The following is a 57,671-nucleotide window of genomic DNA, read 5'->3' on the forward strand; positions in this document are numbered from 1 at the left end:
GGTTCCATTCTTGCAAAGTTATATTATATTTAGGAGATATATACTCAAATATTTCTTTAGCTCGTGAAGAAATGTTGTCATCAAAAACTTTTCTTCTATATTTTATGACTAATACTAAATGATAATTTAGCAAAAATACTGAATGAGCATTGTTGTCTAAATTCATTATAATCACCACATTTTTTTATATTCGACCAATAAGATTATCTCATAAAACATATATCCATTCAATCTCCTAAGGAGCAATTCATCTCACTACCTTAGAGGTAGGAGACTTCTTGCTCAGTATGGTTAAAATAATTTATAAGTATTTTGTGGTATTAAGTTTTTAAACTTATAATGATTGTGAGGGATTATATTATGTTTAAAGGAAGCAAACTATCTGCAATGGATTTGATGGCTAAAAATTTAATGATTATGATAAAATCTATGCAAAATAAAATGAAAGAAATCTTTAAACATAATTTTTATAAGCGTTCTTTAAATAAAAAAGTGCCTCCGGAAAGAAAAATCTCTATGCTTAAATTTGGTTGATAATTTTCCATTTTTAAACATAGAGATTTTTTTATTTTTGTTGATTTTTAAAGAATTGATAATAATAAGGTTTCATTTCTTTGCGATTTTTGATAGGTGGCCATAAATCACCAATAGCTGTTGTACGCATAGCAGCACTTAAATGTTCATATAAAAGAGGATTTTCTTTAGATAATTCTTCAATTAAATTTTTAGCTTTTTGACGCATTGTATTGCCATTGAATGGACATGGTGGAGCACAAGGTTCTTGACCATGAAGTGAGAGGGCATTTCTTATTTCTTCTTCACGGAAATAAAGCAGTGGTCTGATTACAGTTACATCAGAACGACTTAAATAAGTAGATGGCATGAAAGTCTTTAATTGACCAGAATAAAATAAATTCATGAAGAAAGTTTCTACTGCGTCATCATGATTGTGGGCATAAGCTATTTTATTGTAGCCATGTTCTTTGGCATAGCCATTGATTGCACCACGGCGGAAGAAAGCACAGGAATAACAAGCATTTTTATTATCTTGATTAGCGATAGTTTCAGCGATATTTACTTCATGAATATGGTAAGGCATGTTTAATTTATCACAGAATTTTTGCATAGCTTCGCAAGAAAAATCTTTAGTAAACATAGGATTTATGGTGATTGCTCCTAGTGTGAAATTTTTCTTTAAAGTATTTTTTAATTCTGTTAAAGCGTATGCCATAAATAGGCTATCTTTGCCACCAGATAGACCGATTAGGATTTTATCATTATCTTCAATTAATTGGAATTCAACAACTGCACGGATTATGCGACTTAAATATTCTTTAGGTAAGGGTTGCATAAAAAAATCCTTTCTTATAATAAATATTTGATAAATAGTTAGTTTGTTTTATTTAAATAAATAATAGATAAAAGGTAGGATAAATGAATTATACAAAAGATAATATCTTTTATCAATCATAGCTTTTAAATTTTATGTAATATTGTTATAATAGAAAACAAAGCTATTAATTTGTAATGGAGGTTTTTCAACCTATGAGTGAACAAAAAGTAATTTATGCTATTGGTCATAGAAATCCAGATACAGACTCTATCTGTTCTGCAATAGCATATGCAAATTTAAAACGCAATATGGGCTGTGAAAATGTTGTACCAGCTCGTGCAGGTAGCGTAAACAAAGAAACTAAATATGCTTTAGAATATTTCGGTGTAGAAGCTCCTCAGCTTGTAAGTGATATTTATCCAAGAGTTAAAGATATTGCTGTTAAAGTACAAAAATCTGTAAAAGCAACAGATAATCTTCGTACTTTAGGTATGGCTATGAAAGAATGCAATCTTCGTTCTATACCTGTAGTTGATGATGAAAATAAATTAATTGGTATGGCTAGCGTTAGTGATTTAGCAAAAGCTTATTTCCAAGAAATCACATTAGATAGCGTATCTGCTTCTGGTGCTTGCATCAATGATATTGCTAATGTTATTGAAGCTGATGTTTTAGTTGCTAGCAATAACGAAGGTAAAATCAATGGCGAAATCAAAGTAGCTGCTGCTTGCATGGAAAAAGTTGCAGAAAGCATCAAAGCTGGCGATGTAGTAATCATCGGCAATAGACCAGAATCTGCATTTATTAAATGCATTGATTTAAAAGTTGCTTGTGTGATCATCACAGGAAATACAACTATTTCTGATGAAGTAGTTACTAAAGCAAAAGCTGAAAATGTAATGATTTTATCTACAGCATTTGACACTTATAGCACAGCTCGTCTTATCAGCCAATGTGCCCCAATTTCTAGCATTATGACTACAGATGTAATTTCTTTCAAATCATCTGATATGTTAAGTGATATCAAAGGTGTATTAGAAGCAAATGAATACCGCAATTATCCAGTAGTAGAAAATGGTAAATTAGTTGGTATCGTAAATAAAGATAAATTCATGATGCCTGAAAAACAACAGATTATTTTAACAGACCACAATGAATTAGCTCAAGCTGTTGAAGGTATTGAATCTGGTAAAATCATCGAAGTTGTTGACCATCATCGCTTCGGTGGATTACAAACAAGCGATCCTATCTTTATCAACGTTCGTCCAGTTGGTTGTACTTGTACAATCGTAACTAATATGTATCAACAATATGGTGTGGAAATTCCAAAAGAAATTGCAGGTCTTTTAATGTCCGCTATTATTTCTGATACAGTATTATTCAAATCCCCAACTTGCACACAAACAGATAAAGATGCTGTAGAATATTTAGCAAAAATCGCTGGTGTAGATTATAAAGAATATGGTATGGCAATGCTCAAAGCTGGTGCAGATATCGGCGATATGACTCCTGCTCAAATTGTTAAAAATGATTCCAAAGAATTCCAGATTGGCAACTATCCAATGCTCATCAGCCAGTTATCCGTTATGGATACAGACCAAGTAATGGCTATGCAAGATGAAATCTTAGCTGAAATGGCTCGTGTATGCACTGCAGAAGGTTATGCAATGTCTATCGTTATCGTTACTGATATCATCAACGAAGGTAGCTATTTACTCTTTAGTGGTGAACCTAAAAATTTAATCGGTGAAGCATTTAAACAAGATGCAAGCAAATCTGTTATGTATTTACCAGGTGTAATGTCTCGTAAAAAACAGATTATCCCACCACTTTCTGAAGCTGCAAAAAATCTTTAATAGTTTAATAGATAGTTAATAAATAAAAAAGGCAATATGATTAAAAATCATATTGCCTTTTTTTATTTATTTTCCATAATGCGATGTAATAAAGATTTATTAGCTAAATAGAGATTTTCAATTTTCTCAGCAGTGTATTTGTGTACAAAATTTGTTTGTTTAAATTTGGAAAATAACATATCAAATTTTTGGATTAATAAAGAATTTTTTAAGAAATAAATAGGCAAATGATATTTGTTTAATAAGTATTTATTTTTCTTAAAGTAAGCGATTTTTTGGTTACTATAATAAGAAAGTTTATAGTAGTTAATATCATTTACATTTTCTTGTTGAGACATCAGATAAATATCAATTAAAGGATTTTTATACATACTTTGAATAAGATAAGATAATTGTTCTTCTCTTTCTTGAGGTGTAGTTTGGTATTTTAAATCGCCAAAGATTACTTTACCTTTTTGAATATAATCCATTAAATTGAGCTCTGGAAGAATAAATGATATAGGATTTTTTTCAAATTGTTCTTCCCACATGATTTGTAGGTTTTTTAAGGAGGCGATAGTTTCATCAGTTAAATTTTGTTGTTTACATAAATCTATCATTTTTAAATAGGATTTTTTAGGTAGAAAAAATTCAAAGCCATTAGTAATAAATATGGTGAAGTTTTTATTTAAATAAAAGAAGGGATGAAAGGAATTAAGAATAATTTCTTTTTTTGGCTGTAAAATAATTGGAGAATTAAAGAAAGTGTCAGAAATACGTTTTTGAATTTCATTGATGATTTTTTCATTGTTTATAAAGGTACATATATCTATTGATTTATCTAGATGTAGGGAATATTGAATAGCAAAAGCATTTTTTACAAGGAATATATTGCTATTATTAAAAAATTTATCTTCATAAATATAGAAATTGACATAAAAATATTTATTTAAGAATTTATAGAGGCTATATATTAATTTTTCGTTACTATTTGCTAGTGTAGATAGATTACAGCCTATGTGAATATCTATTTGACGGTCAGTGAGATTACAACAATCAAGGAAACTAAAAAATTTTTTTTGTTGTAACAAAGTTAAGATATCCATAGTAATGAAGATTTCTAATTTAGGAGTTATTTTATTTATTATAGGAGCTAATTTATGGCAAAAAAATTCATAAATATTAGTTCTACCAACGATGGTAGTAGAATTTAAAATAATATCATTATTGCTTTGGGAATGAGAAAAATTTTCGTGTGAACAATAATATGCGTTATTTAATAAATTATTTATTTGTGTATGTAAAAAACGTTGGATATCTTTTGTGGGTAATGGTTCATGAATATTAAATTCTTTTAAAAATAAGTAAGCATAATCTTTATGAATGATTTCTTCGGCGAAAATAGAACTCAATGTATCATTTATTCTTTCAATATGCTTTTTAGTTGGTTGACTTGTATTATTTGCCCATTTACTGATATAAGAAATATCATAACCTATATGATAAGCGATGACATTTAATTTTATATTAGTAAATTGGATAAGTTTTTTTAACATATCTCCAAATTTATTTTGCATATAAATCCCAGTCTTTCGTAATTTTAATTAATTATAATAATATCAATAATAAAGTTAAATTATTAATAAAAGTATATTATTTATTGAACAATAAAAATGAAAAAAAGTCAATAAATAATCTAAGAAGCTAGATATATATAGCTTTATGAGGTTGAATTATTGAAAAAATCAAAAGTCAAAATTTCTATTGTATTAAAAATAAAGATAATTGAATAGTATTTACAATATTTATAAAAGTTTGTTATTAATTCAAGACAATTTGTAAAAAAATGGGAAAGATTGACGTAAAAAAATTTTTTTATATAATAAAAAACAATAAATAAAAAAAATACAAAATATGATTAATCATAAAAAAAATAAATAAAACTTAAATAATAAATTATCTAAAAAATCAAATAAGTTTTATAGGGAGTTTTTATTATGGAAAAAATTTGTCATGATTGGAAACATTTGTTGGATAAGGATTTTACAAATGGTAAGTATTGGAATGATTTTGCAGAAAATGCTCAAAATGCTTCTGTGGAAATAAAAATAGTCAAGAGTTGTAAAGATGCTATTGCTGATATTTTGAAAATAGCTAAAGCAACAGATGCAAAAATGATAGCAGGAGTAGGTGCTGATGAGTGTGAGGAATTGGCAGACGTTTATGTAGAAGTAAACAAGTCTTTTAAAGTATATACAGATAAATTTGACATAGTAAAAAATAAAAATGAATTAGATATTGGTATAACTTTAGGTGAATTTGGTGTAGGAGAAACAGGTAGTATATGTGTCGATAACTATGCTTATGAAGCGAGAATAGCAAGTATGTTGCCATTAATAAATATAATATTTATGCCTAAAAATTGTATTGTAAATAATATGCAAGATGCTTTTGATGTTTTGGCTAAAGTTTTTTGGAAAGGATATAGTGGTTTTGTGACAGGACCAAGCAGAACATCGGATATTGAACGTGTTTTGACTTTAGGAGTGCATGGGCCAAGTCGTGTGATTTTATTTGCAATTGAAGACGATAAAAGATGAAAAAGATAAAAAGAAATGAGCGTGAAGTAAGATGAAAGAACGTAATATAAAAGCTGAAATAAAAGAAAAATTACATGATCCTATTTTAAGTGATAATTTGGCACGATTTGCAAAACAATATCCTCAAGCTAGATTGAAAGCATATGCAAATGTTGATGACATTGATGAATTAAGAAATGAACTTCGTGATATGAAAAAACAAACAGTTGCTCATATTGAAGAAGTCGCTGATAAATTTCAGGCTTCACTAGAAGAAAGAGGTGCGAAGGTTTTTCGTGCTAAAGATGGCGATGAATTAAAGGCACAATTATTGCAGATTTGTAAAGAAAATAATATACATAGAATTGTAAAATCAAAATCTATGGCAACAGAAGAAATACATTTAAATCATTTTTTAGAACAACAAGGTTTAAGAGTAAAAGAAACTGATTTAGGTGAATGGATGTTATCTGTTGCAGGTCAAAAACCATCACATATGGTAATGCCAGCAATACATCTCAATAGAAAACAATGTGCGAAATTTTTCTCAGATGAATTAAAAGAGGATATATCTAGTGATATTCCATATATGATACAGATTGCAAGAAAAGTATTGCGTGAAGAATTTTTAAAAGCAGATATGGGAATAACAGGTGCTAACTTTGGTATAGCTGAAAATGGGGCAATTGGATTAGTTACTAATGAAGGAAATGCAAGAATTGTTACAACTATTCCACCTGTACATGTAATTATCATTGGTTATGAAAAATTAATTCCTAAAATCAGTGATGCAGCTAAGATAATGAGATTATTGCCACGAAATGGTACAGGTCAAAGAATGGTAAGTTATTTGACGTTAATAGATGGGCCAACTCCTATAATTCATGAAAAAGAGGGGAAATTAGTAGAAGAAAATAAAAAAGTATATGTTATTTTATTGGATAATGGTCGTTTAAAAGCGGCTCATGATGATAAATTAAAAGAAGTCTATCAATGTGTACGTTGTTCTTCTTGTTTAAATGTATGTCCTATCTGGTCTACTGTTGGTGGTCATGTATATGGATATATATACTCAGGTGGTATCGGAGCTATTTTAACTGGATTGTTAAATGGCATGGATAATTTCTCACAATTTAGTGATTTATGTATTGGTTGTCGTCGTTGTACTACTATATGTCCGGGTAAAATAGATATTCCTGGTTTAATTGAAGAATTAAGACGTAGAAATTTTGCTCAAAAAGGTCAATCTTTACCTGAAAAAATTATATTTAAAAAAGTTATGGCTAATAGAAAATTATTCCATACTTTGTTAAGAGCTGCTTCTTTAGGACAAAAACCTGTACAATCGGGAAATTTTATTCGTAATTTACCATTATTTTTTGCTAAGATGACGCAAGGTCGTAGTTTGCCAGCTATTGCTTCTACACCTCTTCGCGATTGTACAGATGAATTAATGAAGCAAAATCCTAAAAATCCAAAAATGAGAGTAGCATTTTTTAGCGGTTGTAATATAGACTTTGTGTTTCCGAATACAGGAAAATCCGTATTTAAAGTATTGCAAAATTTGGGTGTAGAAGTAATTTATCCGCAAAAACAAAATTGTTGTGGAAAACCTATAATTGGCTCAGGAGATTTAGAAACAGCAAGAAAAATAGCTAAAGAAAATATACAGGCTTTAGAAGAAACAAATGCTGATTATATCGTAGCGGCATGTCCTACATGTACAGAAACATTAGAAAAGACTTATGTGGAATTATTTAAAGATGATAGTCAATGGCTAGCTCGTAGCAAAGTTTTAAGTAAAAAGATTAGAGAATTTAGTCAATTTGTATTTTCTATGTATAAAGAAATGAACAAATTAGATGATACTGTGAATAATGAAGGAAAAATAAAGATAACATATCATGATTCTTGTCATATGAAACGTGGATTAAATATTTATAAAGAACCAAGAGTATTGTTAAAGAATACTAAAAAATATAATTTTGTAGAAATGCAAGGTTGTGATCAATGTTGTGGTATGGCAGGGGCTTTTGGTATGAAATATAAAGATATTTCATTGCGTTTATTATCAAGAAAATTGGAAAATATAAAAGATAGTCAAGCTGATATTGTGGCAGTAGCTTGTCCTGCTTGTATGATGCAAATAGGTGGCGGTTTGGATAAACAGATGCCTAATGTAAAAGTAAAACATATAGCTGATATTTTAGCTGAAGAACTTTGATAATTGAATATTTCGAGGAGGCTAGTATATGAAGATTTTAGTTTGTATAAAACAAGTTCCTGAAAGTAATAAAGTGCAAGTCGATGAAGTTACAGGTGTATTAAAACGCAATAGTAGTGAAAGTAAGATGAATCCATATGATTTATATGCTTTAGAGACAGCATTGCGATTAAAAGAAAAATATGGTGGAAGTGTAGATGTAATAACCATGGGTCCGCCGCAAGCAAAATCTATTTTATATGAAGCGTTTGCCATGTCTGCTGATGAGGGAGCGATAATAACGGATAGAAAATTTGGCGGAGCTGATGTTTTAGCAACAAGTTATACTTTATCTCAAGGAATAAAATCTTTTGGTGATTTTGATTTGATCATTTGTGGACTGCAAACAACAGATGGGGATACAGCACAGGTTGGGCCAGAGGTTTCGGAAATGTTGAAAATACCATGTGTATGTAATGTAAATAAAATCATCGATGTGAAAGATAAGTCAATAATTGTAGATATGGATATGTCAGATGATATTGAACGAATAGAGATAAATTATCCATGCTTGATTACAGTGCAAAAAGATATTGTTGAACCTAGATTGCCATCGTATTTGAGAAAAAAAGCAACGGAGCATAAACAAGTAAAAGTATTTACTTTAAATGATATGGTTGATAAAGATGAACATCATTATGGATTGAACGCATCACCAACAAAAGTACAAAAGATATTCCCACCATCTAGTGATAAGGTACAAGAAAAAATATCGGGAAATATTGAAGAAATAACAGATACAATCTATCAAAAATTAAAAGCTAAAAAATTTGTATTTTAATAGAGGTATGGATTATGGCAAAATTAGTTGTTCATCAAGATAAGATAAATGATATAAATGAATTGATATCTATATGCCCATTTGGAGCAATGGAAGAAAATAACGGAAAATTAAATATTACAGCAGGTTGTAGATTATGTAGATTATGTGTGCGAAAAGGTCCCAAAGGTGCTGTGGAATATGTAGAAGATGAGAAAAAACCTCTTATTGATAAATCAATTTGGAACGGAATAGCTGTTTATGTTGAACATGTAGGAGAAAATATTCATCCAGTTACTTATGAATTGATAGGAAAGGCAAGAGAACTTGCAGATAAAATCAATCAACCAGTTTATGCTGTTTTTGTAGGTAATAATTTATCAAATATAGCGGAAAAATTATTGCATTACAATGTAGATAAAGTTTTTGTTTATGATGATGAAGAATTAGCGTGTTTTAATATTGAAAAATACACTAATGTATTTGAAGATTTTATAAAAAATAATAAGCCAACAAGCATTTTAGTAGGAGCAACACCTGTAGGTAGGCAATTAGCACCAAAAGTTGCAGCTCGTTTTAAGACTGGATTGACAGCTGATTGTACGATATTGGATATGAAATCTACAACTGACCTCGTGCAGATCAGACCAGCATTTGGTGGAAATATCATGGCAGAAATACTCACACCAAATAATCGTCCGCAAATGGCAACTGTTAGATATAAAGTAATGGAAACGCCTGCATATAGTGAAGATATAAATGGTGAAATTGTAAATTGTAAGACGAACAATATCGATTTTGGAAGTAATATCAAGATTTTAGATGTAATAAAAAAACCTAAAGAGGAAAACATAGAAAGTGCGGATGTTCTAATTGTCGCTGGTAGAGGCATTAAGAAAAAAGAAGATTTGAGCATGCTAGAAGATTTAGCAGATTTATTAAATGGACAACTAGCTGTTACACGTCCATTAGTAGAAAATGGTTGGGCAGAGGCAAAAAGACAGATAGGACTTAGTGGGAAAACTGTTCGACCTAAATTGATTATGACATGTGGTGTGTCTGGTGCAATTCAATTTGTGGCAGGTATGAATAATGCCGAAACTATTTTTGCAATTAATAATGATGAAAAAGCACCTATTTTTAAATATGCTAATTATGCTATAGTTGGCGATATTTATGAAGTTATACCAAAACTTATAGAAAAAATAAAAGTAGGTGAAAAATTATCATGAGTTATTATAAAAAGTTGACAGCTACTGACTTGATAAAAATAAGTGGATTTGTACCAAGAAACCGTATTTTATGGAAAAATGAAATTAATGAAGAATATAGTCATGATGAATTGACAACGGAACATTATTATCCTGAAATGGTAGTAAAAATAAATAGTACGCAGGAAGTATCAAATATTTTAAAATATGCTAATGAACACAAGATAGCAGTCACTGTCAGAGGTGCAGGAACTGGACTAGTAGGAGCAGCAGTGGCATTAAAAGGTGGTATTGTTTTAGATATGACAATGATGAACCACTTTTTAGAATTAGATGAAGAAAATTTGACTTTAACAGTAGAGCCTGGCGTATTGTTGATGGATTTGGCAAGTTATGTTGAAAAAAAAGGATTTTTTTATCCTCCAGATCCTGGAGAAAAATCAGCTACAATTGGCGGGAATATAAGTACTAATGCTGGAGGAATGCGTGCTGTAAAATACGGTGTTACAAGAGATTATGTACGTGCATTAGAAGTAGTATTGGCAGATGGTAGTATTGTAGAGTTTGGCGGAAAAGTAGTAAAAAATAGTTCTGGCTATGATTTAAAAGATTTAATTATTGGTTCAGAAGGAACTTTGGGCATTGTAACAAAAATTGTATTGAAATTATTGCCTTTGCCAAAGAAAAATATCAGCTTATTAATACCATATCAGAATTTGGAAAAAGCTATAAGAACAGTTCCTTTGATCATTAAGGCAAAAGCAATTCCTACAGCTATTGAATTTATGGAACGTGAAGTAATCTGTGATGCAGAAAAATATTTAGGTAGAAAATTCCCAGATAATCAAGCAGATGCATATTTATTGTTGAAATTTGATGGCAATAGCGTAGAAGAAATAGAAAATTATTATGATAATGTAGCCAAAATTTGTTTACAACAAGGTGCTATTGATATTTTGATTGCCGATACAGATGAACGCAGTGAAGGTATATGGAAAGCACGTGGAGCATTTTTGGAAGCAATAAAAAGCTCTACGACTTGCATGGATGAAGTTGATATCGTAGTACCTAGAAGTGAAGTAAATACTTTTGTAGAATATGTACATGAATTGCGAGCAAAATTAAATATTCGCATGAAATCATTTGGTCATGCTGGTGATGGTAATTTGCATGTATATATTCTTAAAGATGATTTAGATGATGAACAATGGCATGAACTTTTGACTTTGGCAATGGATAAAATGTATGCAAAGGCCAAAGAATTAAATGGCAAAGTATCAGGAGAACATGGAATAGGTTTGGTAAAAAAAGTATATTTAGAACAATCCACACCAAAGACGGCTATAGATTTAATGAAAAAAATAAAAGCTGTTTTTGATCCAAATAATATTTTAAATCCTGGTAAAATCTGTTAATAAAGATATCTCCTATAAAACTATATTAATAAATAGAGTAGAGCGTAGTCTCTACTCATTTTTTATTTTTGACATCTAATATAATATTTTAGATAATATAATAAGTAATTTTTTATTTTGTTTTTATTTAGGAGGATTTTCTTTGAATATATATGATGGTTTAAATCCAGCACAAGCTCAAGCTGTAGCTCATACAGAAGGACCTCTTCTTATCATGGCAGGAGCAGGTTCTGGAAAAACGAAAGTATTGACTTGTAGAATAGCTAATTTATTAGATAAAGGAGTATCTCCATATAATATCTTAGCGATAACATTTACTAATAAAGCTGCAACAGAAATGCGTGAACGTGTAGATAGAATGATTGGCGAAAAAGCAAAATATGTTTGGCTCAGCACATTTCATTCATTTTGTGCTAAATTCTTGCGTTTTGAAATCGAAGCTTTAGGTATTTATAAGAAGAATTTTGTCATTTATGATACACAAGATGCTTTGACTTTGATAAAAAATTGTTTAAAAGAATTAAATCTTGATGAAAAACAATATGCACCATATGCAGTACAGTCAGCTATTTCCAATGCTAAAAATATGATGACAACTCCACAAGAGTATACACAATCAGCAAGTGATTTTTTTGCTAAAAAAATTGCAGAAATTTACACTATGTATCAAGCAAATTTAATCGAAAATAATGCTTTAGATTTTGATGATTTATTGATGCTGGCAGTTAAAGTTTTAAAAGAACATGAAGATATAAAAATGAAATATCAACAACGTTTCCAATATATTTTAGTTGATGAGTATCAAGATACAAATGGAGCACAATATCAATTGACTTCACTTTTAGCTGGAATGTATCGCAATCTTTGCGTCGTAGGTGATGCAGACCAATCTATTTATGGCTGGCGTGGTGCTGATATCAGAAATATCATGGATTTTGAAAAAGATTATCCAGAAGCTACAGTCATAAAATTGGAACAAAATTATCGTTCAACAAAAACTATTTTGAATGCTGCTAATATGGTTATTGAACATAATCTTGACCGTAAACCTAAAAAATTATGGACGAACAATCCTCAAGGTGAAAAAATAATTCACTATACGGCAAATGATGAAGAAGATGAAGCTAATTTTATTGTAAAAGAATGTGTTAAACAAAAAACTTTATTCAATGTATCTTATGGTGATATGGCAGTATTATATCGTACAAATGCTCAATCTCGTGAATTAGAAAGAGGCTTTATGCGAGCTGGCGTTCCTTATACTATGGTTGGCGGATTGAAATTCTATGATAGAAAAGAAATTAAAGATATTTTAGCTTATCTGAGAGTTATTTATAATCCAGAAGATACAATAAGTTTAATGCGTATAATCAATGTGCCTAAGCGTTCATTAGGTGCTGTAACTATGAATAAATTAGCTGAATTTGCTGATATGTACAATATGACTTTATTTGATGCTATATCTGCTCCAGAAACGGCACCAATCACACCGAAAGCAAAACAATCTTTGGCTAATTTTGCTGAATTTATCTTAGAAATGTTGAATAATTCAGTGGTATTATCAGTTCATGATTTAATTGAACAAGTAATGCATAAATCTGGATATATTGCTGAATTAGAAAAAGAAAATACAGTCGAAAATCAGACTCGTTTAGAAAACCTTAAGGATTTTTTTACAGAAGCTATAAAATTTGAAAATGATTGTAAAAAATATAATGAAGAACCAACTTTGGAAAATTTTTTGAGTAAGATATCGTTGATTTCAGATATTGATAATGCAGATATGGAAGATGAGAGAGTTACACTCATGACTATGCATTCAGCTAAAGGGCTAGAGTTTCCAGTAGTATTTTTAGCTGGCATGGAAGAAGGATTATTCCCACATGCTAGAACTTTGATGAATGAAACTGAAATTGAAGAAGAACGTCGTACTTGTTATGTAGGTATAACTAGAGCTGAGCGAAAATTATATATTACAAATGCAAAAGCTCGTATGATTTATGGCAAAACATTATCGTATGAACCTTCACGATTTATCAGTGAAATTCCTGTGGAATATTTAGAAGAACGTGAAGCAAAAAATAAATTTGGTTTTGGCATGGGCAGTATGAATAATTATGGCTCAGGATATAGTCAAAGTGGTAGAAATAATTTTGGCGGAAGTATTTTAGGTAATAATAATTCTACAGGTAGACCAAATTCACTTTTAGGTGGAGGCTTTACGCAAAAAGCTCAAACAGTTAAGCCAGCAGGTAATGTAATTCGTCCAGATTTATCCATAAAATGGAAAGTCGGTGATAAAGCTAAACATAATAAATGGGGAATTGGTACAATTGTATCTGTAAAAGGAACTGGTGAAGAAATAGAATTGAAAATAGCTTTTCCAGGTCAAGGCATAAAAGCTTTGATGCAAAAATACGCTCCTATCAGTAAAGTATAAATAAAAAGATTGCTTTAATTGTGAAATACAGTTAAAGCAATCTTTTTTATTGGGGATAATTGAAGTTTTGGGGATATATCAAATAAAGTAAATATTATCAAAATCAGTAGAAAGATACAGAGGTATCGATTTCTTCATCAGGAAGATTAGTAGCGGGAACTACTGTTTTAGGGGAATCACTAGCAAAACATAAAGAGCTAGAAAATGCTAAAAGATAAGCGAAACTAAAACCGAGAGTGAATTTTTTTTAATTTAACATAATAAAAATCTTCTTTTCTTAATTATATAGTGTGCTATTATATAAAAATCATCTTGTATTATATGATTGTGTTTAATATGATTTTAAAATACATAGCTAACTATGTAATGAATAATAGCGCAATAAAAATTTTTTGTCAATAGTTTTTATAGATATTTTAGTTTATATTGAGAGTGAAATTTTGATATAATATATATTATTATTGAGTTATTTTTTTCTTTTGAGGTGAGAGCAGTGTTAGTACCAGATACTATGCGATTAGGGCAACTAATATATGAAATAAATAAAAAAATGATAGCCAGACAAAATAATAATTTAGTCAGTTTAGGTGTAACTGTACAACAAGCATTAGTTATTGCTTATTTAGATAAATCTAAAGACAAAAAAGTTACACAAAGAATGATAGAAATTGGACTAAATAATACAAATCCAACTGTTACAAATATCATAAAAAGTATGATGAGCAAAAATTTAATATACAAAATTCAAGATAAGGTAGATAAGAGAAAGTATTATTTATATTTAACACCACTTGGCTTAAGTATTGCCTCAGAATGTGCAAAAAGAATGGAAGCAACAGATATAGCAGCTTATAAAAATTTAACAGAAGAAGAACTAAAGACGCTAAGAGTATTGTTAGAAAAAGTAGAATTTTAAGAGAAAAGACCAGTTACTTATATGGTAACTGGCCTATTTATATGTATTGTGGGTGAAATAATGGAAGATATAAAAAAGCAAATAGATGAATTAAAGAAAAAAATCTTGTATCATAATGATTTATATTACAATCAAGATAATCCAGAAATAGAAGATGCTCAATATGATGAATTGATGCGACAATTAAAAAAGTTAGAAGCTGAAAATCCAGAATTAATCACAAAAGATTCACCAACGCAAAAAGTAGGTGGAGTGGCAAAACGTGAAGCTGGCGTTCTCGTAAAACATGATGTACCAATGCTTAGCTTGCAAGATGTATTTTCTGCTGAAGAAGTGGAAACTTTTGTAGATAATATGCAAAAAGAATTAGATAATCCAGAATTTGTAGTAGAAGAAAAAATAGATGGTTTGTCTTTAGCACTTCGTTATGTAGATGGTGAATTGAAATTAGCTGTTACTCGTGGTGATGGTGTTGTACAAGGTGAAGATGTAACAGCCAATGCTATGCAGATAAAAGATATTAAGAAAAAACTAAAAGAAAAATTGCCTTATTTTGAAGTTCGTGGAGAAGTATATATGACGCGAGAAGCTTTTTCCTTAGTGAATGAAAAACAAGAATTATTGGGGAAAAGATTATTTGCTAATCCTCGAAACTGTGCAGCAGGTACACTTCGCCAATTAGACAGCAAAATCACTAAAGAACGCAATTTATCTATGTTTATTTTTAATTTGCAAAAGGTAGAAGGTATAGAATTAAAATCGCATACGCAGGCATATGAATTTATGCACAAACAAGGAATGAAGATTATACATTCATATAAAGTATGCAAAACTAAAGACGAAGTTTTACAAGCTATAGAAGAAATTGGAAATCGCCGTGGTGATTTAGATTATGATATTGATGGAGCTGTTGTAAAAATAAATGATTTTGCACAAAGAGAAAAATTAGGAGCAACATCTAAAGTTCCTAAATGGGCAATAGCTTATAAATATCCACCAGAAGAAAAAGAAACTAAATTATTAAATATAGAATTATCCGTAGGTCGTACAGGAAGAATTACGCCGACAGCAGTATTTGAACCAGTTTGGCTCTGTGGAACAAAAGTAGAAAGAGCTACATTACACAATCAAGATTTTATTGATGATTTAGATATACGCATTGGTGATACGATAAAAGTATATAAATCAGGGGAAATTATTCCGAAAGTTCGTTGTGTAATCAAAGAAAAACGACCTCAAGATAGCAAGCCTTTTATCATTGGCGATACTTGCCCTGTATGTAATGCTCATACTATTCGCGATGATAAAGCAGATATTCGCTGTAGTAATCCACATTGCCCAGCACAGATTGAACGCTGGATAATAAATTTTGTCGGTCGAGATGCTATGGATATCAAAGGTTTTGGCATGATGTATATAAAAACTTTGATTGAAAATGGATATTTAAAAGATCCAGCAGATATATATTATTTACACAATTATCGCGATGAATTAATAGCAAAAGGTTTGATTGGCAAGGAAAAAAATACTGATAAACTTTTAAATGCAATCGAAAAAAGTAAGCAAAATGCACCATGGAGATTGCTTACAGGACTGGGAATTTTGAATATAGGTAAATCAGCAAGTCGTTCCTTGATAAATCATTTTCATTCTTTTGATGATATAGCTAAAGCTACAGAAGAAGAAATAAAACAAGTGGCAGATATTGGAGAAATAAGTGCAAAACTTGTATATGAATTTTTCCATGATGAAGAAAATATTGCTTTATTAAATAAATTAAAAGAAGCAAATGTCAATATGGCAGAAGAGAAGACAGAAAAAACATCTGATAAATTCCAAGGTTTGACTTTCGTATTGACAGGAACATTAGAAACCATGGGCAAAAGTGAAGCTAGTGAAATTATTCAATCTCTAGGTGGAAAAGCTTCTGGTTCTGTATCGAAAAAAACATCTTATGTAATTGCAGGGGCAAATGCAGGCAGTAAACTTACAAAAGCTGAAAGTTTAGGTGTAAAAATTATCACTGAACAAGAATTTTTAGCAATGGTTAAAGAAAATTAATTTATAAAAGAAAAGCATTTTAAAATGGAATTATCACTCAATCCATTTTAAAATGCTTTTTTGCTTAGTATTTAATTATTTTCTTTGTTGTCTTTTAATTTTTGAGATACATTGTAAATAGCAGTGAGTTCATCTTTATTGAATTGATATTTTTCACCACAGAAATGACAGCAAACTTCAGCATGACCATCATTAACTAGAGATTTTAAATCATGTTCATTTAAGCTGATAAGTACATCTTCAATGCGTTCTTTGGAGCATTGGCATTTAAATGCTAAATCTGTAGTAGTTAAATAATCAATTTTATCAAAACCTTGCAATAGTTCAGCAATGATACCACGAGCATCTAAACCATCTTTTACCATAGTAGAAACTGGTCGAATTTTAGCGAGGTTATTTTCTAATTTTGTAAGTGTTTCTTCTGTAGCATCTGGTAATAATTGAAGGATAAAACCACCAGCTGCAGCTACTTTTAAATCAGGATTTACAAGAACACCTAAGCCTACACTAGAAGGAGTTTGTTCAGAAGTATAGAGATAATTTGTGAGGTCTTCAGCAATTTCCCCAGAAACGATTTCACAGCTACCAGTAATAGGGTCTTTAAGACCAGTGAAACGAGTTACGGATAAAATACCTTGACCGACACCACCACCTACATCTAATTTACCTTTTTCATTGAGTGGTAAATTAACATGAGGATTGGCGATATAACCACGTACAAATCCTTCAGGATTAGCATCAGCAACAACAGAGCCTAGTGGACCGTTGCCATTAAATTTTATAGTGATACATTCTTTATTTTTAAGGTTTGCTGCCATTAGTAAAGCACCTGTCATAGTACGACCAAGAGCAGCAGCAGCTACAGGATAACATTCATGACGAGATACAGCTTCATTTACAAGGTTAGTTGTAATAGCAGCATGAACACGAACACCATCAGCGACAGCTTTTACTAAATGATCTTTCATTATATTCCTCCGAAATAGTAAATAAATTTAAATTTTAGATATAAAATAAATAATAGTATAGCATAGTTTTTATAATTATATAAAGATATGAGTCTAATATTTTGAATTATTTTTGTGATTGATGTTTAGGTACAAAATAAGACAAGATTAAACAAAGTACACTACTGCCAACTAAAATATAGTAAATATTATTTAGACTATAAAATAAAGCCTGGCGTAAAAGTTCATGATATTGAGGAGCAGTATTATCATAAAAATCTTGCATAGTGATATTTATTAAATTATGAGCTTGGATAAAATCTGCTGTAGAAACATTTAATACAGCACCCAGCACAGTAACACCAATTGTTTGAGCAAGTGTACGAGTGAGCATATTTAGACCAACAGCGGCACCACGTAGATTATATTTTACAGAATCTTGGACTATGAAAGTGAGTGTATTTAGAGTGCCAGAAAAACCAAAGCCAAAGAAAAATACATAAATAGATAAGTGCCAAAGAGGTGTATCTATAGTTAATTGTGTTAATAACCAAGAACTGAAAATTAAAATTAATGAAGAAAACATAACAATTATATTTGTAGGATATTTTTTCATTAATTTAGCAATGGAAATCGAACTTATAAACCAAGCAATGGAAGTTCCTATTAAAGAAATACCAGCGATAGTAGCACTGTAACCCATAATTGATTGAATATGTAATGGTAAATAAACAGAACAAGCAATCAATATGAAAGAGCTGATAAAAGTTATGATATTTACAATGATAGAAGATTTATTGAGGATAAATAAAGGAACAATAGGCTCAGAAGTTCTGGCTTCTTGGATATAAAAGAGGATAGAAGAAATCAAAGTGATAACTAATAAAATTACACCTAAATAAAAATCTTCATCTAAACTCATTACACCATATAAAAGACTGCCAATAGCAATGGAAAGCAAAATAGCTCCAAGGTAGTCTATTTTAGGATTAGTAGCAGGCTTTTGTTCATGTACAAATTTAGCGAGTATATAGACTGATAAAAGACCAAAGGGAATGTTTATAAAAAATATCCATTGCCATGAAAGATAATCTATGAGAAATCCACCAAGTAATGGACCTACAAGACCAGCTATTCCCCAAATAGTACTGATAGCTCCTTGAATAATAGAGCGTTCTTCCAAGGTGAAAATATCACCAATCATAGTAAAACCAATGGTAAAAATAGCACCAGCACCAATGCCTTGAATACCACGGAAGATAATTAATTGGTGCATGGTTTGAGATAATCCAGCTAATAAGCTACCGAAAAGAAAAATGGAAATGCCAATCATAAAAATTCGTTTTCGCCCATAAAGGTCAGCCAATTTACCGTAAATAGGAGTAGAAATTGCTGAGGTTAAAAGAAAAATAGAAAAAATCCAGCTAATCATTTTGAAATTATGCAAACTTTTCACAATTACAGGTGCAGCAGTAGAGACAACAACACCTTCAAATGCAGCTAGAAATATTGCAATGAGAAAGGAAAATGCAATTTTTTGTTTAGTTTTGTCCATATGTAGGAAATCACCTATTTTATTATTAATTTTTAAGACATTTTAACATAGAAGCTAAAATAAGTCAGCTATATTTTGTGGGGAAAAGTAACAATACTATTCAATCATTGTCTAAAATATGATAAAATGTAAACAGTTTATTTTGAAAATGGGGTGAAGATATGAAAGTTACTAGAGAAGATGTAGAAAATGTAGCTCTTCTGTCTCGTCTTAGCATTAAAGATGAAGATATGGATAAAAATATAAGCGAGCTTAATGATTTTCTTGAATATGTAGATAGATTACAACAAGTAGATACTGAAAATGTAGCTCCTACTGCACACGTATTGCCTGTACAAAATGTATTTCGTGAAGATGTAGTAAAACCTTCCCTTGATCGTGAATTGGCATTATCTAATGCTCCACAACAAGAAGATGGTTATTTCCGTGTACCTAAAATTTTAGAAGAATAATTTATTTTAATTACTTTGATTAAATTGAGGAGGCTTTTACGTGAATTTATTTGAAAAAACAGCACATGAATTACATGATATGCTTGTAAATAAAGAAATTTCTGCTGTAGAAATTACAAAAGATGTACTTTCTCGTATGGAAGTTACTGATGATAAAGTAAAAGCATATATCACAAAAACAGATGATTATGCTTTACAACAAGCAGAAAATGTTGATGCTGATATCGCTGGCGGAGCAAAAATCTCTGTTTTAGCAGGTATACCAGCAGCTATAAAAGACAATATTTGTACAAAAGGTTTAAAAACAACTTGTGCATCTTATATGCTCGAAAATTTTGTACCACCATATAATGCTACAGTAATGGATAAAGTTTTAGCTCAAAAACCTGCATTAGTTGGTAAATTAAATATGGACGAGTTCGCTATGGGTGGTTCCACAGAAAACTCTGCATTTTTTGCTACACATAATCCATGGAATTTGGACTGTGTACCAGGTGGTAGCTCTGGTGGTAGTGCTGCAGCAGTTAGTGCTGGTAGTGCTATTTGGGCATTAGGTTCTGATACTGGTGGATCTATTCGTCAGCCAGCATCTTTTTGCGGTGTTGTTGGTTTAAAACCTACTTATGGTCGTGTATCTCGTTATGGTTTAGTAGCATTCGCTTCTTCACTTGACCAGATTGGTCCATTGACTCGCGATGTAACAGACTGTGCTCATGTAATGAATGTGATTGCAGGTCATGATGAAAAAGATTCTACATCTATCAATAGTGATGTTCCTGATTATACAAAATCCTTAGTAAATGATATAAAAGGATTAAAAATCGGTTTACCAAAAGAATATTTTATCGATGGTATGGACGAAGATGTAAAAAAAGCTATGAATACAGCTATCGAAGATTTGAAAAAACTCGGTGCTGAAATCGTAGATATTTCTTTACCACATACAGATTATGCTATTTCCACATATTATTTAATAGCTCCAGCAGAAGCTTCTACAAACTTATCTCGTTATGATGGTGTAAGCTATGGTTCTCGTGTAGATGGTGAAGACATTGTTTCCATGATGACAAATACAAGAACTGCAAAATTTGGTCCAGAAGTAAAACGTCGTATTATGATTGGTAACTATGCTTTAAGTGCTGGTTATTATGATGCGTATTATTTAAAAGCATTAAAAGTTAGAACACTTGTAAAACAAGACTTTGATAATGCTTTTAAAGATGTAGATGTTATTTTGGCTCCAGTAGCACCAACACCTGCATATAAATTAGGTTCAATGGCAAATGATCCATTAAAAATGTACTTGATGGATATTTTCACTGTTCCACTTAACTTAGCAGGTCTTCCTGGTATTTCCATTCCTTGTGGCAGAAGTAAAGATAATATGCCTATCGGTATGCAGTTTATTGGTCGCCCACTTGATGAAGAAACTATTATTCGTGCAGCATATACTTATGAAGTAAATCATGATTATGCTAATAAAATTGGTCAGGGGGTAGAATAATGAAATACGAAGCAGTCATTGGTTTGGAAATTCATAGCGAATTAAAAACTAATACAAAAATTTTCTGTAGCTGTGCTACTTCCTTTGGTGCAGACCAAAATACACATGTTTGCCCTGTTTGTCTTGGTCTTCCAGGTGTATTACCTGTTGTCAATAAACGTGTAGTAGAATTTGCTATCAAAGCAGGTCTTGCACTCAATTGCACAATTAATAAATTCAGTAAATTTGATAGAAAAAATTATTACTATCCAGATTTACCAAAAAATTTCCAGACTTCTCAGTTTGATTTACCAATTGCTGAACATGGTTATGTGGATATCGAAGTAGAAGGCAAAACAAAACGCATTCGCATCACTCGTATTCATATGGAAGAAGATGCTGGTAAACTCGTTCACTCTGGTACTACAATCAAAGATTCTAGTAGCTCTAATGTTGACTATAATCGTACTGGTGTACCACTTATCGAAATCGTATCTGAACCAGATATGCATTCTCCAGCAGAAGCTCGTGCATATATGGAAAAAATAAAATCTATTTTACAATACATTGATGTATCCAATTGTAAAATGGAAGAAGGTAATTTACGTGCCGATGTAAACGTATCTCTTCGTCCAGAAGGTAGCGAAAAACTTGGTACAAAAGTTGAAATGAAAAACTTGAATTCCTTCAAAGTAATCGAAGACGCTTTAGAATATGAAATTGAACGTCAAAATGAAGTTTTAGAAGATGGTGGTATCTTAGTACAAGAAACTCGTACTTGGGACGATGGTCGTGGAATTACACTTTCTATGCGTAGCAAAGAAAAAGCTCAAGATTATCGTTATATGCCAGAACCTGACCTTGTGCCAATTGTTACAACTGATGAACAGATTGAAGCATATAAAAAAGAACTTCCTGAATTACCAGATGCAAGAAAAGCTCGTTTAGTAAATGAATATGGTCTTCCTACTTATGATGCGGAAATTATCACTTCTACTCGTGCTATGGCTGAATACTTTGATGCTGTTGTAGATGCTGGTGCTGATGCAAAACTTGCTTCTAACTGGATTATGGGTGAATTGTCTAAACATTTAAATGCTAATGAAATGACTATTGAAAATTCTCCAGTATCTGCTCAAAATTTAGCAAGCTTAATTGGCTTAATTGGTAAAGGTACAATTTCTTCTAAAATAGCAAAAACTGTATTTGAAGAAATGTGGACAAGTGGAGATACTCCAGAAAAAATTGTAAAAGATAAAGGTTTAGTACAGATTACTGATACAAAAGCAATAGAAGAAATTGTAGATAAAGCAATTGCGGATAATCCAAAAGCTGTTGCAGATTATCCAAAATCTATGGGCTTTTTAATCGGTCAAGTAATGAAAGCAAGTAAAGGTAAAGCAAATCCTGGTCTTGTAAATAAAATGATAAAAGAAAAATTAGGCTGATTTATGGTCTAAGAATAATAAAAAGCTATTGTGTTAAATTTTTTAATACAATAGCTTTTTGTTTTAGATGGCGATATCTATATTCTTTTGATAAAAAATTTGACAAATTGTCAGTTAATAGTGATAATAGTAAAATATATACGGTTTATCTAAAGATTTATTTGTATGGGAATGTAATAAACAATGAAAAATATATATTGGGCTGCCATAAATTCTGTGCCAGGCATAGGTAGTAAAACGCTTCGTCAACTTTATGGATATTTTCATGACGGCGAAAAAATATGGACAGCGACAAGAGAAATGTTAGAACAAAGTAATTGTTTAGGCAGTAAAACATTGTCTGAATTAATAGAATTTAGACAGAAAATATCTATAGATAAATTAACAGAGCAATTAAAACATTATAAAATTAAAGTCTGCATAGAAATAGATGAAGAATATCCAAAGTTATTGAAAGAAATCTATGATCCTCCATTTATTTTATATTATCAAGGTCAATTGCCTAAAGATGAAATTTGTATAGGTATAGTAGGTTCAAGAACTCCAACGACTTATGGAAAACAGATAGCAGAAAATATGGCTGAGGAATTAGCTAAATTTAATTTTGTAATAGTTAGTGGTGCTGCTAAAGGTATAGACACTAAAGCTCATACAGGAGCTTTGAAAAAAGGTAAGACTATTGCTGTTTTAGGTTGTGGATTAGATATTATATATCCAAAAGAAAATAAGCAACTTTTAGAAGCTATAGCTCAAAATGGTGCTGTAATATCAGAATATCCACTAAATACATTGCCAAAACCAGGGAATTTTCCAGCTAGAAATAGAATTATTACAGGATTGTCCAAAGGAATATTAGTAGTTGAAGCTGCGAAAAAGAGTGGTTCATTGATAACAGCAGAATTTGCTTTAAGTGAAGGGCGAGATGTATTTGCCATACCAGGAAATATTTATTCGCAAAAAAGCGAAGGCTGCCATAGTTTAATAAAACAAGGTGCTAAATTAGTTACAAGGGCAAACGATATTGTAGAAGAATATAATTTTGTAACTAATCAGCAAAGTATATCTAAAGAAACACAAATAGAATTAGGTTTTTCCATGACAGCGGAAGAACAACTTATATATGATAGTTTATCTTTTACAGAGCCTAAATGTATTGATGAAATCATATATAAATTGAGAATAAATGTTTCGAATATATCGTTTATTTTATTACAAATGAAATTGAAGGGACTAGTTAAAGAGACAAGTCCAAATTTTTATATAAGAGCAATCAGGGAGTGCTTTGAATGAAGAAAAAAACGCTTGTAGTAGTAGAATCGCCAACTAAAGCAAAGACTATTGAAAAATATTTAGGCAATAAAAAATATACAGTAATGGCTTCTATGGGACATCTTCGCGATTTACCTAAAAGTCAGTTTGGTATAGATGTAGAAAATGATTTTGCACCTAAATATATCAATATTCGTGGCAAGGGAGATTTAATTAAATCTTTAAAGAAAGAAGCTAAAAAATCTGAAAAAGTTTATTTAGCCTCTGACCCTGACCGTGAAGGCGAAGCTATTGCTTGGCATCTATCTCATATCTTAGGGATTGATGAACATGAAAAATGTAGAATTGTATTCAATGAAATAACAAAACCTGCTATTCAAGAAGCAGTGAAAAATCCTAAAGAAATAAATATTGATAGAGTAGATGCTCAACAAGCACGTCGTATGCTTGACCGTATTGTAGGATATAAATTAAGTCCACTTCTTTGGAAGAAAATTCGCAAAGGTTTGAGTGCAGGGCGTGTACAATCGGTAACAGTGAAATTAATTTGTGACCGTGAAAAAGAAATTCAAAAATTTGAATCAGAAGAATATTGGACAGTTGATTTTAAATTTAAGAAAAAACCTCGTTCTAGTATGTTTGGAGCAGAGTTAGTAGCTATTGATGATAAAAAATTGATGGTTTCAGCGAAAAAAGAAGATGTAAAAATTGCTTCTAAAGCTCAAGCTGATGAATTATGTAGCGATATTGAAAAAGTTACTTTTAAAGTAACAGAAATAAAGAAACGTCAACGTCATCGCAAAGCTCCAGCACCATTTACAACAAGTAGTTTACAACAAGATGCTGCTAGAAAATTAGGTTTTACTTCACGTAAAACAATGATGATAGCTCAACAGCTTTATGAAGGTATTAGCTTAGGTAAAAAAGGTCCAACTGGTCTGATAACATATATGCGTACAGACTCTACACGTATTTCAGAAATAGCTTTAAATGAAGCTAGAAATTATATTGAAGAGAACTTCGGTAAAGAATATTTGCCAGAAAAACCATATATTTATGCAGCTGGAAAATCTTCTCAAGATGCTCATGAAGCAGTGCGTCCAACAAATATCGCTTTAAGCCCTGCTACTGTTGAAGAATATTTGAGCAAAGAGCAGTTAAAACTCTATAAATTAATTTGGCAACGTTTCTTAGGTTGTCAGATGTTACCTGCTAGCTATGATGTTATGAGTGTAACTATTAAAGGCGATAAGTATTTAGCTAAAGCTACTGGTTCGCAGTTAAAATTTGCAGGCTTTACTGCTGTATATAATGATAGCGATAATAAAAAAGAAAAAGATGTCATCTTGCCAGATTTGCAGGAAGGCGATGAATTATCTATTCAAAAATTAGAAGCAATGCAACATTTTACAGAACCACCAGCTAGATATAATGATGCTTCTTTAGTTAAAACTTTAGAAGAAAGAGGTATTGGTCGTCCAAGTACGTATGCACCAATTATTGAAACTATCTTAGCTAGAGGTTATGTAGTTCGCAGTGATAAAAAATTTGAACCAACTGATTTAGGTTTTGTAGTAGTAGATTTATTGGAAAAATATTTTAAAGATATTGTTGATGAGAAATTTACTGCTGATTTAGAAAATAAATTAGATGAAATAGCAGTAGGTAAAATTCAAAAAAATACTTTGCTTGAAGAATTTTATGGACCATTTGAAAAAACTTTAGAACATGCAGAAGAAGAAATTGGTGAAGTAGAAGTGCCAGATGAAGTTTCTGATGTACAATGCGAATTATGCGGTCGTATGATGGTCATAAAACAAGGTCGCTATGGTAAATTTTTAGCATGTCCAGGTTTTCCAGAATGTAGAAATACAAAACCTATTTTGAAGGATACAGGTGTTAAGTGCCCTAAATGTGGTGGTAAAATCATTGAACGCCGTACACGTCGTGGTGTAGTATTTTATGGTTGTGAAAATTATCCACAGTGCGATTATGTATCATGGGATATGCCACTTACAAGCAATTGCAAGACTTGTGGTTCATTCCTATTTAGACATCGTTTCAAAAATGGAAGAACTATTTTATATTGCAGTAATGATGATTGTGCTACAAGAAAAGAAGATACTCCTATAAATAAGGAAATTAATAAATTAAAAGAAAAAATTCAACAGCAGACTGCTAAGAAATTAGCGGAACTAGCACAAAAAGAAGCACAAGCAAAAGAAGAAAATGAAAATAAAGAGCATAAAGAAGAAAACGAAGCATAAAGAGAAATAGGAAAGGAGATTTTGCGTGAAAAAAGTTATTATCGTAGGAGCTGGTATGGCTGGCAGTGAAGCTGCATGGCAAGTGGCTCAAAGAGGTATAAAAGTAGATTTATATGAAATGCGACCAGAAAAATCTACTCCTGCACATAAGACAGAAAAATTCGCTGAATTAGTATGTAGTAATTCTTTACGTGGTGCAGGACTTGAAAATGCTGTAGGCTTATTAAAAGAAGAAATGCGACAGCTAAATTCTATCATCATGGAATCCGCTGATATAAATCGTGTACCAGCTGGTGGAGCTTTAGCTGTAGATAGAGAAGGATTTAGTCAATATATTACAGATAAAGTAAAAAATCATCCTAATGTTACTGTGATAAATAAAGAGATAGAAACAATACCTCAAGAAGATGATGCTATTACAATTATTGCCAGTGGTCCATTGACTTCAGAAGTATTAGCAAAATCCATTGGTGAATTGACAGGTCAGGATTATTTTTACTTTTATGATGCTGCGGCACCATTAATCAGCAAAGAGTCTATTGATATGAGTAAAGCATATCGTGCTTCTCGCTATGGTAAAGGAACAGCTGATTATATTAATTGTCCTATGGATAAAGAAGAATATGAAAAATTTTGGCAAGAATTGACAACAGCAGAACTTGCACCAATCAAGGAATTTGAAAAAGCTAAGTTTTTTGAAGGTTGTATGCCTGTTGAAGAAATGGCTCGTCGTGGTATAGATACTTTACTATATGGACCATTAAAACCTGTAGGTTTAGAAGATCCTAAAACAGGAAAAAGACCTTATGCTGTAGTGCAACTTCGTCAAGATAATGCAGCAGATAGCCTATATAATATAGTAGGTTTTCAAACTCATTTGAAATGGCCAGAACAAAAACGCGTATTTGGTCTAATACCAGGACTTGAAAATGCTGAATTTGTACGTTATGGCGTGATGCATAGAAACACATTTATTAATTCTCCTGAATTATTGCGACCAACTTTGCAATACAAAGATAGAGATGATTTATTATTTGCAGGTCAGATGACAGGCGTTGAAGGATATATAGAATCTGCAGCTTCTGGTCTTGTGGCAGGTGTTAATGCAGCATATTTAGCTAAAGGAGAAAATCCAGTGATTTTCCCAGAACAAACAGCTCATGGTTCTATGTGCAAATATATTACTTCTGCTGTAGCAAAACATTTTCAGCCTATGAATGCTAATTTTGGTTTGATGCCACCTTTAGAAGAACGCATTCGTGATAAAAAGTTGAAAAAACAAAAAATTGCAGAACGTGCCTTAGAATTTTTAGCAAAATTTAAAATAGATGTATTGAAATTATCTAAGTAAAACTGATAATATGAATATAGCCTATAAATGGAGATGATTTTATGGAAAATTTTAAAGCAACCACTATCATAGCAGTAAAAAAAGATGGAAAAACTGCTATAGCTGGTGATGGACAAGTTACTTTTGGACAAGCTGCTATTATGAAAGCAAATGCCCGTAAAGTACGTCGTTTATATAATGGTAAAGTTTTAGCTGGTTTTGCAGGTTCTGTTGCCGATGCTTTTACTTTATTTGAAAAATTTGAATCTAAATTAATTGAATATCATGGTAATTTAACTCGTGCAGCGGTAGAACTTGCTAAAGATTGGCGTACAGATAGAGTTCTTCGCAAATTAGAAGCATTATTACTCGTTGCTGATGAAAATACAATGTTACTACTTTCTGGTAATGGTGAAGTAATTGAACCAGATGGTAATGTTGCAGCTATTGGTTCTGGCGGATTTTATGCACTTTCAGCAGGTCGTGCATTAGCTAAACATTCTAATTTGACTGCAGATGAAATTGCTAAAGAAGCACTTACTATTGCTGCTGATATTTGTGTATATACAAATCACAATATTATAGTGGAAGAATTAGATAAATAAAGGAGAATAAATTCATGAAATTGAATGAACAAATTCCTCGTCAAGTTGTTGAAGAATTAGATAAATATATTGTAGGACAATCACAAGCAAAACGTTCTGTAGCTATTGCACTTCGCAATAGATGGCGTAGCCGTCATCTTCCAGAAGATATGAGAGATGAAATTATTCCTAAAAATATCTTGATGATTGGTTCTACTGGTGTTGGTAAAACAGAAATTGCAAGACGTTTAGCAAAACTTGTAAAAGCACCTTTTGTAAAAGTTGAAGCTACTAAATTTACTGAAGTAGGTTATGTAGGTAGAGATGTAGAATCCATGGTTAGAGATTTAGCTGAATCTGCTGTACGTATGTTAAAACAAGAAAAATTAGAACAAGTACAAGATAAAGCTAAAGAAATGGCTCAAGAACGTATTTTAGATATTTATGTTCCAGAACCAAAATCCAGTGCTGTATCTAATCCACTTAGTGCTATCTTTGGTGGTGCAAACAAAGAAGAAGAAAGCACAGAAAAAGTGGAAGAACCAAAATATTCTGCTGGCAGAGAATGGTGCAGAAAACGCCTTTTAAAAGGTGAATTAGAAAATGATATTATTGAAATTGATGTTGAACCAAAAGCAGCTCCTGTAATTGGTATGTTTGCAGGTTCTGGCATGGAAGACATGAGCAATAATATTCAGGATATGATTGGCAATTTAATGCCTAAAAAACGCAAAAAACGCAAAGTTACAGTTGCTCAAGCAAGAGAAATCTTCACTCAAGAAGAAGCTCAAAAATTATTGGATATGGAGTCTATTGCTCAAGAAGCTATTGAACTTGCAGAACGTAATGGTATCATTTTCTTAGATGAAATTGATAAAGTTGCAGTAAAGGGATCTTCTTCTGGTCCTGATGTATCTCGTGAAGGTGTACAGCGTGATATCTTACCAATAGTTGAAGGCTCCACAGTATCCACAAAATATGGACAGATGAAAACAGACCATATTTTATTTATTGCAGCGGGTGCTTTCCATATGGCTAAGCCTTCTGATTTAATACCAGAACTTCAGGGTCGTTTCCCAATTCGTGTGGAATTGACTTCTTTAACTGAAGAAGATTTTAAACGTATTTTAACAGAACCAACAAATGCCTTATTAAAACAATATAAAGCATTACTTGCTACAGAAGGTGTTTCCATTGAATTTACTGATGATGCTATTGAAAGATTAGCTCAAGTAGCTTGTGAAGTAAATGAACAAATGGAAAATATTGGAGCAAGAAGACTTCATACAATTATGGAAAAATTATTAGAAGATTTATCTTTTGATGCACCAGAATTAGAAGAAAAAAATGTAGTAATTAATGCTGATTATGTAAATGAAAAACTTGGTGGAATCGTTAAAAATCGCGACTTAAGCCAGTTCATTTTGTAATTTGATAAATATTGTACAAAATTCAAAAAAATATAAAAATTTTCCTTTAAATTGACTTATAGATATGATAGAATAAAAAAAGGAAAGGTTTAACAGAAAATCAAAAGTTTTTCTGTGCAGGAAGGGGATAACAGATGGCAACATTACTTGAAAAAACAAGAAAAATAAATAAACTTTTACAAAAAGCAGAAGTGGTAGAATACGATAGCATTTCCCGTGTACTTAGCAATGTTATAGAAGCAAATGTATATATTGTTAGCAAAACAGGGAAAATCTATGGATATGCCTTCCTTGATGATTTTGAATGTGATACAATGATTGACAAAATCGTAAGCCAAGGAGAATTTCCAAAACACTATGTTAATTGGCTCTTAAAAATGGATAGCACATCTTCTAATATTCCACAAAAAGAAATTTGTGCTTTTGATGATAATAGCGAATGTTTAGTAGAAGGCAAAATTACAACTATTGTACCTATTTATGGCGTTGGTGAACGTATTGGTACATTAGTATTAGCTAAATTTAATGAAGAATTCACAGACGATGATTTATTATTAGCTGAATATGGTGCCACTGTTGTAGGTATGGAAATTTTACGTGATAATTCTCAAAAAATTGAAGTTGAAGCACGTAAAAAAGCTACTGTACAGATTGCTTTAGCAACACTTTCTTATTCTGAAATTGAAGCAGCTGTAAATATTTTAAGTGAATTAAATGGTACTGAAGGTTTACTTGTTGCATCTAAAATTGCTGACCGTGTAGGTATTACTCGTTCTGTAATTGTTAATGCACTTCGTAAATTTGAGTCCGCTGGTGTAATTGAATCTAAATCTCTTGGTATGAAAGGTACTTATATCAGAGTATTAAATGAACACTTATTAGATGAAATTCAGAAATTAAAAAGATAATAATCTTCAAGAACGATGTTGATAAAAACATCGTTCTTTTTATATGAAAGCATGATAATTTATTATTGTGTTTACAAAAAAATTATGATATAATGCTTAACGGTGTAAAAAAACGCACACATTCCGATTTTGTACTGTGTCCTAGTTAGATATACCTTATTGGTACGCTGATAAGAATATCTAAAAGGGTTAAAACAAAGCTAAAGAATGTGGAGGAAAAAATAACAGGAGGTGCACCATCATGGCAGTTATTTCCATGAAACAATTATTAGAAGCAGGCGTTCATTTCGGTCATCAGACTAGACGTTGGAACCCTAAAATGGCTCCATACATTTTCACAGAACGCAATGGTATTTACATTATCGATTTACAGAAAACTGTAAAAAAAGTTGACGAAGCTTATGATTTCTTACGTAGCGTTGCTGAAGAAGGCAAAAGCATTCTTTTCGTAGGTACTAAAAAACAGGCTCAAGAAGCTGTTAAAGAAGAAGCTTTAAAATCCGGCATGTTCTATGTTAACGAAAGATGGCTCGGTGGTATGATGACTAACTTCGCTACTATCCGTAAAAGCATCAATCGTTTAAAAGAACTTGAAGCTATGGAAGAAGATGGAACTTTTGAAGTTCTTAGCAAAAAAGAAGTTCTTGCTTTAAAACGTGAACAAGAAAAACTTGAAAAATCTCTTGGCGGTATTAAAGACATGGAAGAATTACCAGGCGCTTTATTTATCGTTGACCCACGTAAAGAAAGAATTGCTGTAGCAGAAGCTAAAAAACTTAACATTCCAATCGTTGCAATCGTTGATACAAACTGCGATCCAGACGAAATTGACTATGTAATTCCTGGTAACGATGATGCTATCCGTGCTGTTAAACTTTTAACTTCCCGTATGGCTGACGCTGTTATCGAAGGTCGTCAAGGTGAAGCTGGCGAAGTAGTAGAAGAAGTTGCTACTAGCGAAGACGCTGAATAATTTTAGTTAATTTTAAATTTATATAACAATTAAAAAGGTAAGGGCCCAAACCCTTGCCTTTTATTGACTAAGGAGGAAATATTAATGGCTATTACTGCAGCATTAGTAAAAGAATTACGTGAAAAAACTGGTGCAGGTATGATGGACTGTAAAAAAGCTCTTTCTGCAACTGACGGTGATATGGACAAAGCAATTGACTTTTTAAGAGAAAAAGGTCTTGCTTCCGCAGCTAAAAAAGCTGGTCGTGTAGCAGCTGAAGGTGTTGTAACATCTTATATTCATGCTGGTGGACGTATCGGTGTATTAGTAGAAGTTAACTGCGAAACTGACTTCGTTGCTGGTACTCCTGAATTCCAGGATTTCGCTCGTGATATTGCTATGCAGATTGCTGCTGCTAACCCAACTTGCGTACGTCGTGAAGAAGTAGACCCAGCAGCTATTGAACATGAACGTCAAGTTCTTCGTGAACAAGCTATTAATGAAGGCAAACCTGAAAAAATCGTTGAAAGAATGGTTGAAGGTCGTCTCGAAAAATATTATAAAGAAGTATGTCTTTTAGATCAGCCATACATTAAAGATCCAGATGTTACAATTTCTGACCTTGTAAAAGGCAAAATTGCTAAAATCGGTGAAAATATCTCCATTCGTCGTTTCGTAAGATATCAACTTGGTGAAGGTATTGAAAAGAAAGCTGATAACTTTGTAGAAGAAGTTATGGCAGCTGTTAAATAATTTCATTATGAAATACAAAGAGAGAACACTTCGGTGTTCTCTTTTTTGTAATAAGATAAAATTAGTATAAAAATTAGATATAGAAAAAAATTATAATGTCTACCGTTCGCCATAGATATATGATAAAATAAGAAAAGATATTATGCAGGTTGATAATTATAAGTTTTTATGGAGGTTTTATTGTGGCTGATATTAAATATAAACGTATAGTTTTCAAATTAAGTGGTGAATCTTTAGCTGGTGAACAGCGTTTTGGTATTAATCCAGAAGTTGTTGAATCTATCGCTAAACAAATTAAAAAGGTACGTGAGTATGGTATTGAAGTAGCTATCGTTGTTGGGGGCGGAAATATTTGGCGTGGTCTTGCTGGTAGCAATAAAGGTATGGATAGAGCTACAGCAGATTATATGGGTATGCTTGCTACAGTGATGAATGCCTTAGCACTTCAAGATGCTTTAGAAGGTATGGGCGTTGACAGCCGTGTTCAATCTGCTATTGAAATGCGTCAAGTTGCTGAACCTTATATTCGTCGTAAAGCAATTCGTCATTTAGAAAAAGGTAGAGTTGTTATTTTCGGTGCTGGTACAGGTAACCCTTATTTCTCCACAGATACAACTGCTGCTCTTCGTGCTGCTGAAATTGAAGCTGAAGTTATTTTAATGGGTAAAAAGAATACAGATGGTGTATATGATTCCGACCCTAATAAAAATCCTGAAGCTAAGAAATTTGATAGTCTTGAATATTTAGAAGTATTAAATCGTGGACTTGCAGTAATGGATTCTACGGCAACAAGTCTTTGCATGGATAATAAAATTCCTTTAGTAGTATTTAATATAGATAATCATGAAAATATTTTAAAAGCTGCTTTAGGCGAAAATATTGGAACAACTGTTGGAGGTAATGATTAATGATTAAAGAAGTAATAGCTAAAAATGAGGAGCGTATGAAAAAAACTTTAAGTGCAGCAAAATCTGAATTTGCTTCTCTTCGTGCAGGTCGTGCAACTCCTGCATTATTAGATAAAGTAATGGTAGAATATTACGGTTCTTTAGTACCAGTAAATCAGGTAGGTAATATCTCTGTTCCTGAACCTCGTATGATTTTAATTCAACCATGGGAAAAACCAATGCTTCATGAAATTGAAAAAGCGATTACAAGATCTGACCTTGGTCTTAGTCCAAATAATGATGGTACAGTAATTCGTTTAAATATACCTCAGCTCACTGAAGAACGTCGTACTGACCTTGTAAAAACATTGAATAAACGTGCAGAAGAATCTAAAGTATCTGTTCGTAATATTCGCCGTGATGCTAATGAAGCTATTAAAAAATTAGAAAAAGCAAAATCTATCACAGAAGATGATGCTAAAAAAGCTCAAGAAGATATTCAAAAAATCGTAGATAAATATATTAAAGAAATCGATATTGCTAGAGCGGAAAAAGAAAAAGAAATAATGGAAGTTTGATTGTATGGAATATTTAGGATTGCCAGCTGTTGAGGCTATAGAGCGATTAAATTCTAGAAATATAAAATTTAAAATGAACTATACTGTGCCAATGAGAGGCTATTTTAAAGTTGATGATAGTAAACTATATATTGTCAGAGTAAAAGTTTTAGATGATAATGTATTAGAACTTACAGCTGCTGCCAAGATGCGAAAGGAGGTGTAATAGATGGCTTATAAAATTACTGATGATTGCATTTCTTGCGGTGCTTGCGCAGGTACTTGCCCTGTAGGCGCTATTTCTGAAGGTGAAAACCATTATGAAATTGATGCAGATATGTGTGTAGAATGTGGTGCATGTCAAGCTGGTTGTCCAGCAGGTGCTATTGAAGCATAATTGTTTTATTAGCAATAAGCACTGGAAAGGCCCCTCTAAAGAGGGGCTTATTTCTTATATTTTATGTGGAAGGGGCTTCTAGTATGCTCAAAAAAATATTTTCTTCTAAAAAAGAAAAAAGAGATATTTCTATAGATAAACAATTAGATTTAAATAAATTACCACAACATGTTGGTATAATTATGGATGGAAATGGTCGCTGGGCTACTGGAAAGGGTTTAATTAGAACATCTGGACATAAAGCTGGCGTGAAAACACTAAAAAAAATTCTTAAAACTTGTATAAAATATAATATACCTATTTTAACAGTATATGCATTTTCTACTGAAAATTGGAAAAGACCAATGACAGAAGTTAATTTTCTGATGAATTTATTTTCTAGTTTTTTAGCAGAACAAATTGATGAAATGTGTGAAGATAATGTACGTATTCACTTTATTGGAAGAGTTGATGAATTACCAGGCAATTTACCAAATGAATTACATGCAGCAGAAGAACGCACTAAAAAAAATACTGGTGTAAGATTTAATGTTGCTGTAAATTATGGTGGTAGAGATGAGATTGTAACAGCAGTAAAAAATATAGCTAGTGAAGTACAATCAGGTGATTTATCTATTGATAAAATTGATGATAAAGTGATTGACGATAATTTATATACAAAAGATTTGCCACCTGTAGATTTGATGATTAGAACAAGTGGCGATATACGATTGAGTAATTTCTTATTATGGCAGGCAGCGTATGCCGAATTTTGGTTTACAAAAACAAATTGGCCAGATTTTTCTTCTGAAGAATTTCTTCAAGCAATTGTCGATTTTCAAAAGAGAGATAGAAGATTTGGTGGTTTGAGTAGCAAATAATTATATTTAGGGCGGTGGAAGATTTTGCTAACGCGAATTATCAGTGGAATTATTGGTATGATAATAGCTACAGGTGTAATTCAAATAGGGGGTTCATTATTTATAGCAGTTTCTATATTGCTTGCTTGTCTTGCTTGGCGAGAATATGTAAATGCTTTTGCCCATAAGAATTATAATATACCATTGTTTTGGGGCTTATTGATTATTTGTTTTATGGTATTAAGTGGATATATGGCTAATAATATTGCATTTGGTATTGTAGTAGCTATATTTGTTTCCTTAATGAATATGATATTTAATCATAAGCATTTTTCTGTGTTAGATGGTTGTATTACTTTAGCAGGAACAATGTATATAGCTATTCCTTTTTATCATTTAATAATGCTTAGAATGATTGAGAACTCAACTATTTTAGCGACAAATAGTCTTTTAGGAGAATTTTCTGTAGGTTGTATTTTAATATGGCTTACTTTTATTGGTACATGGGCTAGTGATAGTTTTGCTTATTTTGTAGGTTGTAGTATAGGTAAACATCGTTTATGTCCAGAAATCAGTCCTAAAAAAAGCGTTGAAGGTTTTGTTGGCGGAATTTTAGGTTCAATGATATGTGTAGGTCTTTTAGGCAGTTATTTTAATTTTGATATGATGATTATGTTATTAATGGGTGCATTGATAGCAATTATTGGTACATTTGGCGATTTAGTAGAGTCTTGTATTAAAAGATTTGTGAGTATCAAAGATTCAGGTACTTTAATTCCAGGTCATGGTGGCGTGTTAGATAGATTTGATAGTTTATTATTTACAGCACCGCTCGTTTATTATATAGCAATATTTTTATTAGATATTTAAGGTAAAGGAATATAATATAATGAAAAAAATTGCAGTATTAGGTTCAACTGGTTCAATTGGAACTCAAACTTTAGATGTAGTTAGAAATCATAGTGATTTCTTGAAAATTGAAGTTTTAGCGGCTAATAATAATGATGAATTATTAGAACAGCAAATAAATGAATTTAAACCAGCTATGGCGATTTTGCATAATAAAGAAGCTTATGAAAAATTAAAAGCTCGTTATGTAGGAGAAACTAAATTATATTATGGAGAAGAAGGATTAATCGAAGGGGCTACTACAGATAAAATTGATACAGTAGTTACTTCATTAATGGGTTTTGCAGGTCTTCGTCCAACTATGAGAGCTATTGAAGCTGGTAAAAATATCGCACTAGCTAATAAGGAAACTTTAGTAGTAGCTGGTGATTTAGTTATGAAAAAAGCTCGTGAAAAACAAATTGAAATCATGCCGATTGATAGTGAACATGGAGCATTATTTCAATGTTTACATGGCGAAGATATGAATAAAGTTGATAAATTATTAGTTACTGCCTCTGGTGGCCCTTTTAGAGGTAAGAAAATAGAAGAGTTAAGAAATGTTTCAGTAAAACAATGCTTAAGTCATCCAACATGGAAAATGGGACGCAAGATTACTATTGATAGCGCATCTTTGATGAATAAAGGCTTAGAAGTAATTGAAGCAAAACAATTATATAATGTGGATTATGATAAAATTCAGGTAGTAGTTCACCCACAAAGTATTATTCATTCTATGGTGCAATATGTGGACGGCTCAGTTATTGCTCAATTAGGTTCAACTGATATGAGACTTCCTATACAGTATGCACTTACTTATCCAGAAAGAATGGTTTGTCCTGCTGAAAAATTAGATTTTTGGCAAATGAAAGATTTAACTTTTGAAAAGCCAGATACAGACACATTTAGAGGTCTTGCTTTAGCGTATGAAGCAGGAAAAATAGGCGGTTCTATGCCTTGTGTGATGAATGCTACCAATGAAATTGCTGTAGAAGCTTTCTTAAATGAAAAGATTAGTTTCTTAGATATTTATGATATAATAGAAGAAGCTATGCAATCTCATATAACTTTGATAGAACCAGAACTTGAAGATTTATTTGAAATTGATAGCAATATTCGTAAGCAAGTAAAGGAGAAGATTTATAAGTGTTAATCAGTGCAATTGCTATTGTATTTGTCTTTGGTTTGCTAGTATTGGTTCATGAATTTGGACATTTTATTACTGCAAAAAAAACTGGTATGCGTGTAGATGAATTTGCAATTGGTTTTGGTCCTAAATTAGTAAGTACAAAAAGAGGGGAAACAGTATATTCTATAAGAGCTATTCCTCTTGGTGGTTTTAATAAAATTGCAGGAATGGAAAAAGGCATGGATGAAGATGCAGGAGATAGAGCGTATTGGGCTCGTCCTGTATGGGCTAGAATGATTGTAATTTTAGCTGGTTCGATAATGAACTTTATTTTACCTTTTTTGATTTTTGCAGGAGTTTTTTTCTTTAATGGTATACAAACTCCATCAAATGCTCCAGTTTTAGGGCAAGTTATTTCTGGAGAAGCAGCAAGTCAAGCTGGCTTAAAAGATGGAGATAAAATTTTAAGCGTAAATGGAGAACAAATTACTTCATGGACAAATTTTGTACAGAAAGTGCAAAATGCTGATGGAAAAATTTTAAAAATAGAATTTATCCGTGATAATGAACAGATGGCTACTTCTGTTGTGCCAAAATATGATGAACAAGCTAAGCGTGCTTTGATTGGGGTAACTGCGCCAGTTGATGTAAAAAGTGTAGGCTTTGGTGAATCAATTGCTTTAGCATTTGCTACAGTAGTAAATATTATTTACCAAATGTATAGTGGTCTTATTGGCATGATAACAGGTAGTGTTAGTGCAGAATTATCTGGACCAGTGGGTGTAGCTCAAATGACTAGTCAAGCTGCACATTTAGGTTTAGTTCCATTATTACAATTTGCTGCATTATTGAGTTTGAACTTAGGAGTAATAAATTTATTGCCAATTCCTGCTTTAGATGGCGGACATTTTGTAGTCTTATTAGTAGAGGCAATTCGTGGTAAGGCTATTGAAGCTAAATATGTGAGAGTAGTGCAAATGGCAGGTATAATTTTATTATTATCCTTGATGTTTTTTGCTACAGCTCAAGATGTTGGTCGTTTATTTGGCTAAGAGTTAATAAATACGACATAAAAAGGTGTTGGATATAATGATAAAAAGAAAAATGACACGACAAATTAGTATTGGTGATGTAAAAATTGGTGGCGGTGCACCGATATCTGTGCAATCTATGACTAATACTAAAACAACAGATACAAATGCTACAGTAGCACAGATAAAAGCATTAGTAGATGCTGGTTGTGATATTGTTCGTGTAGCTGTACCTGATATGTCAGCAGCTGAAAATATTTACAATATTAAAAGTCAAGTCGATGTACCTTTGGTTGCAGATATTCATTTTGATTATCGTCTAGCTTTAAAAGCTATAGAACAAGGTATAGATGCACTTCGTATTAATCCTGGGAATATTGGCGATGAAGAACGTGTAAAAGCAGTAGTCGAAGCTGCAAAAACAAGAAATATTCCTATACGTATAGGTGTTAATGCAGGTTCACTTGATAAAAAATTGTTGGCAAAATATGGTAAAGTAACACCAGAAGCGTTAGTTGAAAGTGCTTTAGAGCATATAAGAATTCTAGAAAAATTAAATTTCTATGATATTAAAATTTCACTAAAAGCACATGATGTACCATTAACGCTAGATGCTTATCGTTTGATGAGTGAAACAGTGGACTATCCACTTCATTTAGGCATAACAGAAGCAGGCACTGTAAATACAGGAATTATTAAATCCGCTGTAGGTATAGGTGCTTTACTTGCTGAAGGCATAGGCGATACATTTCGCATTTCTTTGACTGGTGATCCTGTGAATGAAGTAAAAGTAGCAAATGAAATTTTAAAAGCATTAGGTCTTAAAGAATATGGACCTACACTTATTTCATGTCCTACTTGTGGTCGTTGTAATATTGATTTACCAAGTATTGCTGAAAAAGTAGAACAAAGATTGTCAGGAATAACAAAACCTATCAAAGTTGCTGTTATGGGTTGTGTTGTAAATGGCCCAGGTGAAGCCCGTGATGCTGATATTGGTATCGCTGGTGGAAAAGGTGAAGGATTAGTCTTCCGTAAAGGTGAAGTTATAAATAAAGTACCTGAAGATAAATTAGTAGATGCTTTATTTGAAGAATTAGATAAACTTATAAAATAAAAAAGAAGCTGTAATAAAATTTTAGTTTTTAATTTTATTACAGCTTTTTTAGTGGCAAAGAAGATAATGAACATTTTTATTTTAGCTAAAGTATGATAGAATATATAAGTTAATTAATATTGAAAAGGGTTTTTCCCATATATTTTAGGAGGAATTTATAGTGCGTACATCTAAACTTTATGCGCCTACATTGCGTCAGACTCCAGCAGAAGCTGAAGTACCTAGTCATCAGCTAATGCTTAGAGCTGGTTTTATTCGTAAAGTAGCAGGTGGGGTTTATACATATTTGCCTCTTGCTTGGCGTACTTTACGCAAAATAGAACAAATTATTCGTGAAGAAATGGAAGCTAAAGACGGTCAAGAATTAGCTCTTCCAATTGTACAACCTGCTGAACTTTGGAAAGAAACTGGTCGTTGGGAAGTTTTTGGCGAAGAAATGTTCCGTTTAGTGGACAGACATAATCGTGAATTCTGCCTTGGACCAACACATGAAGAAATTATTACAGATTTAGTACGTAATGAAGTACGTTCTTATAAACAATTACCATTATTGTTATATCAAATTCAAAATAAATATCGTGATGAAATTCGTCCTCGTTTTGGTCTTATGCGTGGTCGTGAATTTATCATGAAAGATGCTTATTCTTTTGATAAAGATGAAGCAGGACTTGATAAATCTTATAAAGATATGTATGATGCATATACAAATATCTTCAATCGTTGTGGCCTTACATTCCGCCCTGTAGAAGCTGATGGCGGTGCTATTGGTAATGCTACAACACATGAATTCACTGTATTAGCTGAAACAGGTGAATCTGATATCGTTTACTGTGAAAAATGCGATTATGCAGCAAACGCTGAAAAATCCGAATTAAAACCAATTGTTGCACCAGATGAAGAAGAATTACTACTTGAAAAAGTAAATACTCCTGGTACAAAAACTATTGAAGCTGTAGCTGAATTTTTTAATACTCCAATTGAAAAAAATATCAAAGCTGTTATTTTCCAAAATGAAAAAGACCAAGTAATCTGTGCATTTGTTCGTGGCGACCATGAAGTAAATGATGTAAAATTACAAAATATTACAGGAGCAATCACATTAAAAATGGCAGAAGAGTCTGCTATTCGCGCTATTGGTGGTGTGCCTGGTTTCATGAGTCCAATTGGTCTTAGCAAAGATGCAATCGTGGTTGTTGATGCTACAGTAATGGAAATGCATAATGCTGTTTGCGGTGCAAATGAAGAAGATTGCCACTATAAAAATGCTAATCCAAAACGCGATTTCGGTGATGTAATCGTAGCTGATATTCGCCTTATTGAAGAAGGAGATCCATGTCCTCATTGTGGTGCTCCAGTAAAAATGACTCATGGTATCGAAGTAGGACAAGTATTTAAACTTGGTATAAAATACAGTAAAGCACTCGGTGCTACTTTCCTTGATGAAAATGGTAAAGAAAAACCATTGATCATGGGTTGCTATGGTATTGGTGTTAGCCGTACAATGGCAGCTGCTATTGAACAATTCCATGATGATAATGGTATTATTTGGCCTGCATCTATTGCACCATTTGAAGTGGTTATTGTACCTATCAACGCTAAAGATGAAGCTCAAATGCAGATTGCAGAAAAACTTTATGCTGATATGAAAAATGCTGGTATAGATGTACTTTTAGATGATAGAAAAGACAGAGCTGGCGTAAAATTCAAAGATGCTGATTTAATTGGCTATCCAGTACGTATTACTGTAAGCCCTAAACTTTTAGATGCTAATGAAGTAGAAATTAAAGTTCGTCGTGATGGTGCTACTTCTAATGTAAAAGTTGATGATTGTGCACAAACAGTAAAAGATATGCTTAAAAATTTATAATAGATTTTAAGTACGACATTATATAAAAAAGCACCTTAAAAGTTAGATTGTTTTTGACTTTTAAGGTGCTTTTGCTATTTTATTATTTTTGAACTAATTTTGTTAAATAATCAGTTATTTCTTGCCAAAGATTAGGATTTATATCTAAGACTTTGCGTAATCGTTGAGGATATTTGCCATTTTTTTGATAAATTTCAATGATAAATTTTATAGCACAAATTAATTGTTCTTTATTTAAAGCAATATCGATATGTTGACCATATACAGGGTTATTTCCTAACAATCCACCGATATATATTTCAAATTTATGTGGATTTTTAAATGATGGCATTATGCCAATATCTTGAGATTTTGCTTTGCCTAAGCTATTGATACAGCCAAACACACCAATTTTTAATTTTTTAGGTACGATTTGACCATAAAATAAATCATCTAATTCTGTTGCTAAAGCATGTACATCATATAAACCCTTAGTGCAAGTAGTACCTTTACAGATGACGATAGCTCTAACTGTAGTCCCTGTACCACCTAAGCGCAGATTGTGTGCTTTTATTTCAGCTAACATGCTCTCAATATTATCTGGGGAAATTTGTTCAATTTCTATAGTACCTCTAGATGTGGCAGTAATTTTACCATTGCCATATGTTGAAGCAATTTGGGCGATAGCTATTAATTCTTGAGCTGAAAATTCGCCACAATTACCTACAATTCTAGCTGTATAGAAATTATTTTTTTGATGGATTATACCTGCGGGTATCATTTTATTTCTCCTTTGTATTTATATATTGTTTAGTTTTTACCAGCTTTAGAATTTTTTTCAAGTTCAGGAATACTAAGTTCAATAGCACTATTTCTGCTACCACAAGCAGGATAGACTTTATCAAAGCGTTTTAAAGATTCATCAAGATATACTTTTACGCCATCTTTAGGAGCAAATGGACAAACTCCACCGATAGGAAAGCCAGTCATAGGTTCAACTTCATCAGCTTTGAGCATAGTAGATTTTTTGTGAAATTTTTCTTTGAATTTATGGTTATCAATTCGCATATCACCAGCCATAACTACAAGAATAGCATCTTCATTTAATTTAAAAGACATAGTTTTAGCAATATGAGCTTCTTGGCAATTTAAAGCTTTAGCAGCTTCAGTTACTGTAGCACTAGAAACAGGAAATTCCATAATTTTATCTTCCATATTAAATTGTTTGAAATATGATTTTACTTTTCTATGGACATAAAGACAGCTCCTTTTAAAAATAAAAGCCACTAACAAAAGTCAGTGGCTTTATTTTATAATATATTATTTTGCTTTGATAGCAGCATTTAAATCTTCGATGAGTTTATCGATATCGATGCCATGAGCGCCTGCACCTTGTTCGATGTTTTCAAAGTGAGCAGCAGCACAACCGAGGCAACCCATACCAGCGTTTACGAATACTTCTACAGTTTCAGGATATTGGCTAACAACTTCCATAATACCCATTTCTTTAGTTATAGTCATGAAAAATATCTCCTTTATTTATGATTTATAGTGAAATTTGATAATTAATTTTATTCACATGGGAATTATATCATATTTTTTTTAGTTTTGGTATAAGTAAATGATATTTTTGTAAATAATCATAGAAAAATGATATGAATTTATTTTAAATTATTTTTAATAAAGATTTGCTTTGAATATAAAAAATACTATAAGTATATTTTATAAATATTATTTTTAGTGAAGAATAATAAAGATAGATAATTGATAAATTTTTTAGATAGCAGTACAATAAGACATTATGGAAAATAAAAAATATGTTATGGGGATAAAGAGGGAGATTTTATGGAATTTGTAGCTTTTTATTTAGGTGATATCAATATTTATTGGTATGGCTTAATAATTGTCTTTGCATTATTAATAGGCTTAGGTATAAGTAAAATAATGTTTAAATTATATGGTGAAAAATTCAGCCCTATGTGGGATTTATTGATTTTTATAATTCCTGTGAGTTTGATATGTGCTAGAATTTTTTATGTAATTATACATTTAGATGTATATATGTCAAATATAAGTCAAATTTTTTGTATTTGGCAAGGTGGTTTATCTATTTATGGAGCATTATTGGGTTTTCTAGCAACAAGTATAGTTTTTTTGCGCAAATATGGTTATAATTTATGGTTGTGGTTTGATTTGATGATGCCTTCAATTTTATTTGGTTTGATTATTTTGCAATTGGCAAATTTTATGATGCAATTTTCATTGGGAACACCGCTAGGTCTAGATATTCCTAATGACCATAGTTTAGCTGAATATGTAGAATATAGGTATCGTCCAACAGGCTTTGAAGCATACCAATATTTTCAGCCAGTAGCTTTATATCAGGCTTTTGCTTATAGTATAGTATTTATGATTTCTGTCTTATGTTTACTTATAAATAGAAAATATAAATTTTTAGCTGAAGGCACAGTTTTTTTATTTAGTGTTATTTTGATGGCTATTATTAGATTTGGTATTGGCTTTATGTATTTTAGTGTTAATAAAGATATGTTATTATATCCAATGCAGTGGATAGCATTGACTGTAATGATAGCGACTGTATTTATATATGTAGTAAAACGTTTTCAACATAATTGAGTATTTATTTTAAGAGGAAAGAGAGAAGATAGGTGTGCTTAAACAGAAAATATATACAAAAATAATATTATTTATTATGCTAGTTTGTTTACCTTTGATTTTATCGAGCCCTAAAGTAATGCCTGTATCAGCGGCAGAAAATGAAGAAGATATTCCAATCACTATATTAAATTATCATAAGGTTGATAATATGAATATAGCTTTATCAGTATTACCGGAAGATTTTGACCGACAAATGGCTTATTTAAAAGAAAATGGCTATAATACCATAAATACTGACCAATTATATGATTATATGGTAAATGGAGCAGAGCTTCCAGAAAATCCTATCATGATTACTTTTGATGATGGCTATGAAGATAATTACCAAAATGCGTATCCAATTTTGAAAAAATATGGTTTTACAGGTACTATTTTTGTAATTACAGATTTTGTTAGTAATCAGCCTAATTATTTAACTTGGGAACAAATAAAAGAAATGAAAGCAAATGGTATGGATTTTCAATCGCATACAGCTAGTCATAAATCTATGACAGAGCTTACAGAAGCACAGTTAAAAGATGAACTTACAAGATCTAAACAAACATTAGATACTCAATTAAATCAAGATACAAAATTTATGGCTTATCCTACAGGTACATATAATTTATATATTGCTAAATTAGTTAATGATGCGGGTTATCGTGGTGCATTTACGATAAAATATGGTAATGTGGATAGAGCAAGTAATATTTATGCTTTAGAAAGAGTGCCTATTTTCCATACAGAAAACACATTTTTATCTTTTTATGAACGTATGCATTATGTACCAGTATTTGAACGATTAGGTTGGTACAAGAGTTAATCGAATTTGCTATTGAAATAAATTTTGATGACTGTTACAATTATACTTGTATAAATATGATTATTTTATAAAATGAGAGGGGTTTCATTGGTGGAATTTGAACATATTAGTGTTCTACCAGAAGAAGTAATAGCAGGACTTGCTATTAAACCTGATGGTATATATGTGGATTGTACTTTAGGTGGAGCAGGTCATTCGTCAAGAATTGCAAGTCAATTAAATGAAAATGGTCATTTAATTGGTATTGACCAAGATGAAGATGCTATAAAAGTCGCAACTGAGAGATTAAAACAATATCAATGTAAAATAGATATTGTGCATAGTAATTTTAAAAATTTAGAATCCATATTAAATGATTTAAATATAGAATATATTGATGGAATTTTATTTGATTTAGGTGTTTCCTCATATCAATTAGATGAAGCAGATAGAGGTTTTTCTTATATGCAAGATGCACCACTTGATATGCGCATGGATAAAACACAAGATTTTTCTGCATATAATGTGGTTAATGAATATGATGAGGAACAATTAAATCATATTTTTAAGACATATGGTGAAGAACGTTGGAGCAAACGTATAGCTGAGTTTATTGTAAAATATCGTCAAGAAAAAAAAATAGAAACTACAGGTGAATTAGTGGATATTATTCGCCGTGCTATACCAGCCGCTGTGCGAAAAAAAGCAACGGGTCATCCAGCAAAACGCATTTTTCAGGCTATTCGTATAGAAGTAAATAATGAATTAGGAATTTTAGAAAATACTTTTAAAACAGCAGTAAAACATTTAAATAAGGGTGGGAAAATAGCAGTAATAACTTTTCACTCTTTAGAAGATCGCATAACAAAGAATGTTTTTAAAGAGTTATCTCGTGGGTGCATTTGTCCACCGCATTTACCAATTTGTGTATGTAATCATAAGCCTGAGATAAAGCTTTGCAGTAAAGCTATAAAGCCATCAAAATATGAGATGGACGATAATTCACGTTCTAAAAGTGCAAAATTAAGAGTAGCAGAGAAGTTATAATCTTAGGAGGATTTTATTATGTTAGCGCAACGCAAAATTGCTTATGACGAAAGTCAAAAAAATTATAAACAGATGAAAACTAAAAAATTAGTAAAAGTAGAACAGGCAAAAAATGTAAATGTAAATAATGCGTTGCGTTCAAGATGTATTATTTTATTTGTGATTGTTGTAGCTTTAGCAGGATTTTTTATATTGCGTAGTGGTGCAGCTGCTAGCAATGCTTATTATTTAAATCAATTAAAAAATCAATCTACAGTATTAGAAGCAGAAAATTCTCGTCTTCATTTAGAAATAGCACATTTAAAATCACCAGAAAGAATACAATCTATTGCTACACAAGAATTAGGAATGATAGTACCGGATAAGTTTTTCTTTTCAACTAAAAATTGATTATCAATTAAGCCATAAATTTCTTAAACAAATTTTTATTTTAAGATTTTATGGCTTAATTTTTTGTAGTATACATATATAAATAAGTGAGCTATAATATAGTTTGATTTTAGATTGCTAAAAGATATAAAAAGCAAATTCAGGAGGGTTTCCAATGACCATTGAACAACTAGTGTCAGTATTAAATAATGTAGAAGTAAAAGGAGATGTGAATAAAGAAATTGAGTTTATAACTCATGATTCACGTCGTGTGAGAAAAAACACTTTATTCGTATGTATCTGTGGTACTAGGGTAGATGGTAATAAATTTATTCCTCAAGCTATAGAAGCTGGAGCTTGTGCGATTATGACTGAAAAAGATGTAGAAGTTCCTGCAGATATTACAGTTATAAAAGTGCCAAATATGCGTGAAGCAATGGAACTTGCTGTACCATATTTTTATGATTATCCAGGTAAAAAAATGCGTATGATTGGTGTTACAGGAACAAATGGTAAAACAAGTAGCACATATATGCTTCGCGATATTTTGCGTAAAGCAGGATATAAAGTGGGCGTCATTGGCACAATTAAAATCATGATTGAAGATGAAGAGATGCCAATTCATAATACAACACCAGATGTGATTGACCTTCAAGAAATCTTAGATAAAATGTATAAGCAAAATATCGATTATGTAGTTATGGAAGTATCTTCACATGCTTTAGATATGAATCGTATTGCAGGTTGTGAATATGATACTGCAATGTTTACAAATCTTACTCAAGACCATTTAGATTATCATAAAACTATGGAAAATTATGCCCTAGCTAAGGCAAAATTATTTGATAGTTTATCTGCACCAAATTTAGTGAAGTCTAATAAAAATGCTGTAATTAATTTAGATGATGAACTTGGCAGTAAAACAATGATTGAGCATACAAAATGCAATTTAATAACTTATGGTATTAAAAATGATGCTGTATTAAAAGCTGAAAATGTAGAAATAAAAGCATCTGGTGCTTCTTTTGATGTAAAATACAAAGATGATTGTGTTCATTTTGATTTAAAAGTTACAGGTATGTTCAATGTTTATAATATTTTAGGTGTAATTGGCGTAGCTTTAGCTGAAAAAATTTCTTTTGATATAATCAAAGAAACTCTTGAAGCATTTGAAGCTGTAGCAGGACGCTTTGAACTTGTACGTCAAGGTCAAGATTTCAGTGTAATTGTCGATTATGCACATACTCCAGATGGATTAGAAAACGTTTTAAAAACAGCGCGTGAAATCGCTAAAAAACGTTTGATTGTAGTATTTGGTTGTGGCGGTGATCGTGATAGAACAAAACGTCCTATTATGGGTCGTATTGCAGCACAGCTTGCTGATGTGGTAATAGCAACTTCTGATAATCCAAGAACAGAAGATCCAGAATTTATTTTATCTGAAGTAGAAGCTGGTGTGCTTCCTGCCCTTCATGGCAATTTCCATGAAAAAATCACAGATAGAAGAACAGCTATTTTCAGAGCTATTGAACTTGCGCAAAAAGATGATATCGTACTTATTGCGGGTAAAGGTCATGAAAATTATCAGATTTTGAAAACAGGAACTATTCATTTTGATGATAAAGAAGTAGCTATTGAAGCAATTAGGGGGAAGATTAATGGCTAATTATCAATTTTCATTAACACAAGTAATGCAAGCTACAAATGCTATCTTAAAAAAATTGACTTCAGCTTCAGTTTTTGGCGGTGTAACAACTGATACTAGAAAAATTGAAGAAGGAATGTTATTTATTGCCTTAAAAGGTGAAAATTTTGATGGACATGATTTTATTGCTGATGCTGCTAAAAAAGGAGCAATTGGGGCTATTGTAAATAAAGATTATGATATTTCCTTAATTGAAGATATTGATATAGATATTTTAGCTGTAGATGATACATTAAAAGCATATCAAGATTTAGCTCATTTTTGGCGCAAGAAATTCAATATTCCTGTAATAGCAATAACTGGTTCTAATGGGAAAACTACTACAAAAGATTTAACAGCTGCTGTATTATCAGGAAAATATAATGTATTGAAAACACAAGCTAATTTTAATAATGAAATTGGACTTCCTATGACTTTATTGCAATTAGATGGAAGTTATGATGTAGCTGTTGTGGAAATGGGTATGCGAGGATTAGGTCAAATTAAAGAATTGACTGATATCGCTAAACCTACAATGGGTGTAATCACTAATGTAGGCGAAACTCATATGGAACTTTTAGGCTCTATGGAAAATATAGCTAAGGCTAAAGGTGAAATGGCACAAGCTATTGAAATTAATGGAAATGTCATTTTAAATGCTGATGATGAATTTGTTTCTAAAATGAATAGATTGACAAAAGCTCATGCAATTTATTTTGGTATCAATCATGCAGGCGATATCAAGGCTTTTGATATCAAAACTGTAAATGATGGCAAAACAGAATTTGACGCAATTGTTGGCGATAAAGTAGCTCATTTTACATTGAATATGATAGGTATACACAATGTTTATAATTGTTTAGCTGCTTTGGCTGTAGGATATGCTTGTGGACTTACTGTTGAGGAAATGCAAAAAGGATTAGCTACATTTAAACCAACTGCTATGCGTTTTGAATATAAAAGATTAGCTGATTTTAATTTAATAAATGATGCGTATAATGCAAGTCCAATGTCTACAAAAGCAGCTTTAGAAAATTTAACTAAAGTAGCTAAGAAACGTAAAATTTTAGTAATGGGTGATATGTTTGAATTAGGTAGTGTAGAACAAAAAGCTCATGAAGATATTGGTTTATTAGCTGGTAAATTAGGTGTGGATATTGTAATCACTAGAGGCACATTGACAAAATTCACAGCTGAAGCTGCAAAAAAAGCAGGGGTAGCAAAAGTTTTTGAATGTGCAAGTCATGAAGAAGCAGTAGATGTATTGAAAAAAAAATTACAAAAAGAAGATACTGTTTTATTTAAGGGCTCTCATGGTATGCATATGGAAAAAATAATTGAGTTATTGGAGAAAGAATATAAATGATAGAAGCATTTAATTTAAATATGATATGGGCAGCAGTAGCTGCTGCCCTTGTAGTTTTGGCAGTAGGACCATTTTTAATTCCGGAACTACATAAATTAAAATTTGGTCAAAGCATTCGTGAAGAAGGGCCAAAAAGTCATCAAGCAAAATCAGGAACTCCAACTATGGGCGGTATTATGATTGTTGGTGGTATTACTATTGCAACTTTAATTTTTGCAGATTTTACTATAGAAGTGGCTTTAGCTTTATTTGTAATGTTAGGTCATTTTGTTTTAGGATTTTTAGATGATTATATAAAAGTTGTTTTAAAACGTAATTTAGGTTTAAAAGCTAAACAAAAATTACTAGGACAATTTATTATTGCAATTATTGTAACTTATATTGGTATAAATTATACAGGACTTACTCAAGATGTTTGGATACCATTTATTGGACAAACTTATGATATTGGTTGGTTTTATTATGTTTTAGTAATTGGTGTGCTTATTGGTACTACAAATGCTGTAAATTTAACTGATGGTTTAGATGGTTTAGCATCTGGTGCTATGGCTGTAGCTTCATTAGGTTTTGTTGCTGTTTGTTTATATTTCAATAAAGCAAATTTAGCGATTTATAGTTTTGCTTGTTTCGGTGCATGTGTAGCCTTCTTGAAATTCAATTACCATCCAGCAAAAGTATTCATGGGTGATACTGGTTCTCTTGCTTTAGGTGGTGTTTTAGCTGGTCTTGGAATTTTGACAAAGACAGAATTATTATTGATTATCTTAGGTGGATTATTTGTAATCGAAACTTTATCTGTAATCATTCAGGTAACATCTTTTAAAACTACAGGTAAACGCGTATTTTTAATGAGTCCAATTCATCATCATTTTGAATTAAAAGGTTGGTCAGAAACTCGTGTAGTTATGACTTTTTGGTTTGCTGAATTTGTTTTTTGTATTTTAGCTTTATTGACTTTACATTATAGTTAACACTGATTAATATTTAGATAGAGCTAGGTTTCTTTCATTTATTTCTTACGTATTAAAGAAATAAATTTAAAGATTTTAGGAGGTTTTTTTAATGGATTTGAGCAATAAGAAGGTTATTGTAATCGGTGCAGGCATTAGCGGTTTTGCAGCAGCTAAACTTGCTAAAAAACTAGGAGCAGATGTTATTTTAAGTGATGCGAATGAAAAACTAGGTGAAAAGCACGATTTAACTGAGCTTACTGCTTTAGATATAAAAGTAGTTTTAGGAAAACAAACAGAAGCTTTATTTGAAGGTGCAGATTTAGTGATTATTTCTCCAGCTGTACCAAGACATTTACCACTTTTTGAAAAAGTAGCTGAAAAAGTAAAAATTATTAGTGAGGTAGAATTTGCTTATAAATTAGCTAAAGCTCCTATTTTTGCTGTTACAGGTACAAATGGTAAGACTACAACAACTATGCTTTTAGGCGAATTAATGAAGACTATTTATGGTGAAGATAATGTTGGTGTTGGTGGTAATATTGGTACACCACTTTGTGAAGAATGTTATCGTATTGGCGAAAATGGTTGTATTGTAGCAGAAATATCCAGTTATCAGATGGAAGCTTCTAGTGATTTTGCAACAAAAGGTGCAGCTATATTAAATGTAACTCCTGACCATTTGGCTCGTCATAAAACTATGGAAGTTTATCAAGCTGAAAAAGAAAAAGTATTTGCTCATCATACTGAAGAAAATTTCTTAGTTTTAAATTATGATGATGTACATACTCGTGATATGGCAAATAGAGCAAAAAGTACAATCTGCTTTTTCAGTAGTTCCCAAGAATTAGAAGAAGGGGCTTTTGTAAAAGATAATCAACTTGTTATTCGTTGGAAAGGTTTAATGCATGTTATTTGTAATGTAGATGATATGCAAATCAAAGGTAGCCATAATATAGAAAATGCTTTAGCAGCTTTAAGTTTAGCCTTTTTAGCAGGTGGCGATACTATAAAAATGGCAGAAGCTTTGAAAGCCTTTGCTCCAGTAGAACATCGCATTGAACCTGTTAAAACTATTGATGGAGTAACTTATTATAATGACTCTAAGGCAACAAATCCAGAAGCTGCCAATAAAGCAATTGCAACATTCCCACATATAATTTTGATAGCAGGTGGTGATGATAAAAATACTCCACTTGATGAATTTTATGCTTTAGTAAATGAACATGTGGATAATTTAATTTTAGTTGGCGATGCTACAAAACGTTTTAAAGAAGAAGCTTTAAAACATAATTATCCAGAAGATAAAATTTATGAAGCAGGATATTCTATGCAAGAAGCAGTAAATTATGCTCATAAAATAGCCAAAGCTCCACAAGTAGTATTATTATCACCAGCATGTGCAAGTTTTGATATGTATGAAGGTTATGAAGCTCGTGGTCGTGATTTTAAACGTTTAGTTAATGAATTGAAATAAGTTTAGATAGAGAAAGTGAGAAAATAGTATGAGGATAATTGTATCTGGCGGTGGCACAGGAGGACATATTTATCCAGCAATTACATTGATAAATAATATAAAAAAATTAGTGCCAAATGCAGAATTTCTCTATGTAGGTACTAAAAAGGGTTTGGAAGCTGATATTATTCCACGTGAACAAATTCCTTTTGTTACCTTAGATATAAGTGGTTTTGAACGTCATTTGACTATGAAAAATTTTGTAGTAGCAGGTAAGGCGTTTAAGGCTGTGGTAAAAGCTAGAAATATAGTTAAAAATTTCAAACCAGATGTGGCTATTGGAACAGGTGGATATGTATGTGGACCTATTTTGATGGCTGCAAGTTTGATGGGAGTACCAGCTTTGATACAAGAGCAAAATGCTATTCCAGGTGTTACTAATAAAATTTTAGCAAGATTTGTAGATAAAATAGCAGTAGGATATAAACGAGCTTTAAGTTATTTTCCTGAAAATAAAGTAGTATTCACAGGTAATCCTATTCGTGATGACATTTTGTTGAGTACAAGAAATGAAGGTTTAATGGAATTCTCATTAGATACTACGAAAAAAACAATTTTAGTATCTGGTGGAAGTCGTGGTGCTCATAGCATTAATAAAGCTATGCTTGAAGTTCATAAACATTTTGCCAATAATTATCGTGTGCAGATTATGCATGTTACAGGTAAAAATGAATATGATTTTGTAAAAAATGGCTTGGCTGATTTAGGTGTTAATTTAGATAAAGCAGATAATTTAGCTGTTTATCCATATTTGTATGATATGCCAAAAGCATTAGCAGCTACAGACATAGCTGTTTTTAGAGCTGGGGCTACAAGTTTAGCAGAGCTTACAGCAAGAGGTGTACCAGCGGTATTAATACCATATCCATTTGCAGCAGAAAATCATCAAGAATTTAATGCTCGTGAATTAGAAAAAAATGGAGCTGCTAAAGTTATCTTAAATCGTGAACTTACAGGCGAAAAATTGATAAATGTATTAGAAGAAATGCTTGCTAGTGAAAATCGTCTACAAGAAATGGTAGAAGCTAGCCGTAATATGGGAAAACCTAGTGCTGCTTTAGCTATTGCTGAAATAGTAGTGGATTTGGCTAAAAAAACAAATTATTGATTGTGAGAGGTGTACTTGAAAAGTGCTTGAAGGTATAAAAAAATTACATTTTGTTGGCATTGGTGGCGTAGGTATGAGTGCCATTGCTGAAGTAATGTTAGACAAAGGATATGAAATATCTGGTTCTGATTTAAGTGAATCAGCAGTAGTAAAACATTTAAAAGCAAAAGGTGCTACAATTTATAAAGGTCATGATGCTTTGAATGTAGAAGGTAAAGAAGCATTAGTTTTATCTTCTGCTATACATCAAGATAATCCTGAACTTGTAGCTGCGAAAGCTAAAGGCTTAAAATTATTTCATCGTTCTGATATCTTAGCTTATCTATTAAATGATGCTAAAGGAATAGCAGTAGCAGGTGCTCATGGAAAAACAACTACATCTTCTATGATCAGTGTAGTTTTAGAACATGCAAAAGTTGACCCTACAATTTTAATTGGCGGTTTTGTAGATTATTTAAAAGGCAATGCAAAACTTGGTAAATCCGATTATTTAGTAGCTGAAGCTGATGAAAGTGATGGCTCTTTCTTGAAATTCTATCCTAAAATTGCAGTTGTTACTAATATTGAAGATGACCATATGGATCATTATGGTTCTATGGAAAACATCATCAAAGCATTTATCCAATTTGTACAGAATTTAGATAAAGAAACAGGTCTTGCTGTATTATGCTTTGATAATGAAAATATTAGAAATATAGCAGATAAAGTGGATAGAAAATATATTTCTTATGCTTTGGATCATGATGCTGATTATATGGCAAAAGATATTAAAATAGATGGACCACATACAAGCTTTACTGTTATTTATAAAGGTGAAGTTTTAGGAGATGTAGCTCTTAATATTCCAGGCAAACATAATGTATTAAATGCATTAGCTACAATTGCTGTATGTCATCATATGGGATTGAGCATAGAAGAAATAGCAGAAGGATTTAAGGTTTTTTCTGGTACAAAACGTCGTTTCCAAACAAAATTTAGAAATGAAAATGTTTGGATTGTAGATGATTATGCACATCATCCAACTGAAATTCAAACAACTATAAAAGCTGCTAAACAGACAAATCCAAAACGTTTAATAGTAGCTTTCCAGCCACATCGTTATAGCAGAACACAATTATTACAAAAAGAATTTGGTTCTTGTTTTGTAGGTGCAGATGTATTGGTATTAACTGATATTTATGCAGCAAGTGAAGACCCTATCGAAGGAATTTCAGGTAAAACTATTGTAGATGAAGTAAAAAAACAGACAGGTGTAGATGCTGTTTACATTGAAAAATTAGAAGATATTGCACCATGGCTTAAAGAAAATATTCAAGCTGGAGATTTAATCATTACTATGGGTGCAGGTAATATCTATACTGTTGGTGAAAATTTAGCTCAAAGTTTATAATTGTGAGGAATAGAAAATGAATTTTAAAAAGATTGTTGTCTTGATGGGTGGTCCATCTAGTGAAGCAGAAATTTCTAGATTAACTGGTACAGCTATTTTAAATGCTTTACAAGAAAAAGGTTATAATGCAGTAGGCATGGAATTTGTGCCAAAAACATTAGTGGAAGATATCAAAAAAAGTGGCTGTGATATTGTATTTAATGCTGTTCATGGTAAATATGGTGAAGATGGCAGAATTGCAGCAGTACTTGAAATGATTGATATGCCATATACAAGTTGCAGCGTTTTATCCAGTGCGATAACAATGGATAAAGTAGCAAGTAAACATCTTTTCCGTTCTACAGGAATTTCTACACCAAATTGCCTCATTTATCGTAAAACAGATACTGATAGAAATTTAGTAGAAGAAATTGCTGGTAAATTCTCTATGCCAGTAGTTGTAAAAGCAGCATCTCAGGGCTCTAGTATTGGAGTAGAGATTGTAGAGAAAAAAGAAGATTTACAAAAAGCAATTGATGCATGTTTTGAATATGATGATGCTATTTTAGTTGAAGAATTCATCAAAGGTAGAGAATTATCTATTCCTGTTTATGGAAATAAAGAAAAGAAAGCTTTACCAATTATCGAAATAACTACTAATTCTGGTAGATATGATTATAAGAGCAAATATACAAAAGGTGAATCTTTCCACATTATTCCAGCACCACTTAGCGAAGAATTAACAGCTAAAATTCAAAAATTATGTATTGATGCATGTACAGTAGCTGATTGCCGTGGTGTTGTACGTGTAGATGTTATGCTCAGTGAAGAAAATATTCCATATGTATTGGAAATAAATTCAGTTCCAGGTATGACACAGACATCTTTAGTACCAGATGCAGCAAATCATGTAGGCATCTCTTTTGGTGAATTATGTGAAATGATTTTGCAGATGGCTATAGAAGAAAAATAAGGAATAATTTATGACAAAAAAGCAAGTTAAATCAAAAAGATTAATTGCAGCTAAAAATTTAAAAAGAGGCCTAATAGGCCTCTTTGCTATACTAGCAATTATATTTATAATTAACTCGCCTATATTGAAAATAGGTTATGTAAAAGTTACAGGTAATTCTTATTTACCTAGAGAAGATGTTTTGCAAATTGCACGAATAACAGAACCTATAAATATTTTTTCTGTACAAACTGATGTTATTCAAAATTATTTACAAAATGATTTACGCATAGATACAGCTAAAGTTTGGCGAGATTTTCCGAACTGTTTAAATATAGAAATTGTAGAAAGATTACCACTTGCAGTTATGAATTGCAGTTATGGTTATGTTGATTTAGATAAAAATAGTGTGATAATTGACACATATAAAGATCCTAAAAAGATACAAAAGCCAGTGATAGTAGGCACTTCTTTAGATGATGTATATACTGGTGATAAAGTTGAAAATGAAGTAGTAAATAAGGTTTTAAGCTATTTAGGTTATTTAAAACCAGAAGTATTACAACAGATTATACAAATAAATATTGCTGATGCAAATACTATTGAAGCTTATACCCTAAAAGGAACAAAAATTATTTTAGGTAATATAGAAGATCCAGAGGATTTAGCAAATAAAACAAATGAATTTTTTTATGATGTAAAGACAACAACTATACCAGTTGAATACATTGATTTTAGTTATGCTCGACCAGTATTAAAAATAAAGCAATGAGGCTAAATAATGATTAGAGATAAAAAATTTTATTCGATAATTTTTATATGCTTTTTATTGGGATTTATGATATCTGTTCAAGTAAGGACGGCTCAAGAGAATGTGAAGACATCTACTCAATATCAACGAATAGAAAAATTATCTGATATGTTATTGCGTACGGAACAAGAACGTGATGAATTAAAAGCAGAAATTGTTAGATTGAAAGAAGATGGAAATTTGCGAAAAGAATTTCCTGAAAGGATAAATTTTTTAGCAGGAACAACAGCAGTTAAAGGACCAGGTGTAGTAGTATCTATTGAAGATAGCAAAAAAATCATATCAAATTCAGATAATACGAATTTATATATAATTCATGATGAAGATATTTTAAAAGTAATTAATGAATTACGAGCTGCGGGGGCAGAAGCAATCTCATTGAATGATCAAAGACTGATATCAACTTCAGAAATTCGCTGTGCAGGTCCTACTATTTCAGTAAATAACACAAGAGTAGCAGCTCCATTTGTAATAAAGGCTATAGGTAATGCCAAAAGTATGGAAGATGCTATAAAAATGCGTGGTGGAGTAGCTGAAACTTTGAGTGTATGGGGAATACAAGTGGATATAAAAAAGGATAATAATATAGTTATTCCTGCATATAAGGGTGCAACAGAATTTAAATATGTAACAGCTATATCTCAATGAGTTTTATGTAGGGGATTTTTATGAAAAATGTAGTTATTTTATGTGTGATAGCAGGTTTATTAGGTGGCAGTATAGGATACATAGTGCCAGTTGTTATTCCTATAGAATATAATAAATTATTTTCAGTGGCTATATTAGCTGGGATAGAATCTGTTTGTAGTGCTATTAAATTAATAATCAGAGATAAATTTAAAGGCAATATTTTTATTATAACTTTTTTTGCAAATGTAATTATTGCTGTATTATTTGTGTTTATTGGAGATAGTTTAGGATTAGATTTATATTATGTAATTTTATTAGCATTAGGTTTTAAATTATTACAGGATTTAGATGTAGTTAAAACATATATATTTACTAAATGAAATAAGTCTCTTGATACAAGATAATAGTTAAATAAAATATTTAAGCTATTAAACTGTTGTATTGAGAGCTTTTTTATTATATATTAGAATATATTGGTAGGGTTTTAATAAAGCAATTATTGACAAAATAACAAATAAGATATTGGCTAAACATGTTTTTTGTTATATAATTAGTTATTAAGTGTAATATTTTTTAATTTTATAAGTAATTGAAAGAATAATTAACACATAAAATTACAGGATTGTAAATATAAAATTTTAGTAGAACTAATTTAAAATTAAAAAAAGCTTATGAGAATAGAGAACTGGGGGTTACAGTGGTGTTTGAGTTTGATCAGGAACAAGAAATGGAGCCGATTGCGAAAATAAAAGTAGTTGGTGTTGGTGGTGGCGGTAATAATGCCGTAAATAGAATGATTGCTTCTGGTTTAAAGGGAGTAGAATTTATTGCGATAAATACAGATGCACAAGCATTAGTACATGCTATGGCACAAAATCGCATGCAGATTGGTGAAAAATTAACTCGTGGTTTAGGTGCGGGTGCTAGACCAGAGATTGGCGAAAAAGCTGCTCAAGAAAATCGCGATGATATCATAAAAGCATTACAAGGTGCAGATATGATTTTCGTAACTGCTGGTATGGGCGGTGGTACAGGTACAGGTGGTGCTCCAATTGTAGCTGAATGTGCTAGAGAAGTTGGCGCTCTTACTGTAGGTGTAGTTACTAGACCATTTACTTTTGAAGGTAAAAAACGTTTGAAACAAGCAGAAGCTGGTATTGCAAATTTAAAAGCAAATGTAGATACTTTGATTACAATTCCAAATGATAGATTGTTGGATATTATTGATAAGAAAACTTCAATGGTAGACGCTTTCCGTATAGCAGACGATGTTCTTCGTCAAGGTGTACAAGGTATTTCCGACTTGATTGCTGTTCCAGGTCTTATCAATCTTGACTTTGCTGATGTAAAAACAATTATGAGTAACGCAGGTTCTGCACTCATGGGTATAGGTGAAGGTCAAGGTGATAATGCAGCTATTGATGCAGCTAAAATTGCAGTAAATAGCCCATTGTTAGAAACTTCCATTCAGGGCGCAAAAGGTGTGTTATATAATATTACTGGTGGTCCAAATTTAGGCTTAGCACA

54 protein-coding genes (1 of these 54 running past the window's edge) are annotated in these 57,671 nt (G+C 31.6%); 46 read left to right on the top strand and 8 right to left on the bottom strand.

The annotated features are described in order from the left end of the window. Positions 1–166 (bottom strand): transposase (locus BMX03_RS04530; RefSeq protein ID WP_177159359.1); only part of this gene is annotated, 166 nt, incomplete at its 3' end. A 194-nt stretch (positions 167–360) separates the two neighbouring features. On the opposite strand from BMX03_RS04530, the gene BMX03_RS11155 reads away from it, so the two are divergent. Next, entirely contained in the window at positions 361–534 is a 174-nt protein-coding gene (locus BMX03_RS11155) for a hypothetical protein (RefSeq protein WP_008538408.1), read from the top strand. Between the two features lie 31 nt (positions 535–565). On the opposite strand, the gene BMX03_RS04535 is transcribed toward BMX03_RS11155, so the two are convergent. After that, a complete protein-coding gene (locus BMX03_RS04535; protein WP_075554663.1) occupies positions 566–1,351 on the bottom strand; it encodes a tRNA lysidine(34) synthetase in 786 nt (261 codons plus the stop codon). A 194-nt stretch (positions 1,352–1,545) separates the two neighbouring features. Between BMX03_RS04535 and BMX03_RS04540 the strand changes: the two genes are divergently transcribed. Then, the gene (locus BMX03_RS04540) at positions 1,546–3,189 is read left to right on the top strand and encodes a putative manganese-dependent inorganic diphosphatase (protein ID WP_075554662.1); all 1,644 of its coding nucleotides are present in this window, start codon (positions 1,546–1,548) and stop codon (positions 3,187–3,189) included. A 62-nt stretch (positions 3,190–3,251) separates the two neighbouring features. Here the strand turns inward: BMX03_RS04540 and BMX03_RS04545 are convergent, their stop codons facing one another. Continuing rightward, positions 3,252–4,745 carry a helix-turn-helix transcriptional regulator gene (locus tag BMX03_RS04545; RefSeq protein WP_022227764.1) on the bottom strand — a complete coding sequence of 498 codons (1,494 nt, stop codon included), beginning with the start codon at positions 4,743–4,745 and terminating at the stop codon, positions 3,252–3,254. A gap of 420 nt (positions 4,746–5,165) precedes the next feature. Between BMX03_RS04545 and BMX03_RS04550 the strand changes: the two genes are divergently transcribed. The 8 genes from BMX03_RS04550 (at position 5,166) to ligA (ending at position 16,813) form a co-directional block, all read left to right on the top strand. Further along, positions 5,166–5,768, top strand: coding sequence for a LutC/YkgG family protein (locus BMX03_RS04550; protein WP_075554659.1), 603 nt, complete (start codon positions 5,166–5,168; stop codon positions 5,766–5,768). Between the two features lie 31 nt (positions 5,769–5,799). After that, positions 5,800–7,971: an L-lactate dehydrogenase (quinone) large subunit LdhH gene (gene ldhH / locus BMX03_RS04555; protein ID WP_022227766.1), complete on the top strand. Its 2,172-nt coding sequence runs from the start codon at positions 5,800–5,802 to the stop codon at positions 7,969–7,971. A 28-nt stretch (positions 7,972–7,999) separates the two neighbouring features. Continuing rightward, positions 8,000–8,791: an electron transfer flavoprotein subunit beta/FixA family protein gene (locus tag BMX03_RS04560; RefSeq protein ID WP_015562590.1), complete on the top strand. Its 792-nt coding sequence runs from the start codon at positions 8,000–8,002 to the stop codon at positions 8,789–8,791. A gap of 14 nt (positions 8,792–8,805) precedes the next feature. Continuing rightward, a complete protein-coding gene (locus BMX03_RS04565; protein WP_022227767.1) occupies positions 8,806–10,002 on the top strand; it encodes an electron transfer flavoprotein subunit alpha in 1,197 nt (398 codons plus the stop codon). After that, positions 9,999–11,396 carry an FAD-binding oxidoreductase gene (locus BMX03_RS04570; protein ID WP_022227768.1) on the top strand — a complete coding sequence of 466 codons (1,398 nt, stop codon included), beginning with the start codon at positions 9,999–10,001 and terminating at the stop codon, positions 11,394–11,396. The genes BMX03_RS04565 and BMX03_RS04570 overlap by 4 nt, the downstream gene beginning before the upstream one ends. A gap of 142 nt (positions 11,397–11,538) precedes the next feature. Then, positions 11,539–13,836, top strand: coding sequence for a DNA helicase PcrA (gene pcrA / locus BMX03_RS04575; protein ID WP_091694106.1), 2,298 nt, complete (start codon positions 11,539–11,541; stop codon positions 13,834–13,836). 493 nt (positions 13,837–14,329) lie between these two features. After that, positions 14,330–14,752 (top strand): MarR family winged helix-turn-helix transcriptional regulator, encoded by a 423-nt coding sequence (locus BMX03_RS04580; RefSeq protein WP_022227770.1) that lies wholly within the window; start codon positions 14,330–14,332, stop codon positions 14,750–14,752. 60 nt (positions 14,753–14,812) lie between these two features. After that, the gene (gene ligA / locus BMX03_RS04585) at positions 14,813–16,813 is read left to right on the top strand and encodes an NAD-dependent DNA ligase LigA (RefSeq protein ID WP_091694110.1); all 2,001 of its coding nucleotides are present in this window, start codon (positions 14,813–14,815) and stop codon (positions 16,811–16,813) included. Positions 16,814–16,884: 71 nt separating this feature from the next. Here ligA and hslO read toward each other — a convergent pair whose 3' ends face one another. Next, positions 16,885–17,781, bottom strand: a complete 897-nt coding sequence (gene hslO, locus BMX03_RS04590) for an Hsp33 family molecular chaperone HslO (protein WP_015562583.1) — start codon at positions 17,779–17,781, stop codon at positions 16,885–16,887. Positions 17,782–17,887: 106 nt separating this feature from the next. Further along, a complete protein-coding gene (locus tag BMX03_RS04595; RefSeq protein WP_091694113.1) occupies positions 17,888–19,315 on the bottom strand; it encodes an MDR family MFS transporter in 1,428 nt (475 codons plus the stop codon). A gap of 161 nt (positions 19,316–19,476) precedes the next feature. On the opposite strand from BMX03_RS04595, the gene gatC reads away from it, so the two are divergent. From gatC to BMX03_RS04700, 21 genes are all read left to right on the top strand, one after another. Then, positions 19,477–19,767, top strand: a complete 291-nt coding sequence (gene gatC, locus BMX03_RS04600; protein ID WP_015562581.1) for an Asp-tRNA(Asn)/Glu-tRNA(Gln) amidotransferase subunit GatC — start codon at positions 19,477–19,479, stop codon at positions 19,765–19,767. 40 nt (positions 19,768–19,807) lie between these two features. Further along, a complete protein-coding gene (gene gatA, locus BMX03_RS04605; protein WP_091694115.1) occupies positions 19,808–21,271 on the top strand; it encodes an Asp-tRNA(Asn)/Glu-tRNA(Gln) amidotransferase subunit GatA in 1,464 nt (487 codons plus the stop codon). Then, complete coding sequence (gene gatB / locus BMX03_RS04610) at positions 21,271–22,698, top strand: Asp-tRNA(Asn)/Glu-tRNA(Gln) amidotransferase subunit GatB (protein ID WP_008538388.1); 1,428 nt, start codon at positions 21,271–21,273, stop codon at positions 22,696–22,698. Before gatA ends, gatB begins: the two co-directional genes overlap by 1 nt. A 183-nt stretch (positions 22,699–22,881) precedes the next feature. Then, positions 22,882–23,988 (top strand): DNA-processing protein DprA, encoded by a 1,107-nt coding sequence (dprA, locus tag BMX03_RS04615; RefSeq protein ID WP_075554652.1) that lies wholly within the window; start codon positions 22,882–22,884, stop codon positions 23,986–23,988. Continuing rightward, positions 23,985–26,234 carry a type I DNA topoisomerase gene (topA, locus tag BMX03_RS04620; RefSeq protein ID WP_022227777.1) on the top strand — a complete coding sequence of 750 codons (2,250 nt, stop codon included), beginning with the start codon at positions 23,985–23,987 and terminating at the stop codon, positions 26,232–26,234. The genes dprA and topA overlap by 4 nt, the downstream gene beginning before the upstream one ends. 25 nt (positions 26,235–26,259) lie before the next feature. Then, on the top strand, positions 26,260–27,585 hold the full coding sequence (trmFO, locus tag BMX03_RS04625; protein WP_008538385.1) for an FADH(2)-oxidizing methylenetetrahydrofolate--tRNA-(uracil(54)-C(5))-methyltransferase TrmFO: 1,326 nt from the start codon (positions 26,260–26,262) through the stop codon (positions 27,583–27,585). Between the two features lie 41 nt (positions 27,586–27,626). Next, positions 27,627–28,169, top strand: coding sequence for an ATP-dependent protease subunit HslV (gene hslV / locus BMX03_RS04630; protein ID WP_091694117.1), 543 nt, complete (start codon positions 27,627–27,629; stop codon positions 28,167–28,169). Between the two features lie 14 nt (positions 28,170–28,183). Next, positions 28,184–29,578, top strand: coding sequence for an ATP-dependent protease ATPase subunit HslU (hslU, locus tag BMX03_RS04635; RefSeq protein WP_075554650.1), 1,395 nt, complete (start codon positions 28,184–28,186; stop codon positions 29,576–29,578). 134 nt (positions 29,579–29,712) lie between these two features. Further along, the gene (gene codY / locus BMX03_RS04640; protein ID WP_008538382.1) at positions 29,713–30,486 is read left to right on the top strand and encodes a GTP-sensing pleiotropic transcriptional regulator CodY; all 774 of its coding nucleotides are present in this window, start codon (positions 29,713–29,715) and stop codon (positions 30,484–30,486) included. Positions 30,487–30,727: 241 nt separating this feature from the next. After that, a complete protein-coding gene (gene rpsB / locus BMX03_RS04645; RefSeq protein WP_015562572.1) occupies positions 30,728–31,459 on the top strand; it encodes a 30S ribosomal protein S2 in 732 nt (243 codons plus the stop codon). A gap of 84 nt (positions 31,460–31,543) precedes the next feature. Further along, positions 31,544–32,191, top strand: a complete 648-nt coding sequence (gene tsf, locus BMX03_RS04650) for a translation elongation factor Ts (RefSeq protein ID WP_018999213.1) — start codon at positions 31,544–31,546, stop codon at positions 32,189–32,191. Positions 32,192–32,373: 182 nt separating this feature from the next. Further along, positions 32,374–33,099, top strand: a complete 726-nt coding sequence (gene pyrH, locus BMX03_RS04655; RefSeq protein ID WP_008538378.1) for a UMP kinase — start codon at positions 32,374–32,376, stop codon at positions 33,097–33,099. After that, entirely contained in the window at positions 33,099–33,656 is a 558-nt protein-coding gene (gene frr / locus BMX03_RS04660) for a ribosome recycling factor (RefSeq protein WP_015562568.1), read from the top strand. Before pyrH ends, frr begins: the two co-directional genes overlap by 1 nt. Positions 33,657–33,660: 4 nt before the next feature. Further along, positions 33,661–33,861 (top strand): hypothetical protein, encoded by a 201-nt coding sequence (locus BMX03_RS04665; protein ID WP_008538376.1) that lies wholly within the window; start codon positions 33,661–33,663, stop codon positions 33,859–33,861. Between the two features lie 3 nt (positions 33,862–33,864). After that, positions 33,865–34,032 carry a DUF362 domain-containing protein gene (locus tag BMX03_RS04670; RefSeq protein ID WP_008538375.1) on the top strand — a complete coding sequence of 56 codons (168 nt, stop codon included), beginning with the start codon at positions 33,865–33,867 and terminating at the stop codon, positions 34,030–34,032. An 83-nt stretch (positions 34,033–34,115) separates the two neighbouring features. Continuing rightward, the gene (locus BMX03_RS04675) at positions 34,116–34,892 is read left to right on the top strand and encodes an isoprenyl transferase (protein WP_018999212.1); all 777 of its coding nucleotides are present in this window, start codon (positions 34,116–34,118) and stop codon (positions 34,890–34,892) included. A 24-nt stretch (positions 34,893–34,916) separates the two neighbouring features. Continuing rightward, a complete protein-coding gene (locus BMX03_RS04680; protein WP_091694119.1) occupies positions 34,917–35,741 on the top strand; it encodes a phosphatidate cytidylyltransferase in 825 nt (274 codons plus the stop codon). Positions 35,742–35,760: 19 nt separating this feature from the next. Continuing rightward, entirely contained in the window at positions 35,761–36,912 is a 1,152-nt protein-coding gene (locus BMX03_RS04685) for a 1-deoxy-D-xylulose-5-phosphate reductoisomerase (protein WP_015562565.1), read from the top strand. Further along, the gene (gene rseP / locus BMX03_RS04690) at positions 36,906–37,940 is read left to right on the top strand and encodes an RIP metalloprotease RseP (RefSeq protein ID WP_008538371.1); all 1,035 of its coding nucleotides are present in this window, start codon (positions 36,906–36,908) and stop codon (positions 37,938–37,940) included. Before BMX03_RS04685 ends, rseP begins: the two co-directional genes overlap by 7 nt. Positions 37,941–37,977: 37 nt before the next feature. Further along, positions 37,978–39,036, top strand: a complete 1,059-nt coding sequence (ispG, locus tag BMX03_RS04695) for a flavodoxin-dependent (E)-4-hydroxy-3-methylbut-2-enyl-diphosphate synthase (protein WP_015562563.1) — start codon at positions 37,978–37,980, stop codon at positions 39,034–39,036. A 160-nt stretch (positions 39,037–39,196) separates the two neighbouring features. Next, positions 39,197–40,903 carry a proline--tRNA ligase gene (locus BMX03_RS04700; RefSeq protein ID WP_091694122.1) on the top strand — a complete coding sequence of 569 codons (1,707 nt, stop codon included), beginning with the start codon at positions 39,197–39,199 and terminating at the stop codon, positions 40,901–40,903. 82 nt (positions 40,904–40,985) lie between these two features. On the opposite strand, the gene BMX03_RS04705 is transcribed toward BMX03_RS04700, so the two are convergent. The 3 genes from BMX03_RS04705 to BMX03_RS04715 form a co-directional block, all read right to left on the bottom strand. After that, complete coding sequence (locus tag BMX03_RS04705) at positions 40,986–41,663, bottom strand: sulfite reductase (RefSeq protein WP_091694125.1); 678 nt, start codon at positions 41,661–41,663, stop codon at positions 40,986–40,988. A 29-nt stretch (positions 41,664–41,692) separates the two neighbouring features. Continuing rightward, entirely contained in the window at positions 41,693–42,082 is a 390-nt protein-coding gene (locus tag BMX03_RS04710) for a YbaK/EbsC family protein (protein ID WP_234970668.1), read from the bottom strand. Positions 42,083–42,202: 120 nt separating this feature from the next. Beyond that, positions 42,203–42,403, bottom strand: a complete 201-nt coding sequence (locus tag BMX03_RS04715; RefSeq protein ID WP_015562559.1) for a DUF1858 domain-containing protein — start codon at positions 42,401–42,403, stop codon at positions 42,203–42,205. Between the two features lie 324 nt (positions 42,404–42,727). Here BMX03_RS04715 and BMX03_RS04720 point away from each other — a divergent pair, with 324 nt between their 5' ends. The 15 genes from BMX03_RS04720 to ftsZ form a co-directional block, all read left to right on the top strand. Continuing rightward, positions 42,728–43,519, top strand: coding sequence for a prolipoprotein diacylglyceryl transferase (locus BMX03_RS04720; protein WP_091694130.1), 792 nt, complete (start codon positions 42,728–42,730; stop codon positions 43,517–43,519). 34 nt (positions 43,520–43,553) lie between these two features. Next, the gene (locus BMX03_RS04725; RefSeq protein WP_022227782.1) at positions 43,554–44,363 is read left to right on the top strand and encodes a polysaccharide deacetylase family protein; all 810 of its coding nucleotides are present in this window, start codon (positions 43,554–43,556) and stop codon (positions 44,361–44,363) included. Positions 44,364–44,453: 90 nt separating this feature from the next. After that, on the top strand, positions 44,454–45,389 hold the full coding sequence (gene rsmH, locus BMX03_RS04730; RefSeq protein ID WP_091694141.1) for a 16S rRNA (cytosine(1402)-N(4))-methyltransferase RsmH: 936 nt from the start codon (positions 44,454–44,456) through the stop codon (positions 45,387–45,389). 18 nt (positions 45,390–45,407) lie between these two features. Next, entirely contained in the window at positions 45,408–45,779 is a 372-nt protein-coding gene (gene ftsL, locus BMX03_RS04735; RefSeq protein ID WP_022227783.1) for a cell division protein FtsL, read from the top strand. Between the two features lie 154 nt (positions 45,780–45,933). After that, positions 45,934–47,424 carry a UDP-N-acetylmuramoyl-L-alanyl-D-glutamate--2,6-diaminopimelate ligase gene (locus BMX03_RS04740; protein WP_018999202.1) on the top strand — a complete coding sequence of 497 codons (1,491 nt, stop codon included), beginning with the start codon at positions 45,934–45,936 and terminating at the stop codon, positions 47,422–47,424. Continuing rightward, entirely contained in the window at positions 47,417–48,808 is a 1,392-nt protein-coding gene (gene murF / locus BMX03_RS04745; RefSeq protein ID WP_022227785.1) for a UDP-N-acetylmuramoyl-tripeptide--D-alanyl-D-alanine ligase, read from the top strand. The genes BMX03_RS04740 and murF overlap by 8 nt, the downstream gene beginning before the upstream one ends. Continuing rightward, complete coding sequence (mraY, locus tag BMX03_RS04750; RefSeq protein WP_091694133.1) at positions 48,805–49,779, top strand: phospho-N-acetylmuramoyl-pentapeptide-transferase; 975 nt, start codon at positions 48,805–48,807, stop codon at positions 49,777–49,779. Before murF ends, mraY begins: the two co-directional genes overlap by 4 nt. A 91-nt stretch (positions 49,780–49,870) precedes the next feature. Further along, complete coding sequence (gene murD / locus BMX03_RS04755) at positions 49,871–51,235, top strand: UDP-N-acetylmuramoyl-L-alanine--D-glutamate ligase (RefSeq protein WP_091694136.1); 1,365 nt, start codon at positions 49,871–49,873, stop codon at positions 51,233–51,235. Between the two features lie 28 nt (positions 51,236–51,263). Further along, positions 51,264–52,382 (top strand): undecaprenyldiphospho-muramoylpentapeptide beta-N-acetylglucosaminyltransferase, encoded by a 1,119-nt coding sequence (gene murG, locus BMX03_RS04760; RefSeq protein ID WP_022227968.1) that lies wholly within the window; start codon positions 51,264–51,266, stop codon positions 52,380–52,382. Between the two features lie 22 nt (positions 52,383–52,404). Continuing rightward, positions 52,405–53,772 carry a UDP-N-acetylmuramate--L-alanine ligase gene (gene murC / locus BMX03_RS04765; RefSeq protein WP_008538355.1) on the top strand — a complete coding sequence of 456 codons (1,368 nt, stop codon included), beginning with the start codon at positions 52,405–52,407 and terminating at the stop codon, positions 53,770–53,772. Between the two features lie 16 nt (positions 53,773–53,788). Beyond that, positions 53,789–54,724 (top strand): D-alanine--D-alanine ligase family protein, encoded by a 936-nt coding sequence (locus tag BMX03_RS04770; RefSeq protein WP_075554639.1) that lies wholly within the window; start codon positions 53,789–53,791, stop codon positions 54,722–54,724. Positions 54,725–54,848: 124 nt separating this feature from the next. Continuing rightward, positions 54,849–55,475 carry a cell division protein FtsQ/DivIB gene (locus BMX03_RS04775; RefSeq protein ID WP_255361412.1) on the top strand — a complete coding sequence of 209 codons (627 nt, stop codon included), beginning with the start codon at positions 54,849–54,851 and terminating at the stop codon, positions 55,473–55,475. A 9-nt stretch (positions 55,476–55,484) separates the two neighbouring features. After that, positions 55,485–56,162 carry a DUF881 domain-containing protein gene (locus tag BMX03_RS04780; RefSeq protein WP_018999195.1) on the top strand — a complete coding sequence of 226 codons (678 nt, stop codon included), beginning with the start codon at positions 55,485–55,487 and terminating at the stop codon, positions 56,160–56,162. Positions 56,163–56,182: 20 nt separating this feature from the next. Further along, a complete protein-coding gene (locus BMX03_RS04785; protein WP_022227971.1) occupies positions 56,183–56,524 on the top strand; it encodes a small basic family protein in 342 nt (113 codons plus the stop codon). A 347-nt stretch (positions 56,525–56,871) separates the two neighbouring features. Beyond that, on the top strand, positions 56,872–57,671 hold the 5' portion of the coding sequence (ftsZ, locus tag BMX03_RS04790; protein ID WP_050900420.1) for a cell division protein FtsZ. Its footprint extends 244 nt past the window's final position; 800 of the gene's 1,044 nt are visible here — the first part of the coding sequence; the start codon lies at positions 56,872–56,874; the stop codon falls past the right edge of the window.

This window comes from Megamonas sp. Calf98-2 (assembly GCF_900110235.1).
GTDB classification, from domain to species: domain Bacteria; phylum Bacillota; class Negativicutes; order Selenomonadales; family Selenomonadaceae; genus Megamonas; species Megamonas funiformis.

Excerpts from the sequence above, each read along its gene's own strand:
- dprA (WP_075554652.1), top strand. The coding sequence starts at position 22,882 with ATGAAAAATATATATTGGGCTGCCATAAATTCTGTGCCAGGCATAGGT.
- BMX03_RS04565 (WP_022227767.1), top strand. The coding sequence starts at position 8,806 with ATGGCAAAATTAGTTGTTCATCAAGATAAGATAAATGATATAAATGAA.
- BMX03_RS04535 (WP_075554663.1), bottom strand. The coding sequence starts at position 1,351 with ATGCAACCCTTACCTAAAGAATATTTAAGTCGCATAATCCGTGCAGTT.
- BMX03_RS04720 (WP_091694130.1), top strand. The coding sequence starts at position 42,728 with ATGGAATTTGTAGCTTTTTATTTAGGTGATATCAATATTTATTGGTAT.
- ligA (WP_091694110.1), top strand. The coding sequence starts at position 14,813 with ATGGAAGATATAAAAAAGCAAATAGATGAATTAAAGAAAAAAATCTTG.
- BMX03_RS11155 (WP_008538408.1), top strand. The coding sequence starts at position 361 with ATGTTTAAAGGAAGCAAACTATCTGCAATGGATTTGATGGCTAAAAAT.
- BMX03_RS04595 (WP_091694113.1), bottom strand. The coding sequence starts at position 19,315 with ATGGACAAAACTAAACAAAAAATTGCATTTTCCTTTCTCATTGCAATA.
- BMX03_RS04675 (WP_018999212.1), top strand. The coding sequence starts at position 34,116 with ATGCTCAAAAAAATATTTTCTTCTAAAAAAGAAAAAAGAGATATTTCT.
- hslU (WP_075554650.1), top strand. The coding sequence starts at position 28,184 with ATGAAATTGAATGAACAAATTCCTCGTCAAGTTGTTGAAGAATTAGAT.
- BMX03_RS04550 (WP_075554659.1), top strand. The coding sequence starts at position 5,166 with ATGGAAAAAATTTGTCATGATTGGAAACATTTGTTGGATAAGGATTTT.
- BMX03_RS04770 (WP_075554639.1), top strand. The coding sequence starts at position 53,789 with ATGAATTTTAAAAAGATTGTTGTCTTGATGGGTGGTCCATCTAGTGAA.
- topA (WP_022227777.1), top strand. The coding sequence starts at position 23,985 with ATGAAGAAAAAAACGCTTGTAGTAGTAGAATCGCCAACTAAAGCAAAG.
- hslV (WP_091694117.1), top strand. The coding sequence starts at position 27,627 with ATGGAAAATTTTAAAGCAACCACTATCATAGCAGTAAAAAAAGATGGA.
- BMX03_RS04545 (WP_022227764.1), bottom strand. The coding sequence starts at position 4,745 with ATGCAAAATAAATTTGGAGATATGTTAAAAAAACTTATCCAATTTACT.
- ispG (WP_015562563.1), top strand. The coding sequence starts at position 37,978 with ATGATAAAAAGAAAAATGACACGACAAATTAGTATTGGTGATGTAAAA.
- BMX03_RS04705 (WP_091694125.1), bottom strand. The coding sequence starts at position 41,663 with ATGATACCCGCAGGTATAATCCATCAAAAAAATAATTTCTATACAGCT.
- codY (WP_008538382.1), top strand. The coding sequence starts at position 29,713 with ATGGCAACATTACTTGAAAAAACAAGAAAAATAAATAAACTTTTACAA.
- tsf (WP_018999213.1), top strand. The coding sequence starts at position 31,544 with ATGGCTATTACTGCAGCATTAGTAAAAGAATTACGTGAAAAAACTGGT.
- ldhH (WP_022227766.1), top strand. The coding sequence starts at position 5,800 with ATGAAAGAACGTAATATAAAAGCTGAAATAAAAGAAAAATTACATGAT.
- BMX03_RS04670 (WP_008538375.1), top strand. The coding sequence starts at position 33,865 with ATGGCTTATAAAATTACTGATGATTGCATTTCTTGCGGTGCTTGCGCA.
- murD (WP_091694136.1), top strand. The coding sequence starts at position 49,871 with ATGGATTTGAGCAATAAGAAGGTTATTGTAATCGGTGCAGGCATTAGC.
- BMX03_RS04785 (WP_022227971.1), top strand. The coding sequence starts at position 56,183 with ATGAAAAATGTAGTTATTTTATGTGTGATAGCAGGTTTATTAGGTGGC.
- frr (WP_015562568.1), top strand. The coding sequence starts at position 33,099 with ATGATTAAAGAAGTAATAGCTAAAAATGAGGAGCGTATGAAAAAAACT.
- murF (WP_022227785.1), top strand. The coding sequence starts at position 47,417 with ATGGCTAATTATCAATTTTCATTAACACAAGTAATGCAAGCTACAAAT.
- BMX03_RS04570 (WP_022227768.1), top strand. The coding sequence starts at position 9,999 with ATGAGTTATTATAAAAAGTTGACAGCTACTGACTTGATAAAAATAAGT.
- BMX03_RS04710 (WP_234970668.1), bottom strand. The coding sequence starts at position 42,082 with ATGGAATTTCCTGTTTCTAGTGCTACAGTAACTGAAGCTGCTAAAGCT.
- BMX03_RS04685 (WP_015562565.1), top strand. The coding sequence starts at position 35,761 with ATGAAAAAAATTGCAGTATTAGGTTCAACTGGTTCAATTGGAACTCAA.
- BMX03_RS04715 (WP_015562559.1), bottom strand. The coding sequence starts at position 42,403 with ATGACTATAACTAAAGAAATGGGTATTATGGAAGTTGTTAGCCAATAT.
- rpsB (WP_015562572.1), top strand. The coding sequence starts at position 30,728 with ATGGCAGTTATTTCCATGAAACAATTATTAGAAGCAGGCGTTCATTTC.
- BMX03_RS04740 (WP_018999202.1), top strand. The coding sequence starts at position 45,934 with ATGACCATTGAACAACTAGTGTCAGTATTAAATAATGTAGAAGTAAAA.
- BMX03_RS04540 (WP_075554662.1), top strand. The coding sequence starts at position 1,546 with ATGAGTGAACAAAAAGTAATTTATGCTATTGGTCATAGAAATCCAGAT.
- BMX03_RS04780 (WP_018999195.1), top strand. The coding sequence starts at position 55,485 with ATGATTAGAGATAAAAAATTTTATTCGATAATTTTTATATGCTTTTTA.
- gatC (WP_015562581.1), top strand. The coding sequence starts at position 19,477 with ATGAAAGTTACTAGAGAAGATGTAGAAAATGTAGCTCTTCTGTCTCGT.
- ftsL (WP_022227783.1), top strand. The coding sequence starts at position 45,408 with ATGTTAGCGCAACGCAAAATTGCTTATGACGAAAGTCAAAAAAATTAT.
- BMX03_RS04665 (WP_008538376.1), top strand. The coding sequence starts at position 33,661 with ATGGAATATTTAGGATTGCCAGCTGTTGAGGCTATAGAGCGATTAAAT.
- mraY (WP_091694133.1), top strand. The coding sequence starts at position 48,805 with ATGATAGAAGCATTTAATTTAAATATGATATGGGCAGCAGTAGCTGCT.
- BMX03_RS04560 (WP_015562590.1), top strand. The coding sequence starts at position 8,000 with ATGAAGATTTTAGTTTGTATAAAACAAGTTCCTGAAAGTAATAAAGTG.
- gatB (WP_008538388.1), top strand. The coding sequence starts at position 21,271 with ATGAAATACGAAGCAGTCATTGGTTTGGAAATTCATAGCGAATTAAAA.
- hslO (WP_015562583.1), bottom strand. The coding sequence starts at position 17,781 with ATGAAAGATCATTTAGTAAAAGCTGTCGCTGATGGTGTTCGTGTTCAT.
- murG (WP_022227968.1), top strand. The coding sequence starts at position 51,264 with ATGAGGATAATTGTATCTGGCGGTGGCACAGGAGGACATATTTATCCA.